The 54,990-nt window shown below is 68.5% G+C and carries 56 protein-coding genes and 1 tRNA gene (2 of these 57 only partly in view); 27 read left to right on the top strand and 30 right to left on the bottom strand.

From position 1 onward, the window contains the following. The 4 genes from JOD60_RS08470 to JOD60_RS08455 all read right to left on the bottom strand — a co-directional run. Nucleotides 1-186, bottom strand: partial view of an ABC transporter permease gene (locus JOD60_RS08470; RefSeq protein ID WP_198159147.1) — the 5' portion only. Its footprint begins 705 nt before the window's first position; the window shows 186 of its 891 coding nt (coding positions 1-186); its start codon is at nucleotides 184-186; the stop codon falls past the left edge of the window. A gap of 340 nt (nucleotides 187-526) precedes the next feature. Then, the gene (locus JOD60_RS08465; RefSeq protein ID WP_076690226.1) at nucleotides 527-1,315 is read right to left on the bottom strand and encodes an SDR family NAD(P)-dependent oxidoreductase; all 789 of its coding nucleotides are present in this window, start codon (nucleotides 1,313-1,315) and stop codon (nucleotides 527-529) included. Nucleotides 1,316-1,341: 26 nt separating this feature from the next. Then, complete coding sequence (locus tag JOD60_RS08460) at nucleotides 1,342-2,112, bottom strand: SDR family NAD(P)-dependent oxidoreductase (protein WP_076690225.1); 771 nt, start codon at nucleotides 2,110-2,112, stop codon at nucleotides 1,342-1,344. Then, nucleotides 2,102-3,595, bottom strand: coding sequence for an aldehyde dehydrogenase family protein (locus JOD60_RS08455; RefSeq protein ID WP_076690224.1), 1,494 nt, complete (start codon nucleotides 3,593-3,595; stop codon nucleotides 2,102-2,104). The genes JOD60_RS08460 and JOD60_RS08455 overlap by 11 nt, the downstream gene beginning before the upstream one ends. 143 nt (nucleotides 3,596-3,738) lie before the next feature. On the opposite strand from JOD60_RS08455, the gene JOD60_RS08450 reads away from it, so the two are divergent. Then, entirely contained in the window at nucleotides 3,739-4,539 is an 801-nt protein-coding gene (locus JOD60_RS08450) for an IclR family transcriptional regulator (protein ID WP_076690223.1), read from the top strand. 136 nt (nucleotides 4,540-4,675) lie between these two features. Beyond that, nucleotides 4,676-5,317: an NUDIX hydrolase N-terminal domain-containing protein gene (locus JOD60_RS08445; protein ID WP_076690222.1), complete on the top strand. Its 642-nt coding sequence runs from the start codon at nucleotides 4,676-4,678 to the stop codon at nucleotides 5,315-5,317. A gap of 117 nt (nucleotides 5,318-5,434) precedes the next feature. Here the strand turns inward: JOD60_RS08445 and JOD60_RS08440 are convergent, their stop codons facing one another. Continuing rightward, nucleotides 5,435-7,135, bottom strand: a complete 1,701-nt coding sequence (locus tag JOD60_RS08440) for an FAD-dependent oxidoreductase (protein ID WP_076690221.1) — start codon at nucleotides 7,133-7,135, stop codon at nucleotides 5,435-5,437. Then, nucleotides 7,132-8,016, bottom strand: coding sequence for a sugar phosphate isomerase/epimerase family protein (locus JOD60_RS08435; protein WP_076690220.1), 885 nt, complete (start codon nucleotides 8,014-8,016; stop codon nucleotides 7,132-7,134). The genes JOD60_RS08440 and JOD60_RS08435 overlap by 4 nt, the downstream gene beginning before the upstream one ends. Nucleotides 8,017-8,111: 95 nt before the next feature. On the opposite strand from JOD60_RS08435, the gene JOD60_RS08430 reads away from it, so the two are divergent. Next, nucleotides 8,112-9,155 (top strand): Gfo/Idh/MocA family protein, encoded by a 1,044-nt coding sequence (locus JOD60_RS08430; RefSeq protein WP_076690219.1) that lies wholly within the window; start codon nucleotides 8,112-8,114, stop codon nucleotides 9,153-9,155. Between the two features lie 48 nt (nucleotides 9,156-9,203). On the opposite strand, the gene JOD60_RS08425 is transcribed toward JOD60_RS08430, so the two are convergent. After that, a complete protein-coding gene (locus JOD60_RS08425; protein ID WP_076690218.1) occupies nucleotides 9,204-9,968 on the bottom strand; it encodes an enoyl-CoA hydratase/isomerase family protein in 765 nt (254 codons plus the stop codon). Beyond that, complete coding sequence (locus JOD60_RS08420; protein WP_076690217.1) at nucleotides 9,965-11,545, bottom strand: acyl CoA:acetate/3-ketoacid CoA transferase; 1,581 nt, start codon at nucleotides 11,543-11,545, stop codon at nucleotides 9,965-9,967. The genes JOD60_RS08425 and JOD60_RS08420 overlap by 4 nt, the downstream gene beginning before the upstream one ends. A 109-nt stretch (nucleotides 11,546-11,654) precedes the next feature. Here JOD60_RS08420 and JOD60_RS08415 point away from each other — a divergent pair, with 109 nt between their 5' ends. The 6 genes from JOD60_RS08415 to JOD60_RS08390 are packed head-to-tail and all read left to right on the top strand — an operon-like array spanning nucleotide 11,655 to nucleotide 17,228. Next, nucleotides 11,655-12,440 carry a sugar phosphate isomerase/epimerase family protein gene (locus JOD60_RS08415; RefSeq protein ID WP_076690216.1) on the top strand — a complete coding sequence of 262 codons (786 nt, stop codon included), beginning with the start codon at nucleotides 11,655-11,657 and terminating at the stop codon, nucleotides 12,438-12,440. Beyond that, complete coding sequence (locus JOD60_RS08410) at nucleotides 12,437-13,081, top strand: HAD-IA family hydrolase (protein WP_076690215.1); 645 nt, start codon at nucleotides 12,437-12,439, stop codon at nucleotides 13,079-13,081. The genes JOD60_RS08415 and JOD60_RS08410 overlap by 4 nt, the downstream gene beginning before the upstream one ends. After that, the gene (locus JOD60_RS08405; protein WP_076690214.1) at nucleotides 13,072-13,830 is read left to right on the top strand and encodes an SDR family NAD(P)-dependent oxidoreductase; all 759 of its coding nucleotides are present in this window, start codon (nucleotides 13,072-13,074) and stop codon (nucleotides 13,828-13,830) included. The genes JOD60_RS08410 and JOD60_RS08405 overlap by 10 nt, the downstream gene beginning before the upstream one ends. Continuing rightward, on the top strand, nucleotides 13,794-14,678 hold the full coding sequence (locus JOD60_RS08400) for a shikimate dehydrogenase (protein ID WP_076690213.1): 885 nt from the start codon (nucleotides 13,794-13,796) through the stop codon (nucleotides 14,676-14,678). Before JOD60_RS08405 ends, JOD60_RS08400 begins: the two co-directional genes overlap by 37 nt. Further along, a complete protein-coding gene (locus JOD60_RS08395; RefSeq protein ID WP_076690212.1) occupies nucleotides 14,675-16,447 on the top strand; it encodes a sugar phosphate isomerase/epimerase and 4-hydroxyphenylpyruvate domain-containing protein in 1,773 nt (590 codons plus the stop codon). Before JOD60_RS08400 ends, JOD60_RS08395 begins: the two co-directional genes overlap by 4 nt. Nucleotide 16,448: 1 nt before the next feature. Next, nucleotides 16,449-17,228, top strand: coding sequence for an enoyl-CoA hydratase/isomerase family protein (locus tag JOD60_RS08390; protein WP_076690211.1), 780 nt, complete (start codon nucleotides 16,449-16,451; stop codon nucleotides 17,226-17,228). A gap of 19 nt (nucleotides 17,229-17,247) precedes the next feature. Here JOD60_RS08390 and JOD60_RS08385 read toward each other — a convergent pair whose 3' ends face one another. Continuing rightward, the gene (locus JOD60_RS08385) at nucleotides 17,248-17,805 is read right to left on the bottom strand and encodes a hypothetical protein (RefSeq protein ID WP_157127906.1); all 558 of its coding nucleotides are present in this window, start codon (nucleotides 17,803-17,805) and stop codon (nucleotides 17,248-17,250) included. Nucleotides 17,806-17,894: 89 nt separating this feature from the next. Between JOD60_RS08385 and JOD60_RS08380 the strand changes: the two genes are divergently transcribed. Next, complete coding sequence (locus JOD60_RS08380) at nucleotides 17,895-18,341, top strand: hypothetical protein (protein ID WP_076690209.1); 447 nt, start codon at nucleotides 17,895-17,897, stop codon at nucleotides 18,339-18,341. A gap of 720 nt (nucleotides 18,342-19,061) precedes the next feature. On the opposite strand, the gene JOD60_RS08375 is transcribed toward JOD60_RS08380, so the two are convergent. From JOD60_RS08375 to nrdH, 5 genes are all read right to left on the bottom strand, one after another. Beyond that, complete coding sequence (locus JOD60_RS08375) at nucleotides 19,062-19,988, bottom strand: hypothetical protein (RefSeq protein WP_076690208.1); 927 nt, start codon at nucleotides 19,986-19,988, stop codon at nucleotides 19,062-19,064. A 513-nt stretch (nucleotides 19,989-20,501) separates the two neighbouring features. Continuing rightward, nucleotides 20,502-21,482: a class 1b ribonucleoside-diphosphate reductase subunit beta gene (nrdF, locus tag JOD60_RS08370; protein ID WP_076690206.1), complete on the bottom strand. Its 981-nt coding sequence runs from the start codon at nucleotides 21,480-21,482 to the stop codon at nucleotides 20,502-20,504. A 36-nt stretch (nucleotides 21,483-21,518) separates the two neighbouring features. After that, the gene (nrdE, locus tag JOD60_RS08365) at nucleotides 21,519-23,675 is read right to left on the bottom strand and encodes a class 1b ribonucleoside-diphosphate reductase subunit alpha (RefSeq protein ID WP_076690205.1); all 2,157 of its coding nucleotides are present in this window, start codon (nucleotides 23,673-23,675) and stop codon (nucleotides 21,519-21,521) included. Further along, complete coding sequence (nrdI, locus tag JOD60_RS08360; protein ID WP_076690204.1) at nucleotides 23,657-24,088, bottom strand: class Ib ribonucleoside-diphosphate reductase assembly flavoprotein NrdI; 432 nt, start codon at nucleotides 24,086-24,088, stop codon at nucleotides 23,657-23,659. The genes nrdE and nrdI overlap by 19 nt, the downstream gene beginning before the upstream one ends. A gap of 60 nt (nucleotides 24,089-24,148) precedes the next feature. Then, nucleotides 24,149-24,382, bottom strand: coding sequence for a glutaredoxin-like protein NrdH (gene nrdH / locus JOD60_RS08355; protein ID WP_076690203.1), 234 nt, complete (start codon nucleotides 24,380-24,382; stop codon nucleotides 24,149-24,151). 405 nt (nucleotides 24,383-24,787) lie between these two features. On the opposite strand from nrdH, the gene JOD60_RS08350 reads away from it, so the two are divergent. Together JOD60_RS08350 and JOD60_RS08345 are read left to right on the top strand one after the other, a co-directional pair. Then, on the top strand, nucleotides 24,788-26,014 hold the full coding sequence (locus JOD60_RS08350; protein ID WP_076690202.1) for an MFS transporter: 1,227 nt from the start codon (nucleotides 24,788-24,790) through the stop codon (nucleotides 26,012-26,014). A gap of 35 nt (nucleotides 26,015-26,049) precedes the next feature. After that, on the top strand, nucleotides 26,050-26,805 hold the full coding sequence (locus JOD60_RS08345) for an alpha/beta fold hydrolase (protein ID WP_076690201.1): 756 nt from the start codon (nucleotides 26,050-26,052) through the stop codon (nucleotides 26,803-26,805). A gap of 49 nt (nucleotides 26,806-26,854) precedes the next feature. Here JOD60_RS08345 and JOD60_RS08340 read toward each other — a convergent pair whose 3' ends face one another. Next, nucleotides 26,855-27,259, bottom strand: a complete 405-nt coding sequence (locus JOD60_RS08340) for a pilus assembly protein CpaE (protein WP_076690200.1) — start codon at nucleotides 27,257-27,259, stop codon at nucleotides 26,855-26,857. 47 nt (nucleotides 27,260-27,306) lie between these two features. On the opposite strand from JOD60_RS08340, the gene JOD60_RS08335 reads away from it, so the two are divergent. Next, the gene (locus JOD60_RS08335; RefSeq protein WP_076690199.1) at nucleotides 27,307-28,467 is read left to right on the top strand and encodes an acyl-CoA dehydrogenase family protein; all 1,161 of its coding nucleotides are present in this window, start codon (nucleotides 27,307-27,309) and stop codon (nucleotides 28,465-28,467) included. Between the two features lie 13 nt (nucleotides 28,468-28,480). Here JOD60_RS08335 and JOD60_RS08330 read toward each other — a convergent pair whose 3' ends face one another. Further along, nucleotides 28,481-28,753, bottom strand: a complete 273-nt coding sequence (locus JOD60_RS08330; RefSeq protein WP_076690198.1) for a metal-sensitive transcriptional regulator — start codon at nucleotides 28,751-28,753, stop codon at nucleotides 28,481-28,483. Nucleotides 28,754-28,787: 34 nt separating this feature from the next. On the opposite strand from JOD60_RS08330, the gene JOD60_RS08325 reads away from it, so the two are divergent. The 5 genes from JOD60_RS08325 to JOD60_RS08305 are packed head-to-tail and all read left to right on the top strand — an operon-like array spanning nucleotide 28,788 to nucleotide 32,058. Next, nucleotides 28,788-30,059 carry a DUF445 domain-containing protein gene (locus JOD60_RS08325; protein ID WP_076690197.1) on the top strand — a complete coding sequence of 424 codons (1,272 nt, stop codon included), beginning with the start codon at nucleotides 28,788-28,790 and terminating at the stop codon, nucleotides 30,057-30,059. A 52-nt stretch (nucleotides 30,060-30,111) separates the two neighbouring features. Beyond that, on the top strand, nucleotides 30,112-30,459 hold the full coding sequence (locus JOD60_RS08320; RefSeq protein ID WP_076690196.1) for a gamma-glutamylcyclotransferase family protein: 348 nt from the start codon (nucleotides 30,112-30,114) through the stop codon (nucleotides 30,457-30,459). After that, nucleotides 30,459-31,409, top strand: coding sequence for an arginase family protein (locus JOD60_RS08315; RefSeq protein ID WP_076690195.1), 951 nt, complete (start codon nucleotides 30,459-30,461; stop codon nucleotides 31,407-31,409). The genes JOD60_RS08320 and JOD60_RS08315 overlap by 1 nt, the downstream gene beginning before the upstream one ends. Then, nucleotides 31,406-31,894 (top strand): SixA phosphatase family protein, encoded by a 489-nt coding sequence (locus JOD60_RS08310; RefSeq protein WP_076690194.1) that lies wholly within the window; start codon nucleotides 31,406-31,408, stop codon nucleotides 31,892-31,894. The genes JOD60_RS08315 and JOD60_RS08310 overlap by 4 nt, the downstream gene beginning before the upstream one ends. Beyond that, the gene (locus tag JOD60_RS08305) at nucleotides 31,891-32,058 is read left to right on the top strand and encodes an LPXTG cell wall anchor domain-containing protein (protein WP_157127905.1); all 168 of its coding nucleotides are present in this window, start codon (nucleotides 31,891-31,893) and stop codon (nucleotides 32,056-32,058) included. Before JOD60_RS08310 ends, JOD60_RS08305 begins: the two co-directional genes overlap by 4 nt. A gap of 17 nt (nucleotides 32,059-32,075) precedes the next feature. On the opposite strand, the gene hutI is transcribed toward JOD60_RS08305, so the two are convergent. From hutI to hutH, 3 genes are read right to left on the bottom strand one after another with little or no spacing between them, the layout of a single operon-like run. Continuing rightward, entirely contained in the window at nucleotides 32,076-33,398 is a 1,323-nt protein-coding gene (gene hutI / locus JOD60_RS08300; protein ID WP_076690193.1) for an imidazolonepropionase, read from the bottom strand. After that, complete coding sequence (gene hutU / locus JOD60_RS08295; RefSeq protein ID WP_232321728.1) at nucleotides 33,395-35,128, bottom strand: urocanate hydratase; 1,734 nt, start codon at nucleotides 35,126-35,128, stop codon at nucleotides 33,395-33,397. Before hutU ends, hutI begins: the two co-directional genes overlap by 4 nt. Before the next feature lie 16 nt (nucleotides 35,129-35,144). Then, nucleotides 35,145-36,758, bottom strand: a complete 1,614-nt coding sequence (gene hutH, locus JOD60_RS08290) for a histidine ammonia-lyase (protein WP_076690192.1) — start codon at nucleotides 36,756-36,758, stop codon at nucleotides 35,145-35,147. Between the two features lie 88 nt (nucleotides 36,759-36,846). Between hutH and JOD60_RS08285 the strand changes: the two genes are divergently transcribed. After that, complete coding sequence (locus JOD60_RS08285; protein WP_232321766.1) at nucleotides 36,847-37,734, top strand: IclR family transcriptional regulator; 888 nt, start codon at nucleotides 36,847-36,849, stop codon at nucleotides 37,732-37,734. A 5-nt stretch (nucleotides 37,735-37,739) separates the two neighbouring features. Next, nucleotides 37,740-38,150, top strand: coding sequence for a hypothetical protein (locus JOD60_RS17330; RefSeq protein ID WP_198159211.1), 411 nt, complete (start codon nucleotides 37,740-37,742; stop codon nucleotides 38,148-38,150). A gap of 10 nt (nucleotides 38,151-38,160) precedes the next feature. Here the strand turns inward: JOD60_RS17330 and JOD60_RS08275 are convergent, their stop codons facing one another. Further along, nucleotides 38,161-38,637, bottom strand: coding sequence for a YbaK/EbsC family protein (locus JOD60_RS08275; protein WP_076690189.1), 477 nt, complete (start codon nucleotides 38,635-38,637; stop codon nucleotides 38,161-38,163). Nucleotides 38,638-38,974: 337 nt separating this feature from the next. Here JOD60_RS08275 and JOD60_RS08270 point away from each other — a divergent pair, with 337 nt between their 5' ends. Further along, nucleotides 38,975-40,048, top strand: a complete 1,074-nt coding sequence (locus JOD60_RS08270) for a Glu/Leu/Phe/Val dehydrogenase family protein (protein WP_076690188.1) — start codon at nucleotides 38,975-38,977, stop codon at nucleotides 40,046-40,048. A 134-nt stretch (nucleotides 40,049-40,182) separates the two neighbouring features. Further along, nucleotides 40,183-41,787: an AMP-binding protein gene (locus JOD60_RS08265; RefSeq protein ID WP_076690187.1), complete on the top strand. Its 1,605-nt coding sequence runs from the start codon at nucleotides 40,183-40,185 to the stop codon at nucleotides 41,785-41,787. A gap of 77 nt (nucleotides 41,788-41,864) precedes the next feature. Here JOD60_RS08265 and JOD60_RS08260 read toward each other — a convergent pair. From JOD60_RS08260 to galU, 5 genes are all read right to left on the bottom strand, one after another. Continuing rightward, nucleotides 41,865-41,937: transfer RNA gene (locus JOD60_RS08260), tRNA-Ala, on the bottom strand. An 11-nt stretch (nucleotides 41,938-41,948) separates the two neighbouring features. After that, nucleotides 41,949-42,440, bottom strand: coding sequence for a hypothetical protein (locus JOD60_RS08255; protein ID WP_157127904.1), 492 nt, complete (start codon nucleotides 42,438-42,440; stop codon nucleotides 41,949-41,951). A gap of 96 nt (nucleotides 42,441-42,536) precedes the next feature. After that, nucleotides 42,537-43,460, bottom strand: a complete 924-nt coding sequence (locus JOD60_RS08250) for a large exoprotein (RefSeq protein WP_076690186.1) — start codon at nucleotides 43,458-43,460, stop codon at nucleotides 42,537-42,539. Between the two features lie 114 nt (nucleotides 43,461-43,574). After that, the gene (locus JOD60_RS08245) at nucleotides 43,575-44,201 is read right to left on the bottom strand and encodes a GNAT family N-acetyltransferase (protein WP_084202141.1); all 627 of its coding nucleotides are present in this window, start codon (nucleotides 44,199-44,201) and stop codon (nucleotides 43,575-43,577) included. Between the two features lie 40 nt (nucleotides 44,202-44,241). Next, the gene (gene galU / locus JOD60_RS08240; RefSeq protein ID WP_076690184.1) at nucleotides 44,242-45,120 is read right to left on the bottom strand and encodes a UTP--glucose-1-phosphate uridylyltransferase GalU; all 879 of its coding nucleotides are present in this window, start codon (nucleotides 45,118-45,120) and stop codon (nucleotides 44,242-44,244) included. Nucleotides 45,121-45,198: 78 nt separating this feature from the next. Here galU and JOD60_RS08235 point away from each other — a divergent pair, with 78 nt between their 5' ends. Genes JOD60_RS08235 through mscL form a run of 3 tightly spaced genes read left to right on the top strand, consistent with a single transcriptional unit; the run spans nucleotide 45,199 to nucleotide 46,552 of the window. After that, nucleotides 45,199-45,795, top strand: a complete 597-nt coding sequence (locus tag JOD60_RS08235) for a 5-formyltetrahydrofolate cyclo-ligase (protein WP_076690183.1) — start codon at nucleotides 45,199-45,201, stop codon at nucleotides 45,793-45,795. Nucleotides 45,796-45,816: 21 nt separating this feature from the next. Then, nucleotides 45,817-46,098, top strand: a complete 282-nt coding sequence (locus JOD60_RS08230; RefSeq protein ID WP_076690182.1) for an FmdB family zinc ribbon protein — start codon at nucleotides 45,817-45,819, stop codon at nucleotides 46,096-46,098. A gap of 31 nt (nucleotides 46,099-46,129) precedes the next feature. Continuing rightward, nucleotides 46,130-46,552 carry a large conductance mechanosensitive channel protein MscL gene (gene mscL / locus JOD60_RS08225; protein ID WP_076690181.1) on the top strand — a complete coding sequence of 141 codons (423 nt, stop codon included), beginning with the start codon at nucleotides 46,130-46,132 and terminating at the stop codon, nucleotides 46,550-46,552. 106 nt (nucleotides 46,553-46,658) lie between these two features. Here mscL and JOD60_RS08220 read toward each other — a convergent pair whose 3' ends face one another. Both JOD60_RS08220 and JOD60_RS08215 read right to left on the bottom strand, forming a co-directional pair. Further along, on the bottom strand, nucleotides 46,659-46,874 hold the full coding sequence (locus JOD60_RS08220) for a hypothetical protein (protein WP_076690180.1): 216 nt from the start codon (nucleotides 46,872-46,874) through the stop codon (nucleotides 46,659-46,661). Beyond that, entirely contained in the window at nucleotides 46,861-50,556 is a 3,696-nt protein-coding gene (locus tag JOD60_RS08215; protein WP_076690179.1) for an ATP-binding protein, read from the bottom strand. The genes JOD60_RS08220 and JOD60_RS08215 overlap by 14 nt, the downstream gene beginning before the upstream one ends. A 215-nt stretch (nucleotides 50,557-50,771) precedes the next feature. Here JOD60_RS08215 and JOD60_RS08210 point away from each other — a divergent pair, with 215 nt between their 5' ends. After that, complete coding sequence (locus JOD60_RS08210) at nucleotides 50,772-51,326, top strand: methylated-DNA--[protein]-cysteine S-methyltransferase (protein ID WP_076690178.1); 555 nt, start codon at nucleotides 50,772-50,774, stop codon at nucleotides 51,324-51,326. A gap of 188 nt (nucleotides 51,327-51,514) precedes the next feature. On the opposite strand, the gene JOD60_RS08205 is transcribed toward JOD60_RS08210, so the two are convergent. Genes JOD60_RS08205 through JOD60_RS08195 form a run of 3 tightly spaced genes read right to left on the bottom strand, consistent with a single transcriptional unit; the run spans nucleotide 51,515 to nucleotide 54,761 of the window. Beyond that, nucleotides 51,515-52,762, bottom strand: a complete 1,248-nt coding sequence (locus tag JOD60_RS08205) for an IS701 family transposase (protein WP_157127903.1) — start codon at nucleotides 52,760-52,762, stop codon at nucleotides 51,515-51,517. Nucleotides 52,763-52,815: 53 nt separating this feature from the next. Next, nucleotides 52,816-54,450: a monocarboxylic acid transporter gene (locus JOD60_RS08200; protein WP_076690177.1), complete on the bottom strand. Its 1,635-nt coding sequence runs from the start codon at nucleotides 54,448-54,450 to the stop codon at nucleotides 52,816-52,818. Then, a complete protein-coding gene (locus JOD60_RS08195) occupies nucleotides 54,447-54,761 on the bottom strand; it encodes a DUF485 domain-containing protein (RefSeq protein WP_076690176.1) in 315 nt (104 codons plus the stop codon). Before JOD60_RS08195 ends, JOD60_RS08200 begins: the two co-directional genes overlap by 4 nt. Before the next feature lie 59 nt (nucleotides 54,762-54,820). On the opposite strand from JOD60_RS08195, the gene JOD60_RS08190 reads away from it, so the two are divergent. Beyond that, nucleotides 54,821-54,990, top strand: partial view of a helix-turn-helix transcriptional regulator gene (locus tag JOD60_RS08190; RefSeq protein WP_076690175.1) — the 5' end (the start) only. It continues 685 nt past the right edge of the window; 170 of the gene's 855 nt are visible here — the first part of the coding sequence; the start codon lies at nucleotides 54,821-54,823; its stop codon lies beyond the right edge, outside the window.

The following is a 54,990-nucleotide window of genomic DNA, read 5'->3' as shown; positions in this document are numbered from 1 at the left end:
GATGGCAGCGCCCGCCATCGTCGATGCCGCGCCAATAGCGCCGACTGAGAGGTCGAATCCACCCGCGATGATCATGACGGCCATACCGCACGCGACGATCCCGATGATGGAGCTCTGCTGCAGGATGTTCAGCAAGTTGTTCGGTTGCCGGAAGCTCTCGTTGGTCACGAGGAAGATGATGAGCATGACCACGAATGCTGTGAGCATGCCGTAGCGCAGTCCGAAGTTCTTGAGGCTGCCTGCGGTGGGGCGGCCTGCCGGCGCCTGTCGCGCCGCGTAGTTTGCGGTGGCGACGGTCTCGGTCTTCGTCGCCTGAGCGGGTGATCTCATGGGGATCCTTTTTCCTTCGCCGGTGGGCGGCGTCCGGGCTTCGGAAGGCGTCCCGCTCCGCGGGCAACTTCCTCGTTGCTGGAATGGTGTTCTGATTTCGAACTAGGTTCAGGCTAACTTGGAATGACATTCCAGTCAAGAATTAGTCCGCAAAAGGGGTGCTGCAGGCCTCCGCCCGCAGCACCCCTTCGGGGCGTCAGGTCATCCAGCGGCCGCCGGTGACGTTGAGAGACTGCCCGGTGAGGAATGAGGCGTCGTCGGAGCACAGGAAGCTCACGACATTCGCGATGTCCGTCGGCTCGGTAGCGCGGCCCATGGGTACGACGTCGGGGAGGTGGCTGAACGTGTCGCTGACATCAGCACCGTCCAGCGCGGCGCCTTCCTTCGCGATCTGCTTCATCATGTCCGTGTTCATGATGGCCGGGCAGATGGCGTTGACCGTGACGCCCGTGCGGGCGAGCTCAACGCCCGTCGCCTGGGTCAGTCCCACGACGCCGAACTTGGACGCGCAGTAGTGCGCGATGTTGGCTTCACCACGCTTGCCCACATCCGACGCGATGTTCACGATGCGCCCCCATCCCGAGGATGTGAGGTGCGGCAGCGCGGCGCGAGTGAGCAGGTACGGGCCCTTGAGGTTGATGTCGAGAACGCGGTCCCATTCGGCTTCGTCGATCTGCTCAAGCGGGAGGATGGAGATGACACCCGCGTTGTTGATGAGAACGTCGATGGTTCCGAACCGTTCGACGACGCTGTCGACGAACTCCGCAACGGATGCTGCCGAGGCAACATCGACGGAGAAACCTGCCGCCCGCACTCCGGTCGACGCCGCGATCTCCTGCGCGGCCTGGTCCGCGGACTCGGTGCGGACGTCACCAATCACGACATCGAACCCGTCCTCGGCCAGCCGCTGTGCGATGGCCCGCCCCGCGCCCCGGCCCCCGCCGGTGATGACGGCGACGCGTCCTTCTGCATGTGTCTTGCTCATGTACTTCTTCCTCTCTTCAGTGAGATTTATCGCGCGAGTACGCCCGCGTCGATGGGCCAATTGCATCCGGTCACGGTTCGGGCCGCGGACGATGCGAGAAACACGGCAGCTGCCGCGACGTCTTCAGGCTCGTTGATGCGTTGCAGCGTCCCTTTGGACAGAAGCTCGGCACGCGTTTGCGGGTCTTCGAGCGCGGGACGGGCAAGCTCTGTGTTCGTCACGGCCGGGGACAGCATCACGACCCGCACCCCGTGCGTCCCGAGCTCGATGGCTGCGGTCCGAGTCAGCTGCAGCACCGCGCCCTTGCTCGCTGCGTACGCGGCATAGTCTGCGCGTCCACGCACAGCGAGGTCCGAGCCGATGTTGATGATGACGCCGTAGCGCTGATCCACCATCCGCCGCCCGGCAGCACGGATCATGAGGAAGACGCCGCGAACGTTCGCGTTCATGACTCGGTCGAAACTGGCGATGTCGGTGTCCAGGATCGGGGAGGTTTCCAGAAGGGCCGCGTTGTTGACGAGCACATCCACGGTGCCGAAGTGCGCTGCGGTCTGTTCGACCATTCGCTCGGCGTCTTCTTCATCAGCAACGTCGCCGGCGACCGAGAACGCTTCGCCGCCGTTCGCTTCGATCCGTGCGCGGGTCTCCACCGGCTCGTGTCGAGCGGCGATTGCAACCCTGGCCCCAGCGTCGGCTGCGGCCAGAGCAATAGCAGCTCCGATGCCTCTCCCCCCGCCGGTGACCAGAACGACGCGATCCTGCAGAGGACGAACGTCCGTCACCGTCTCAGCTCTCATTCGTGTAGAACGGCGTGCGCGGACCGACGTGAACATGGAAGGTCTTCGACACGAGGTACTCCTCGAGTCCACGCCTTCCCTTCTCGCGAGCGTTGCCCGACTCCTTGTAGCCGCCGAACGGCAACTGTGGGGAACCATCGTTGGCCGTGTTGATCCACACGGTTCCGCTGCGCAGGGCGCGGCCCATCTGGATGGCACGGTCGATGTTCTTCGTCCAGACCCCGTTGGCGAGGCCGTACACGGAGTTGTTGGCCAACTCGATGGCCTCGGCGTCCGTTGAGAAGCGCGCAGTCACGAGAACCGGACCGAAGATCTCCTCCTGGAAGACCTTCAGGTCGGGGCCGACGTGGTCGAGGATCGTCGGCGCAACGAACAGGCCGTCCTCTGCGCTCTCCACCACGACACGCTCACCCCCGGTAACGAGCGTCGCGCCGCTCTCGGTCCCCGATGCGATGTACGACAGCACGGTTTCCATGTGGGACTCGCTGATCATCGCGCCGATGTCGGTTCGCTCGTCGAAGATGTCCCCGACACGGAGGCTCTCTGCGCGGCGGGCGAGGCGCTCAACAAACTCATCCGCGATGGTGTCCTGCACCAGCAACCGGGTGCCTGCAATGCAGGTCTCTCCCTGGTTGTAGTAGACGCCGAACAGTACCCCGTCTACGGCGTCGTCGAGGTTCGCATCGTCGAAAACGATGGTCGCGCCCTTTCCTCCCAGCTCGAACGACAGGTGCTTGTGGGTCTTGCTCGCCGTGGCAGCAATCTGGTGCGAGACCTCTGTTGACCCTGTGAAGGAGAGAAAGTCGATGTCCTTGTGCGCGGCAAGGTACTGGCCGATGACCGACCCTTTGCCCGTGATCACATTCACCACGTTTGCCGGCACCCCGGCTTCGAGTGCCAGTGCGGACATCTCCAGCGCTGTTCCAGAGGTGAGCTCGGCCGGCTTGACGACGACGGTGCAGCCAGCAGCGAGGGCGAAGGGGACCTTCTGCGAGTAGATGATGGCCGGGAAGTTCCACGGCACGATGGCGGCAACCACGCCAACCGGCTCTTGAAGGACAACGCCGAGGTCCACGCCGTGCACCCGGTCGTATGCCTCGCCCCGGATCTCGAACGCCAACGTCCCGGCGTACTCGGTGAGGTCGATGGCGCCCTGAATGTCACCGCGGGCGATGCGAATCGGCTTTCCGACCTCAGCTGCTTCGATCTGCGCGAGCCGTTCCTTGTTGGCGCGAATCAGTTCCGCCCAGCGCAGGAGGATGCGGCCCCGCTCAATGGGAGCCATGTTCGACCACCGTCCGTCATCGAACGCTTCCCGCGCTCCGGCTACTGCAGCTTCCGCGTCGTCGATGGTCGCGGAAGCGTAGCGGCCCGCAAGTTTACCATTGGCGGGATTGTGCCGTTCCGTGAAGTCACCGGCGTCAGGCGTCCAACGCCCGTCGATGAGATGCGTGTAACTGCGAACCTCTGATGTTGTGCTCACGGCGGTCCTCTCCCTCATTGGCTGGTCCTCACTCCTCGTGACCTCGGTCAACATAGCACTTCTGGAACGGTATTCCAATCTTGTTCGGTGTTATCGTTACGGCAGATTCTCTCGCCGTCGAGGCGAGAAGAGGGAGGTTGAGTGTGGCCAGTGCATTCGAACGCGGGCTTTCCATCGTGGAGTTGCTCGCTGGCAAAGAGGCCGGGCTCCCTCTGCATCAGATTGCCGACACGCTCGTAATACCCCGCAGCGCGGCTCATCGCCTCCTGGCCGAACTCATCGACGCGGGGTTCGTCCATCAGAAGGGCGAGATGGGGAACTACGCCCTCGGGCTCAAGATCGCCGCACTGGGTCTGCGCCACCTGGCCGCGAACGACCTGGTGAGTGTGTCGAAGCCGATCCTCGATTCCTTGGCCGAGCGCTCGCAAGAGCTGGTAAGACTCGCCATGGTGGACACCGACAACAACACAATGGTATGGGCGGTGAAGGCCCAGGGCATGCGCTCCGGACTTCGCTACGACCCCGAGTCTGGCGTCGCGGTGACCTTGAGCTGCTCGGCCACAGGTTTGGGCTGGATGAGCTTCATTCCTGAGCAGGAGGCACTGACCCGCATCCTGCAGCAGGGCATCGGTTCGCGAGAAGACTTCGCTCCGAACGCTCCCCAGACGATTGACGAGCTCCGCGAAATCATGGAGACCACTCGCAAACAGGGGTATGCCATCGCGATAGACATGTATACCCGCGGGATCGGGTCCGTGGCGGCGCCAGTGTTCGATGGCGACTCGGTCGCCGGAGTGTTGAGTGTCGCGGGGCCGACGGCTCGGCTCGACGAAGCTCGCCTTCGTGAACTGAGCGTGCCTCTGCGAGAGGCTGCACAAGAGCTCACGACGCTCCTGGAACAGACCGCTGGCGCGCTCGACGGCCGCGTCATGGACGGCGCCTGAGTGGGGCTCACCGGGTCCTGAGATTCCGGCGAATGTGGGCGGCGTGGTGACGCCGACGCATTCGAGATTCGACTTCGGGGACCGCTGCCCACGCAGTCGCGGATGAGACGCCCCCCGAGGGGAGAGGCCGCATCAAATGGACGAGAACCCCGGCGACGCGTTGCGACGCATCGCAATCAAACTTGCCGCAATCGCGGAGACCGGCCTAGGGTTCGCCGACGATCCATTCGACCGTGGTCGCTATGTCGATGTCGGCAAGCTTGCGCACGAGCTCATGGCAGCGGTCTGCTCTAGGCCCCTGCCGGCATTTGACTACGAGATTGCTTTGGCAGCCGGTTACGCGACGCCGAAGGTCGATGTGCGCGCGGGCATCTTCGACGAGGAAGGCAACGTCCTCCTCGTACGCGAATCCGCGGACCACGGGCTCTGGACGCTGCCAGGCGGGTGGGCTGATGTTTTGGAGACACCGAGGGAGGCTATCGAGCGAGAGGTGCTGGAAGAGGCGGGCGCCCACGTACGGGCAGTGCATCTGGCAGCTGTAGTGGACCGCGAACGCTGGCCGCACACTCCCGCCTACGACCGGCACATTTACAAGCTGCTGTTCGTCTGCGAACTCCTGCAACCCGTCTCTGCGGATTTCGAGAGCAACGAGACAAGCGGGATTGGATGGTTCTCGCTGGACGACCTTCCGCCCCTCTCGACCGCTCGGGTCCTGCCCGAGCAGATCGCACTTCTTCATCGGCACTGGTCACAGCCGGCACCCGCGTTCCTCGACTAGTTTGAGCACCCCCGTGGCGCTCTTCGTGACGACCTCGGCCCCACCTTCACGACTCCACGTCGACACCGGCCCGAGATGGGCGCGACATCCCGACCCGCTACGGGGCCGGACTCGAAACTACTTGCGCGTGGCGTGTTGGGCAGCCAAGAAGCCGAACGTCAGCCCGGCGCCGACCTGGCATCCTGCACCCGGATATTCGGCTGCCATCACCGAGTCTGCATCGTTGCCGCACGCGTAGAGACCAGGAATCGGCTGTCCGGTGGCATCGACGACCCGCGCGTCCTTATCCGTTTTCAGCCCGGCGGCGGTACTCAACGGGGTTGGGACCACAGCGAGCGCATAGTACGGGGGACGAGATATCGGGCCCAGGTTGGGGCTTGGACGATGCTGAGGGTCGCCGTACTGTAGCCCGAACGAGCTCGAGCCTTTTCCGAAGTCTTTGTCGAGGCCGTCGGCCGCCGCCACATTGCTCTCGCGGACCGTGGCTTCAAGTCCTGCAGGATCCACCCCGATGCGTTCGGCGAGCTCCGCAATGCTCGACGCCTCGATGATGTATCCCTGCCGTACATAGCGACGTCGCACCGCGGCGGGAACCATGGGGCGGATAAGACCCAGCCCGTACCGGCGCAGCGTCTGCTGGTCGAGGACCAGCCACGCGGGAACCGCTTCGTCGCCGGCGCGCTGCGCGTCATACATCGCCCGGGTGAAGCGGTGGTACGACACGGACTCATCGACGAAGCGGCGCCCCGACTTGGCCACCGCGATAATGCCTGGTTTCGCCCTGTCCCAGATGTGGGGAAAGACCGCCAGCGATCCGTCGCGACGAGTCCCGACTGACGACGGGAACCAGAAGGCGTTGTCGCCGTGGTCGCCAATCACCCCGCCCGCCTCCACGCCGAGAGCGAGCGTTTCGCCCGACGCCCCGACTGCCGCACGCGTGTACTGGGGGGTGGGTTTCGGCAGCAGCCGTTCCCGCCACTGCCTTCCAGCAGCGAATCCCCCACCTGCGAGCACTACGCCGCGCGTGACATTGATGGTCTGTTCCCGTCCGTCGGATTCAACAACCGCACCGCTCACTCGGCCGTCTTCTATGAGGAGTCGCTTGACGTTTGCGTTCAGTCGCACCTCACCACCACGTTTGAGGAGCTGGTAGTAGAGAGTGCCGACCAGAGCATTCCCCATCGTCAGCCGAGTCCCGCGGGGGTACCTCAGGATGTCGAATAACCATCGCCAGCCCAGGCGAAGGGCGAGCAGCACCGCCTTTGGCGAGGCGTGGAAAATGCCCATGAGATCGTTGACCTCGGCTCGGCGCACCATCAGGCTGCCGCCGAAGAGCGCGAATTCTGGAACTGGCGGACGGATGTGGCTGAACCGGTCCCGCCCCAGAGTGCGCCCATCGAACGGTTCGGGCTCGAGTGCTCTCCCCACGCCCGCGCCGGGCAGTTCCGGGTGGTAGTCCACAACAGTGCGGGAGTGCCGGAACGTTACCCCCAGACGGGAAAGACGTTCCAGCATCGTCGGACCGACGGCCAGGTACTGCTGACGAAGTTCCTTGGGCGCCTTGTCACCGACGAGTGCGTCGAGGTACTTCTCGCCCGCCCCACGATCCCCGTCCGCGTCATCCCCAAACAGCGAATGGCCCGGCATCCAGCACGTCCCCGCACTGTACGCAGTTGTCCCGCCCAGATACTCCGTCTTCTCCAACACCACGGCTCGAAGGCCGTTGTCTGCGGCCACCAGGGCGGACGCGAGGCCGGCTGCCCCAGCACCGATGACGAGGAAGTCAACGGACTCCGGGAAATCAAAGTTGCCGGTCATGATTGCTCGCCTGTCGCCGACGCGAGCGTGGCAAGCAGATCGCGGGCAGCGCGCAGATTCACCGCAACGAAGTCCACGTCCGACATCCGCTCGCGGAGCGCGGTGTTGGGCACCTCCACGCTCACCGGGATGCTTGGCGGCGCGAACCGTACGAACTTCGCGAGCGGCAGTTCGCCGGCTCCGACGGGCAAGCGGTTCGAGCGCGACTCCGTGGAGAGCGCAAGGATGCCCCCGTCCCCCGGAGCGTCGGCCGGGGCGTCGCAGAGTTGCAGGACGGGGAACAGGTCCGCCTCGACGTCGGCGACGGTGTCGAACGGCGTGTGGGCGCGCGTGAGATGAAGGGGATCGACGAGAACAGCCGAACCTGTCGCGCGTGCCGCGGAAAGCGCCTCCGACAAAGTGCTGAGGCGCTGGTAGCTGATTGGCTCGAGCGCAGGCCGGATGCCATGTGCGGCGGCATCGGCTGTGAGAGCAGCGAGATTGTCGAGAGCGCGGCTGCGATCTGAGTCCGATATGGCGACCGACAGCAGGGACGCTCCGAGAAAGGCGCCCGACTCCAGCGCGGGCAGCCAGTCGTCTCGTCGGATTGTCTCATCAAGGAGGACGAACTCTATGTCGAGGACGTGCAGGCCAGTGTCACCGAGTCGGGTTGCCGTTTCGCGGAGAGTTCGCGAGCGCGGTTCCATGTCGAGGCTCGGATCGTTCGCGTTGAAGGGCTTCACGCGCACGCCGAGGAAGTCAGCGCCGGCCTCCGATGCGACGGTGACCGCTTCCGGTGCGGGTAGTGGGGCGAGCGTGAGATATGCGATGCCCATCTCACGGTTCGAGCCCGTAGTGCCGGACGGCGACTGTGGGCGCGCGTCGTGCTCGTTCACGTTCATGTTCGCTCGCTCTCCTCGAAACCTGCGGCAGCGAAGGTTCGTCAGCTTAGTCAGATCTTTGGTACGTCGATCACAACTGGAATACTATTCCAATCATGACACATTCTTTGCTTCGCGTCGGTATCGTTGGGGGCGGCTTCATGGGCCGTCGCCACGCTGAGACGCTTTCGCGTTCGACTGACTTCGCTCTTGTCGGAGTCGCTGATCCCTACTCGCGTGAGCTGGCCGACGCGGTGGGAGTGCCAGCTTTTAAGACCCATGAGGCGATGATGGACGCGGGGCTGGATGCCGTGATTATCGCGAATCCAAACGATGCCCATGTGCGGACGACCATCGATGCACACGAGCGCGGAATCGCCGCCCTGGTGGAAAAACCACTCTCGACCTCGTCGCCGGCGATGGCGCCGCTCCTCGCGATTGAGAATGTGGGTGCTCCGGTCTTGGTCGGGCACCACCGTCGTCATCATCCATCTGTGGCGGTTGCGAAGAAGCTCCTGACCGACGGTGCCATCGGAGACGTGCTGACCATCAATGGAATGTGGACGGCTCGAAAGGCCGACTCCTACTTCGCCCCTGACTGGCGACGCGCGCCGGGCTCAGGCGTGGTCCTCATCAATGCAGTGCATGATCTCGATCTGTTCCGCACACTCTTCGGCGAGTTCCGCTCGGTCAGCGCGCAGTATTCGTCGCGGACTCGCGGTCTGGCGGTTCCCGATACCGCGACTGTGACCTTCGAGACAGAGTCCGGCGCGCTGGGTACCTACATCTGCTCGGATGCCGCGGTGTCTCCCTGGACATGGGATCAGGCAACCGAGGATGAAGACGCCTTCCCCTTCAGACCTGGTGCCGCGTGCTACTTCGCTGCGGGGACGCATGGGTCGCTGACATTCCCGACTCTGGAAGTGCACCGCCATCCTGGAGTCGAAGACTGGAACCATTCGTTGTCGGCCGAGTATGTCGCCGTGTCTCGCGGCGACTCCTATACGCGGCAGCTTGCCCACTTCGCACAGGTCGCGCGCGGTGAGGTTCCGCCCGCTGTGCTCATCTCCGATGTCGCCCGGACAATGCGGCTCATGGACGCCGTTCAGGAGTCGGCAGCAACCGGACTCACGGTCCAGGTCGCTGCCACACCCGCCTAGACGAACATCGGCCCTCCCCGCCGTGGCGGGGAGGGCCGATGTGTTGTTTCAGGCGAACTGCGGCCGTCGCTTCTCAATGAACGACGTGATGCCCTCCCGACCCTCGGGCTCGAAGAGGGTGTGGTCGATGAGGGATGTCAGCGCGTCGCGCACGACGGGAATGCACTCGTTGATGAGGGTGCGATTGGCGAACGCCTTGCTCGCTGCCACCGCCTCCGGTGCGTTGCCTGCGATGGATGTCGCAACCTCGAGCGCCCTCTCGAGCAGCTGGTCGTCCGGGACCACTGTCGTTACGAGTCCGGCCTCGTGAGCAGTGCGCGCGTCGATGGGCTCGGAGGTCAGCGTGAGGTACTGGGACATCCGGCGTCCACCGCCGTGGCTTGCGGAGCCGAGGTAGACGGTGGCCCACAGTCCGATCTTGGTCTCCGGCAGCTGGAACCGGCAGGACTCCCCCGCGATGACAACGTCACAGAACTGCAGAAGCTCCAGCCCCGCGCCGAGCGCCATCCCGTGGGCCGCCGCCACAATGGGCAGGCGGCTGGAAGCGAGCGCGGCCAGCGCTGGGACCATCAGATCGAGGAAGTACGCGCGCGCGTCCCCCTTCCCCGCGAAGCGGCTGGTCTCCTTGATGTCGTTGCCCGCGCAGAAGGCTCGACCTTCCGCGGAGAGCAAGATGGCTCGGACACCGGGGTCATCTTCCGCCACGCGCAGTTCGGTGAGCAGCGCCGTCCACTGTGCGGTGTTCAACGCATTGAGGCTGTCGGGGCGGTCGAGGATGAAGTGCCGGACAGGTCCGCGGGTTTCGATTTTCATTTGTCATCGCTTTCGAAGTAGGTGGCTGGCATGAGGCGAGTGTCATGGGCGGTCACGGGGAAGCCACAGTGCGCGGCAACATCTCGCTCGAAGTCGACTCCGGGCGCAAGCTCCACGAGTTCGAGACCGTTGTCTCCGAGAGCGAAGACAGCCCTCTCCGTCACGATGTGAACTTCCTGTCCGCGCGCTCTGGCCTGAGTGCCTGAGAAGGTGATCTGCTCGACATGGTCGACAAACTTCGCGGTGCGGCCCTCCTGGTCGATGGAGATCTGGCCGTCGGTGAATGAAGGCCGAAGCCCACCCGCTGTGAACGAGCCACAGAAGACGACACGACGAGCGTTCTGAGTGATGTCGATGAACCCACCAGCACCCATGATCTCGCCGTTGTAGAGGGAGACGTTGACGTTGCCCTCTTGGTCCGCCTGCGCGAACCCGAGGAAGGCGATGTCGAGCAGCCCACCCTGATAGAGGTCGATGATGTTGGGCATCGTGAGCAACGAGTCGAAGTTCATCGAGGCGCCGAACGTCATGCCAAGCGAGGTCACTCCACCAACGACGCCGTGTTCATTGGTCATTGTGATCTGGTCGAGCATCTTCCGCTCCTGCAGGACCGACGCAACCCCGTCGGGGACACCGACTCCGAGGTTGACGACGTCACCTGGGCGCACCTCAGCGGCTGCCCGTCGCGCAATCACCTTCCGCCAGGAGAAAGGCATGGGTGCGAACGCTTCCTCTGGCAGACGCTCGTTGCCGGCGAGCACATCGTTCTGCTCGGAGACATACGTTTGCCATTGCTCCGGGTACTCCACGAGTGCGTCAACGAGCATGGCCGGAATGCGTGCCCTACGCGGGTGAAAGCGCTCGTCCAGGATCGATTTGACCTGCAGGTACGCGCGCCCCGTGCCCTCGCCTCGACCGCGGCGCACCGCCATGCACGTCTCCAACGTGTCCAGGTAGGACGGCTCGTTGTCGTAGGCGATGTTGCCCGCCTCGTCCGCGTAGCTGCCTCGGACGAATGCGAAGTCCAGCGGAATCGACCGATAGAAGAGATACTCCTCCCCGTCGATCTCCGTCACCTCGACGAGCTCCGCCGTGGAGATTTCGTTCAGCCCGGGTCCACCCAGGCGGGGATCGACGAAAGTGCCGAGGCCGGTCTTGGTGAGGAGTCCCGGCCGGCCGGCAGCCGTGTCGCGGAACAACTGGCTGAGAACGCCGAGAGGGACGTTGTACGCCTCCAGTTGGTTCTCGCGGATCATCTCGCCGATGTGGGTGCTGTTTCCCATGTGGCCGCCGATGATGCGCTTGATGAGACCGGGCTGCGCCAGGTAGCTCATACCGCGGGAAATCTTGTCACCCAGGCCCATGCTGTGAACGATGGTGAGATCGCGCGGATGGCCCTCGGCTCGATATCGCTCGCCGAGCGCCATGATGAGCGCGTCAGGCTCGAGCACGCCCCCACCGGACCCTGCGATGGCGACCGTCGCACCGTCTGTTATCTCCGCGACGGCCTCTTGCGGAGTCAGACGGCGAGGGCCGACGCCCACGGATCCGGACGGTGTCGGTTGAACGAGAGTCATTGCATCTCCCTTGAATGCTGGACAGGCGTCGACCACACTAGCATTATTGGAACTGCATTCCGGACTAGAAAGAAGTTTGTTTTTGGAGAATCGTTTGGCTCCTAGAGCGATGGGAATCGAGTACCTCACGTTCGTCGGCATGCCGCCTGAGGAGTTCATCTTGCTGGCGGCGGAGGCCGGATACGGCGCGCTCGGCCTCCGGCTGCATGGGGCAGATCCTGACGAGACCGTCCCCGACCTCAGGGTGGGACGTCCGCGTCATCGGGAGGTGGCCTCCCGGTTGGAGGACACCGGACTTGCGGTCCTCGACATCGAAGTGTTCGCGGTAAAGGCGGCCACGGATGTGACGAAGTGGGAGCCCCTCCTCGAGTCGGGGGCAGCACTCGGGGCGCAGTTCGTCAACGTTGTTGCGGACGATCCAGATCTGGCCCGATTGACCGCCTCACTTCACACTCTTGCGGACATCTGTCGGCCGCTCGGGCTGACCCCCGCGCTTGAGCCGATGGCCTGGAAGACTGTGAGCAGGCTGTCCGTTGCGAGCAAGATCGCGGGAGAAGCGGGAATACGCGTCCAGCTGGACACCCTTCACCTCCACCGTGCCGGCGACACGGTCGACGACGTCCGCGCCCTCGACCCATCCATCTGGTCATACGTGCAGTGGAGCGATGCCCCAGCTATCGCCCCGAGCGACATTCCGCTGGAGTTGCGCTCGGAGGGCCGTTCAGCTCGGCTTGCGCCCGGCATGGGGGGCTTGCCGTTGCAAGAGCTCAGGAACGCGCTTCCCGCCCATCTACTGTGGGCGACAGAAGTCCCGTCGGCATCCAATCGCGCGCGGGTTGGCGATCTGCAGCATGCGCGGGATGTTCGTGAGGCAACCGAGGCGCTGTTCCGATGACGTCGATCCACGCGGACGCTCTGCTCTTCGACATGGATGGCACTCTCGTCGACTCCACGGAGCTAGTCGAGTCGATCTGGCGAGCCTTCGCCAGCCGGAACGGTCTGGATTTCGCGGAGGTAATCGAGTTCGCCCATGGGCGACCGACATCAGCGACCGTCCGTCGGTTCTCAGACGATGATGCGCACTTCGCTATCGAGATGACCCGCATCACGGACGAAGAGATCGCCGGGTCCGACGCCGTCCGAGAGGTTCCGGGTGCAGCGGACTTCATCGGCAGCATTGGGCGCGACCGGCTCGCGGTCGTCACGTCCGCCAGTCGACAGATCGCCGTCCAGCGTCTGGTTGCGACCGGCATCGCCGTACCCGACGTCCTCATCACCGCTGACGACGTAGCTCAAGGCAAGCCTTCACCGGAGGGCTATCGGGCGGCTCTTCGTCAGCTGAGCGCGGCCGCGTCAGAGTCGGTTGTGTTCGAGGACGCTGAAGCGGGACTGCTCGCAGGTATAGCCAGCGGGGCGCGCACGGTGGTCGTCGGGGACTACGCCAGCGACTCGACTGCAGGCCTTCTCCGGATACCGGACTTTCTCAATCTCGAAGCGCAGATGCTCCGACGAAAGGTGGTCATCACATGGCTGTGAACAAGACCGGCGGAAGCTCCGCCCCCGTGGCGGTGGTGACCGGGGGAACTCGTGGCATTGGGTTGGCCATTGCCGAAGCACTCGTCGCGGAGGGCATGCAAGTGGTCACCGTCGGGACCAGCGAACCCACGACTCGTCCCGCGAACATGACGTTCCATCGGTGCGACATCAGTGCTGAGGACGAGGTGACCGCGCTGGCGGCAGCTGTCGAGCACCAGTACGGCAGCGTGGATGTTCTGGTCAACAACGCGTCCGTGTCGGCTCGTGCCGCGCTCGCTGAGACGACGCTCGAAGACTGGACGCGTGTGCTCAGCGTCAACCTCACGGGGACCTTCCTCATGTGCCGAGCATTCGCCGGCCTGCTCAATGAGGGAGGTTCGATTGTGAACGTCGCCAGCCAGGCCGGGAAGCGTGGGGAGTCGCACATCCTCGCCTACGCGACATCGAAGGCGGGCCAGCTCGGGTTGACGAAGAGTCTTGCCCGTGAACTCGCTCCGCGCATCCGGGTGAACGCGGTGTGCCCGGCCGTTGTCGAAACTGACTTGATGTTGCAGCACTATGCGGCGTTGGCCGACCTGCGGCGGGTCGATGAGGAGGCTATCCGGGCTGAATACCTCGCCCCAATCCCGCTCGCGCGCCCGCAGTCCGCCGAGGCCATCGCGCAGGCGGTGGTGTTTCTATCGAGCGACCGCGCGTCTGAAATCACGGGCCAATGTTTGAGCGTCGACGGCGGGTTGGTGATGGAGTGAGTGTGCGACGGACAGCGCTTCTGGGCGGCGGAATCAGCTATTCGTTGAGCCCGGCGCTGCACGAACGGGCCGCGAAGCGGGCGAACATCGATGTGTCATACGTGCTGCTCGACGCGGAGGTGGAGAACCTGACCGGCGTCGACATGCTCCAGTACGCTGCCGACATGCGCCTGGTCGGGGCGAACGTCACCCAGCCGTTCAAAGAAGTCGCCTTCCACTCGGTTGACGACCTCGACCCCGTGGCAGAGGCCGTTGGAGCCGTCAACACCATCGTGTACGGCCCGAACGGGACGCAGGGGTTCAACACCGACGTCGACGGCTTCGGCGCGGAGCTTGACGACGGCATCGGCGATATCGCGGGCGGACGAGTAGTTCAGTTCGGGGCGGGCGGCGCGGGTGCCGCGGCCGCGTTCGCCACCCTCGAACGCGACGTCGAGCAACTGTGGATCATCGATCTCGACCTCTCCAAAGCGGCCCGCTTGGCCGAGCGTATGTCCCGGGCTTTTCCCGCTATGCAGATTCGCTCCGGAGACCGTGACCAGGTCGCCGAGGCGATGAAAGCCGCAACGGGTGTCATCAACGCGAGCACCATGGGTGCTGCCGCTCACCCGGGCACGCCCCTCCCCCCTGAGCACCTCCGAGAGGGGATGTGGGTGGCCGACGTCCTGTACGCGCCGGCTGAGACCGCTCTGCTCCGGGACGCGCGTGTTCGCGGCGCAACCACCGTAAACGGCGGTCGCATGCTGGTACACCAGGCCGCGTGTTCGTTCCAACTCTTCCACCACGTCCAGCCCGACATTAGTGCCATGTGGGCTGACTTCCAGAGCCTGATTGCAGAACGACGATGAGATCCTCAATCGCCACCGTCTGCCTTGCCGGCACGCTCGAGGAGAAGATCGAGGCCTGCGCGCACGCGGGGTTCGACGGTATCGAGATCATGGACATGGATGTGATCTCGAGCCGACTCTCACCTCGCGCCATCGGCGAGCTTGTTCGCTCGTTCGGTCTCACGGTCGAGCTGTTCCAGCCCATCCGTGACGTCGAAGGGGTCCAGCCATCCGCGTTCGCCGCGAACGCCCGCAGATTTGCCCGCAAGGTGGATCTGGCCGCCGAACTCGGTGCGCCCGGAGTACTGCTGTGCTCCAACGTGGGGACAGCAACGGAGCAGGATGACGCGCTCATCGCCGACCAACTCCACCAGCTTGGTGGCATCGCTGCCGCGTCGGGGCTCTGGGTTGCCTACGAGGCATTGGCGTGGGGCAAGTACGTCGCGACGTACGACCACGCGTGGCGCTTGGCGGCAGCAGCTGACCACTCAGCGGTCGGCACCTGCCTCGATAGCTTCCACATCCTGTCCATCGGCGACGACCTGTCTGAAATCGACACCCTCCCCGCCGACAGACTCTTCTTCTGCCAGATCGCAGACGCTCGAGGACTGTCTCTGGACCCTCTCACGCGCAGTCGACACCATCGACTTTTCCCAGGCCAAGGGGTGTTCGACTTGGCAGGTTTCGTACGGGCCGTGCAGACGGTCGGATACAGTGGCCCGCTATCGCTCGAAGTGTTCAACGACGTCTTCCGGCAGTCGGATACACGAACGACCGCGGTAGACGGCCTCCGCTCGCTCCGCTATCTCGAACGACTGACAAGCAGCACACAGCACCAAGCCACCGCAGCGAAATCGGTGGACGCCGTCTCGCTTACCTCAGCGCACCCGGCCATGGTGGAATCGCTGCTCGCGCTGACAGGGTTCACACGCTCCGCGCTCTCCCACGAGCACGAAAGCGTGTGGTTGCAAGCGGACGCGCAAGTAGTGGTGACTGAGGCGAGCGCAGACCGAGAACTGCCCATGGTAGGGGGCATGGCACTACGCGTCCCCGACGTCGCGGCCGCCATCGCGTCCGCTGAGGATCAACTTGGCCCCACGCGAACAGACGGTCCTGTGACCGAAGTCATAGCCCCGGATCGCACACGAATTCGATTCGTTTCATCGTCGACGGCCGGCGGTCAACCGAAAACGCCGGGCACTCTTGCGCCTATCGGCGTGGTGGCAATCGACCACATCTCGCTAGCTCAACCGTGGGACCGATTCGATGAAGGAGTGCTGTTCTACCGTGCCGTTGCCGGGCTCCGACCGCTCGTACCGGTGGACATCGCAGACCCCCGAGGTCTCATTCTGAGCCAGGCCCTAGAGAACGACGATGGGTCTGTGCGGCTCGTCCTGACGGTGGATCCGTCCGGCCTTCGACCCGAGAACAACCATGTCCCGCCCACGCATCTGGGGCTCCGTGTGACAGACATCTTTCACGCTGCGGAGGCGATGGCGGAGCGCGGTGTCGGAATGCTCCGGATTCCTGACAACTACTATGACGACCTTGCCGCTCGGTTCGAGTTGACCGATGTAGAACTCGAGCGACTCCGACGATCCAACGTCCTCTACGACGAAGACTCCTCGGGCGGCCGGTATTGGCAGTTGTACACACGCGCGTACGGGGACCTGTTCCTCGAACTTCTGCAAAGGGATGGCGGATACAGCGGCTACGGCGCGAGCAACGCCCCGGTTCGCCGGGCCGCCCAGCAGTCAACTTGGACGAGTGCTGACACAAGGAGAAGATGAGATGACAGATAAAGCGGTCGTAGTCACCCGCGATGGTGGTCGAGTGACGTTGGGCCTCAACCGGCCGTCAAGACGCAATGCCCTCAATGCGGAGTCGTGGTCGAGCATCTTGGACGAACTCCGCAGGGCGGAGGCGGACACGAACTCGCGCGTCGTGGTTATCCGTTCTGATGGTCCAGTGTTCTGTGCGGGGAACGACATCAAGGAGGCAGAAGTGTTCCCTACGCCCTCCGACGCGAAACGATACTTCCAGGACACCACGGTGCCCACTTTGGAAGCAATGGCGCGCAGCCCCTTGCCGATCATCGCAGAGGTCCACGGCGCGGCCCTCGGAAGTGGTGTCGAACTCCTTCAGTTCTGCGACATCGTCATCGCCGTCGACTCTGCGACCTTTCAACTCCCAGAAGCCCGACTCGGGCTGTGGGCGACGGTATTCGTCGGGTCGACGCAAAGTCTGGGCGTCCGGCGAGCCGCGCTAGAGCTGTCCCTCACCACCGAGCCTTACACCGCCCAGAGAGCCTTCCAATCTGGACTAAATACGCGCGTCGTTCCCGACCACGGCCTGCGGCAAGAGGTCGGCCTAGTGGTAGCCGGGCTGATGACGAAGGGCCGGGACGCGGTCGCCAAGAGCAAGCGCTACGCCAACCGTTCACTGATACGTGAAGGACTCGTCGCGGTGCGCGATGCGCTTGAGGAACACTGCGAAGTATCGATCTTCAGCGCTGACGGAATCGAAGGGGTCAGCGCGTTCATTGAGAAGAGGGCGCCAGTCTTCTCCTAGAGCTTCGACCGCCCTCATGTCATGGCGCGGGAGGTTTCTTCGACTCCGTGCTGCGGTACTTCAAGTGGGCACCGCCGTTCAACCCGAGACGAGTCCGCGCCTCCACTTCGCCAGCGATGAACGCCCTGCCGAAGTGGTAGATCTCGACGTAGAGGCCGAACATCAAAGCAAAGAGCGCCATCAAAGGAGCAAGCAGCCCGATGAAGAGCAGTGTCGGCCGCCACCATGTCAGATCACTCCACGCGAGTACCTCTTCGCCCTCCGGCGACGTGATGTACTGACCGGCCAGCAGGATGCTGAGCGGCCCTACCACCACGATGGTGATGGCCCAAAACACCTCTTGAGCTATCGCGGGCATCCTCTCCCTCGTCGCCACCAGAGAGATTAGGGCCTTCTCCTCCTCGTCGCGTGCGACGGTGTACGCCGTCGAGTTCTTCGCTAGGGACTCACGGATATTCCGCCACCGGTCGTACCTGCTCCCCGCGTTTGAGCGCTGGTAGATCTGGAACACGCTCCACGCGGCGGCACACAGGGCGCCGATGGCGACAAGAATCGACGCGGCCGCTGCGAAGTCCATGGCCTGACAGTAGGGGTCAGCGCCCCCGGCGTACAGAGGTGGGGGGCCGGACGCCGGCGACCGGGCCATCCACCACGCATAGTGGAATCATGACTTCGCCGGATGCCCCGAACGAGCTCGCTGCGTTCCTGGACGCTGTCGGCCAGACGATGTACTCGCCCGAGCACCTGACCGTGATGGCCCTCGCCGGCCCGCCGTCGGAGTCCTTCGAGGAAGAACGCGACGGTGCCGCCTGGCAGTACCAGGTGTCTGAACGCTCAGGCGTCACGCTGCAGTTCCGCGAGCAGGTGCTCGTCGCGGCCCTCATCCGCCTGGTCGCCGACGACGAGGATGCCGCCTATCCCGCGCTGGGCGCGCTGGTGCCAGGGCTCACCCTCCCCGCGAGCCGAGCCGACATCCGCGCGCACTACGGCGCCACACGCCACGAGGACCCCGACATGGACCTCTACCTCGTCGGCGACCACTATCTCCGCTTCGACTTCGTCGACGGCCAGAGCGTCGCGCTCACCGTCATCCTGCTCGGCGCCACCGCGTAGACACGGCCGTCACGCATAGACGATGCGTGACCACGACTTTCGACATCTCCTACGAATCCATAACCTATGCGCGCCCCTAGATCACGTTGCACGGCTACAGGTACTCGCCGACGGCGGAGTACCCGTTGACAAGCCACCGCGCCGGACGCCGTTCCCGGTCCTGTTGCATCCGCCAACTGAGGAACTGACCGTCTCGATAACTCGCGTCCACTGCTGTGTCGCGAAAACGACCGTTAGCGGGACAACCGCGGCGCGACGCGGATAGGTTTTCATGTCCGCTAGCCGCGTGTGTCAATACTCAGTCCCACAATCAACGTCCCGACAGGTGACAGGTGCGACGACTATCGGTACAGTCCCCCGTCGGGCGAGGTAATCGGCTACGCGCAGGCTTCGGCCAGCTACCGAAACACGCAACTGCAGCTCGATGCGATGCGTGATGCAGGTTGCTCCTGAATCTTCGTGGAGACCGTCTCGGCTACCTCCGACCGCCAGGAGAACGCCCACATGCTCGACCTCCTGCCGCTGGTGACACCGTCGTCGTGTGGCGTCAGGACCGCGTGGGAAGATCCCTCCGCGACCTGCTCGGCAGGACAGGGCGTGGTTCCGCGGCCATAGTCACCGGCTGTCGCCACGCTTGGTCTCAACATCGCGGTCGATTTCTCAGCTAGCCGAACGCATCTCAGCTTAGTGAGCAGATAGCAGGCGCTTCGAGTCCCGACACTAGCGCGCCAGCCCGCGTACCCGGTCCTCATAGCGCTTCCGCCGCTTCGCACGCACCTTTGCGAGGCCGGATCGTAGGGCAGACGTGCGTGCATTCTCAGAGACGGCCGTGGCGTCGTGTCTCGTAGTCTTACCCGCGAGAACTGCATCACAGAACTCGTCACCGCAGTAGGAGCACCAGACGCTTCGTAGAACTCGACCCTCCTGCGCGTCATCGGGCACATGCTCGATGGTCACGTTCTCCCAGAGTTCGGCGACTTCGCCGACGTCATCACCGGCGTGACCGCACGACGCAACGAAGTAGTCGTTGTTCTCGATCTCCACCCACACATCGCCTGTGACGATGAGCTCGCCGGCTTCGGCAGCCTGTGCGGCCTTCACCGCATAGTTGACGGGCTTGCCCGACCAGATCGGCTCTTGCTCGGCCGGGTTCCGAGGGGTACCGATGCGCTTGGCGAGTACACGCCCGCTGGCTACGCCAACCTTGTACCCGGTGGCCGGCGCATAGGGCCATTTCGCCTCGATCTTTGCGGTCAGGTGCTCGCTGAATGTCTTGACCGTGATGGCCGCACACATGGCGCGCTCGTATCGCCGCTCGCCCCAGAACAGGCCGAACGCTCCATCGCCTTGAATCTGAATGAAGTCCGCGCCGAAGTGATGAAGGACGCGCACGGCGTTGTCCGTCGAGGCCTCGTAGATGCTTGCGGTCGAAGCTGCGTGCTTGCCGGTACTCATCTTCGATGAGCCCTTGAGATCCACTGCCACCGCAACGACGTCGTCGAGCTTGTGCCATTCCCTTTTGTTTATCGGGAGTTTGTCGACATCGAATGTGTCAGCCGACTTCTCGACCACGTCGGGCGTCGACTTCAGTTCCTCGTCGATGTCATCACGGATCTCTTCGAGCAACTCGCTCAGACTCTTTGCCATGGTTCCTCCCCAGGAAACTCGTTCGGTGCCTGTACACATCGTGCCCGCGGCCTCGGACATCTCCCGCGCTAGGCATCCCCCCAACGCGGGTACAGCGGACGTAACAACGCGTCCTCAAGCCGTGCGACCGTCCGCAGGTCCGGCCAAGCGTCGCCGGTCAGCACTCGACGCACGGTGGCCTCATCGAGTCCCGCCGACGATGCGACGGAGCGCACGCTTCGGTTTCCTATCGCGTCCCGCAGCGCGTTCGCGAACACACGGGCGGTCTCTGCTGCCGAATCGGGAGAACTCGCTTCGGGCCACCCCGGAGTCAGCGACGCGGGTGTCTCACGATGTTGGTTGCCCATCGCGCCACCTCCGTCCTCTTAGCCCCCGACCGAGCGTTCTGAGAGGTCGGATTTCCGACTCCCCAGTGTTTTCATGCGCCAACTACCGAATCTGCGCCGAGTCCTGTGAGTAGCGCCAACATCAGTGGACGCAAATGCCACCTTCTATGACGCCGCACACGGGAGGTCAGAAGTCCCAGTCGTCGTCCTCGGTGGCAACCGCCTTGCCGATGACGTACGAGCTGCCCGACCCGCTGAAGAAGTCGTGATTCTCGTCGGCGTTCGGCGAGAGCGCCGACAGGATCGCCGGGTTCACGTTGGTCACCTGCGCGGGGAACATCGGCTCGTAGCCGAGGTTCATCAGCGCCTTGTTCGCGTTGTAGTGCAGGAACTTCTTGACGTCCTCGGTCAGGCCGATGCCGTCGTAGAGGTCCTGCGTGTACTGCACCTCGTTGTCGTAGAGCTCATACAGCAGCGAGAACGTGTAGTCCTTCAGCTCGTCGCGCTCGGCCTGGCTGAGCTTCTCGAGCCCCTTCTGGAACTTGTAACCGATGTAGTACCCGTGCACGGCCTCGTCGCGGATGATGAGGCGGATGATGTCGGCCGTGTTCGTCAGCTTGGCCTTGCTCGACCAGTACAGCGGCAGGTAGAAGCCCGAGTAGAACAGGAACGACTCCAGCAGCGTCGAGGCCACCTTGCGCTTGAGGGGCTCGTCACCGCGGTAGTAGTCCATGACGATGCGCGCCTTCTTCTGAAGGTTCTCGTTCTCCACCGACCAGCGGAACGCGTCGTCGATCTCGGGCGTCGAGCACAGCGTCGAGAAGATCGACGAGTAGCTCTTCGCGTGCACCGACTCCATGAACGCGATGTTCGTGTAGACGGCCTCCTCGTGAGGAGTGATCGCGTCGGGGATGAGCGAGACGGCGCCGACTGTCCCCTGGATCGTGTCCAGGAGCGTCAGCCCGGTGAACACCCGCATCGTGGTGGTCTGCTCCTCAGGAGTGAGCGTCGCCCACGACTGGATGTCGTTGGACAGCGGCACCTTCTCGGGCAGCCAGAAGTTGTTCACGAGGCGGTTCCACACCTCGAGGTCCTTGTCGTCCTGGATGCGGTTCCAGTTGATCGCCTGGACGTGGTCGATGAGCTTGAGCGGCTCGGGAGGGGTCATCGTGTATTCCTTCTCAAAAAAGACCAGGTCGGAGCATCACAGCATGCACGAAACGCACTCGGTCATGTCGGTGCCCTCGAGCGCCATCTGCCGCAGGCGGATGTAGTAGATCGTCTTGATGCCCTTGCGCCACGCGTAGATCTGCGCCTTGTTGATGTCGCGGGTGGTGGCGGTGTCCTTGAAGAACAGCGTCAGCGACAGGCCCTGGTCGACGTGCTGGGTGGCGGCGGCATACGTGTCGATGACCTTCTCGTAGCCGATCTCGTACGCGTCCTGGTAGTACTCCAGGTTCTCGTTCGTCATGAACGGCGCCGGGTAGTAGACGCGACCGATCTTGCCTTCCTTGCGGATCTCGATCTTCGACGCGATCGGGTGGATCGAGCTCGTCGAGTTGTTGATGTACGAGATCGACCCGGTCGGCGGCACGGCCTGCAGGTTCTGGTTGTAGATGCCGTGCTCCTGGATCGAGGCCTTCAGCTCGCGCCAGTCGTCCTGCGTCGGGATGTGGATGCCGGCGAACAGCTCCTTGACCTTGTCGGTCTGCGGCTCCCACGCGGCATCCGTGTACTTGTCGAAGAACTCCCCCGACGCGTACGTCGAGTCGGCGAACCCGTCGAAAGCGGTGCCGCGCTCGATCGCGATCTTGTTGGAGGCGCGCAGCGCGTGGAAGAGCACCGTGTAGAAGTAGATGTTCGTGAAGTCCACGCCCTCTTCCGAGCCGTAGTACACGTGCTCGCGGGCGAGGTAGCCGTGCAGGTTCATCTGCCCGAGTCCAATCGCGTGCGAGCGGTCGTTGCCGTCCTCGATGGAGCGCACCGAGCGGATGTGACTCTGGTCGCTGACCGCCGTCAGCGCCCGGATGCTGGTCTCCACCGTGCCGGCGAGGTCGCGGCCGTCCATGGCCAGGGCGATGTTCATCGAGCCCAGGTTGCAGGAGATGTCCTTGCCGATCTGGTCGTACGAGAGGTCCTCGTTGAACGTCGTCGGGGTGTTCACCTGCAGGATCTCACTGCACAGGTTCGACATGTTGATCCGGCCCTTGATCGGGTTGGCCTTGTTCACCGTGTCCTCGAACATGATGTACGGGTAGCCCGACTCGAACTGGATCTCGGCGAGGGTCTGGAAGAACTCGCGCGCGTTGATCTTCGTCTTCTTGATGCGCGCGTCGTCGACCATCTCGCGGTACTTCTCGGTCACCGAGATGTCGCCGAACGGCACCCCGTAGACCTTCTCGACGTCGTACGGCGAGAACAGGTACATGTCCTCGTCGTTGCGCGCCAGCTCGAAGGTGATGTCGGGGATGACGACACCGAGCGACAGCGTCTTGATGCGGATCTTCTCGTCGGCGTTCTCGCGCTTGGTGTCGAGGAACCGCAGGATGTCGGGGTGGTGCGCCGACAGGTACACCGCGCCGGCACCCTGCCGGGCGCCCAGCTGGTTGGCGTAGCTGAAGCTGTCTTCGAGCAGCTTCATGACGGGGATGATGCCGCTGGACTGGTTCTCGATCTGCTTGATCGGCGCGCCCGCCTCGCGGATGTTCGACAGCAGCAGCGCGACACCGCCGCCGCGCTTGGACAGCTGCAGCGCGGAGTTGATGCCGCGGGCAATCGACTCCATGTTGTCCTCGATGCGCAGCAGGAAGCAGCTGACGAGCTCGCCGCGCTGCGCCTTGCCGGCGTTGAGGAACGTCGGGGTCGCGGGCTGGAAGCGCCCGGAGATGATCTCGTCGACCAGCTGCGTGGCCAGTCGCTGATCGCCGTCGGCGAGGGCGAGGGCCGTCATCACGACGCGGTCCTCGAAGCGCTCGAGGTAGCGCTTGCCGTCGAAGGTCTTCAGCGTGTAGCTGGTGTAGTACTTGAACGCCCCGAGGAACGTCTCGAAGCGGAACTTCGCCGCGTACGCCCGGTCGTTGAGGCGCTGGATGAACTCGAACGGGTACTTCTCCAGCACCGCGCCCTCGTAGTACTCCTTCTCGACGAGGTAGTCCAGGCGCTCCTTGAGCGAGTGGAAGAACACGGTGTTCTGGTTCACGTGCTGCAGGAAGTACTCCCGCGCGGCGCGCTTGTCGGCGTCGAACTGGATCTTCCCGTCCGCGCCGTACAGGTTCAGCATGGCGTTCAGGGCGTGGTAGTCCAGACCCTCGAATCGCGCGTCGGTCTTGAATTCCGCCTGGGTCACTGCAGTTTCCACCATCGTTCCAATCCGTCGCTCACGCGGGCGACGTCTTCTGGCGTGCCGAACAGTTCGAGCCGGTACAAGTGCGGCACGGTGCACTTGCGGCTGATGATGTCGCCGGCGAGACAGTAGTGCTCGCCGAAGTTGGTGTTGCCCGCGGAGATGACTCCGCGGATCAGGTGACGGTGCTTCTCATCGTTGAGGAAGCGGATCACCTGTTTGGGGACAGCGCCCTTCTCCGTGCCGCGCCCCTGGCCGCCCCCGTAGGTCGGGGTGACGAGCACGAACGGCTCGTCCACCTCGATCCCGGGGTCGGTGGGCAGCAACGGGATGCGCTTGGCCGGCATCCCCAGCTTCTCGATGAATCGTGCGGTGTTGCCCGACACGCTCGAGAAGTAGACGAGCAGCGGGGCCTGCGTCGCCGTGATCATCCTGTCTCCGATCGCTTGCGGCGTTTCGTCTCGCGGCGCTCGCAGGGCGACCGGAAGCGGTCACGCCAGACGCGAGGCGAGCTCGTCGATCTTGTCGGGACGGAAGCCCGACCAGTGGTCTTCGTCGGTGACGACGACCGGCGCCTGCAAGTAGCCCAGCGACTTCACGCGCTCGAGCGCTGCCGGGTCTTCGGACAGGTCGAGGACCTCGTATTCGATGCCCTTCGAGTCCAGTGCCCGGTACGTCGCGTTGCACTGCACGCACGACGGCTTCGTGTAAACCGTGATCGCCATGTCGATCCTTGTCTCCCCTCGGTCCTGCCCAGTTCTCCGGCAGTGCCCCGCCGGGAGTCCAATACTACATATGGGTACGGACAATGGGGGGCACCACAAGGGCTAGTAGTTACATCCGTGTAGTTTTGCACCGCTCTCCCCATGTACAACACAGCTTGTCCACCGTTTCATCCACAGATCGCGGCGATCCTGCGAACCTGAAAAATGCCTGAATCGCGGGCATTTCACCGGGCCGGTCGTGATCCATCCACAGCCTCGGACGATACGCCGGGCCTCCGACACGGATTCGGGTGTGGAAACTCCCCTTCGGCGTGTCGTCGGCGTGTCGCGCAGCACGCGCGACAGCCTCCCCTGCGTCGGAGTCCGCGTGACCGGATGCCGGGAGCCGAGCGGTACCGTGGAGGGGTGGCGGGATACCGGGAATTGCTGCGCGCGCCGGGCGTGGCGCGCATCATCGCGGCGCAGCTGACGGCGCGCTTCCCGAACGGCATGACGAGCCTCGCGATCCTGCTGCACGTCGAGCAGATGACGGGCTCCTACGGCGCCGCGGGACTCGTGCTGGCCGCGGCATCCGTCGGTCAGGCGACCTCGGGGCCGGTGACGAGCCGGTGGATGGGCATCTGGGGAATGCGCCGCGTGCTGACGCTGACGACGGCGGTCTGCGCCGTCGCGCTGCTGGCGCTCGCGCTCATTCCGATGGGGATCGCCGGGTACATGGCCTTCGGTCTCGTGGCGGGCCTGTCGACGCCGCCCGTGCAGTCGGCGGTCCGCACGATCTACCCCAAGCTCGTCAACGCCCGCCAGCTCACGCCGCTGTTCTCCCTCGACGCGAGCCTGCAGGAGATCATCTGGATCCTCGCGCCCGTCGTCATCACGCTCGTGGCCACGCAGGCCGGAACGGTGCCCGGCCTGCTGCTCATCGTCGTGTTCCTCGTTGCCGGCGGCGCGTGGTTCATTCTCTCGCCGGAGGTGGGCCGCGTCCGCATCCCGCGCAGCCGTCGCGCGTTCGGCAAGGTGCTCGGCAAGCCCGTCGTTCTGCTCGCGACCGTCATCGGCTTCCTGCTCATCGGCGCGTGCGCGGCCGTCGAGGCCGCCGTCGTCGCCACGTTCGGGCACGGCGGACTCGAGGCGGGCCTCGTGCTGGCCGTGTTCTCGGTCGGCAGCCTCGCGGGCGGCCTCGCGTTCGGCCATATCCCGATCGGCCCGTGGGCGATGGCGCGCCGCATGGCGATCGTCGCGGTCGGCCTCGTCGCCGCGATCTTCGTCGTCGGCGACGTCACCTCCGCCGCGACGCCGTGGTGGGTCAGCGCGTGCCTCGTCGTGGCCGGCGTGGGCATCGCACCGGCGCTCGCCGTGATGTTCGCGATGACCTCGGCATCCGTCAAGTTCAGCGAAACGGCCGAGGCATACGGCTGGATCGGCACCGGCCAGCTCATCGGCGCGGCGCTCGGCTCGGCGATCGCCGGATTCCTCATCGACGGCGTCGGTCACGCCGGCGCCTACGCGGCGGCGGCCGGCTTCGCGATCGTCGGCGCCCTCGTCGCCGTCGTGTTCGTCCGCGGCTTCCCCGACCTGCGCGGCCGCGATGCCAGCCCCATCCCCGACACCGAACCGGTGCCCGTCATCACCTGAGACGCCCACCTCAGCGGCGCGTCTAGGCTGAATCCATGCCGACGCCCGTGACCCTTCCCACCCTCGCGTGGGGCGCGCCGCACGCCGCGAAGCACGCCCTCCTGATCCACGGGCTCGGCTCCAACGGCGCCCTCATGTGGCGGTACGGCGTGACGCTGGCGGATGCCGGGTGGCACGCGACCGCGGTCGACCTGCGCGGCCACGGCGTAGCGCCCCGCGCCCTGGACTACTCCATCGCCGCGTACGCCGCCGACGTCGTCCACACCGGGGCTACCGACGGCGAACCGTGGGACCTCGTGATCGGGCATTCGCTGGGCGGCGCCGCGGCGACGGTCGCGAGCGCGAACGCCCCGGCGTGGACGCGCCGCCTCGTGCTCATCGACCCCGGCATCCATCTCGCCGACCACGACCGGCAGGTCGTGCGAAACAGCCAGGAGCGCGCCTTCGCCGACACATCGGTCGACGCCGTGCGCGCCGAGCACCCGCACTGGCACCCGCACGACATCGAGTTGAAGGCGCTGTCGGCGCAGCAGGCCAGCCGGTGGGCGGTCGAGCAGACCAGCGCGCAGAACACCCCGTGGGACGTGCGTGAGGCCGCCGCGCGGCTCACCGTGCCCACCCATGTCATCGCGAGCGACCCGAAGGTGTACTCCATCTTCAAGGGATCCCTGGCCCAGGAGGTGCTCGCGAACCCCGTCGTGACGATGTCGGTGGTCGCCGGCGCGGGCCACTCGCCGCATCGCGACAAGCCCGAGGAGACCATGCGTCAGCTGCTCGACGCGCTGACGTGAGCCTCGCCGTGCGCTGCGACGCGTCGCGCCGTCGCGGCCGCCCGCCGGGTCAGGCGATGCGCCGCAGCACCGCGAGCAGCGCGAGTCCGTAGGCGTCCTCGGGCTGCGGATGCTCGAAACTCTGCCGCTCCCCCGCGAACTCGATGTCGACGCGGTGCGTGTCCGCCAGCCGCTCCAGCCTGCGGAACGCGCCGCGAAGGAGCTCGCGCAGCTGGTCCTCGCGCGGCAGCCACAGCGCGTCCTCGAGGGCGACCGAATCCAGCGCCCACTCCGTCGTGCCGTTGAAGGCGAGGATCGTCCCCGTCGGATAGGTGCGCGGCTCGATGGTCATCTCGCTGACAGTGAAGACGTCGGCCTCGAACTCCGGCTCGTCGAGTTGGAAACGGTCGCCGGATGCCGGGTGCCAGACGAGCCCGGCATGGCGCAGCGACAGGGCCAGATCGGTGGAGATCATCTCCTCATCCTGCCCCGCCCGCACCGCCCCGGGGGCAGGATGGAGGAGTGACCGCCTTCGATCCCGCCGCCATCCTCCCCGACGAGCTGCTGGAGCGGTTCCGCTCCCGTGCCGCCCAGGTCGACCGTGACAACGTCTTCCCCGAGGACGATCTCGCCGACCTGACGGATGCCGGATACCTCGGCATCCTGGTTCCGACCTCGCTCGGCGGCGCGGGATGGGGCCTCGCCGAGGCGTCGCTGCTGCAGCAGCGCCTGGCCGCGGCGGCGCCCGCGACCGCCCTCGCGGTCAACATGCACCTGGTGTGGACGGGTGTGGCGAAGGTGCTCGCCGACCGCGGCATCGACACGCTGCGGTTCGTGCAGGAGGGCGCCGTGGCGGGAGAGGTCTACGCGTTCGGGATCAGCGAGGCCGGCAACGACCTCGTCCTGTTCGGCAGCGACACCGCCGCCGTGCCCACCGGCGACGGCGGTTATGCGTTCACCGGGACGAAGATCTTCACCTCGCTCGGCCCGGTGTGGACCCGGTTGGGGCTGCACGGGCTCGACACGACAGATCCCGACCATCCGAAGCTGGTGTACGCGTTCGTCGACCGCGACGACGCCGTCGTCACCCGCGACGATTGGGACACCCTCGGCATGCGCGGTACGCAGTCGCGGACCACGGAACTGCACGGCGCCGTCGCCCCCGCGGATCGGGTCGTGCGGATCGTCGACCCCGGCCCGAACCCCGACCCCATCGTGTTCGGGATCTTCAGCGTGTTCGAGGTGCTCCTGGCATCCGTCTACACCGGCGTCGCCCGCCGCGCGCTCGATCTCGCCGTCGACACCGCGAAGAGCCGCAGGTCGAAGAAGACCGGACTCGCGTACAGCGACGATCCCGACATCCGCTGGCGCATCGCGGAGATGGCGCTGGCCTACGACGGGATGCTGCCGCAGCTCGCCGCGCTCAGCGCCGACGTCGACGCGCAGGCCGATCACGGCGCGCTGTGGTTCGCCAAGCTCAGCGGACTGAAACATCGCGCCGTCGTCGTGGCGAAGCAGATCGTCGACGAGGCCATGCTCGTCGCCGGTGGATCGTCGTATTTCACCCGCAGCGAGCTCAGCCGCCTGTACCGCGACGTGCTCGCCGGTATGTTCCACCCTTCCGACCCGGAGTCGGCCCATTCGACGGTCGCCGCCGCGTGGCTCGGGCCGGTGGCCACCTGAACGGATGCCGCGGTCAGCGAGTCTCGAGGTCGTAGGCCTTGAGGAGTTCGGCGACGGCCTGCTCCCGGTGCTCCCCGCCTTCGGCGAACATGTGGGCCACATGGGTGCGCAGGTGGTTCTCGATGAGCAGCTTGTCCAGTGACGCGAGCGCCTTCTGGATCGCCCGGGATTGGGCGATGATGTCCATGCAGTAGTCCTCGTTCTCGATCATCCGTGCGAGCCCCCGAACCTGGCCCTCGAGAATGCTGGTGCGGTGCAGCGCGCGCTTGCGGATGTCTTCGATCACGCCGTCAGGATACGCCGCGTGCGAGACTACCCAGATGGCGCGCACCCCGACCGAACTGCTGAGCCCCGCCGATCGGGAGCGCCGACGGTCGCTGCAGGTCATGAAGGGCGTCGCGCTCGGCGCCCTCGTCGTCATGGCGATCGTGTTCGTCATCGCATTCGTCCTGCAGGAGCAGCATCCGTGGCTCGCCTACGTCCGGGCCGCCGCCGAGGGCGGCATGGTGGGCGCCCTCGCCGACTGGTTCGCGGTGACCGCCCTGTTCCGTCACCCGCTCGGCATCCCGATCCCACACACCGCGATCATTCCGCGCCGCAAGGACGAGATCGGCCGGAGCCTCGGAGAGTTCGTCGAGACCAACTTCCTCGAGGGCCGCGTCGTGCGCGCCAAGCTGGAATCGACTCCCATCGCCGCGACGGCCGGCGCGTGGCTGCGCGACCCGGCGCACGCCGAGACGGTCGGCGCCGAGGCGTCGACGGTCGCCGCCGGCATCCTGCGCGCCCTCAGCGACGACGAGGTGCAGGACCTCATCAGCGACCTCGCCCGCGAGCACCTGCTCGACCCGGAGTGGGCCCCGACGCTCGGCGCGTGGCTGTCGCGGGTGGTCGCCGCCGACGCGCACCGCGGCGCGGTCGATCTCGGCGTCGACAGCATCGTCACGTGGCTGAACGCCAACCGCGATTCCTTCAGCGGCCTCGTCTCGCGGCGCCTCCCCTCGTGGGTGCCGTCGGTCGCGATGCGCCTGGTCGACGACACCGTCTACCACGAGGCCGTCAAGTTCGCCGCGGCCGTCCAGGCCGACCCCGACCACCCCGCGCGCCGCGCCATCGACCGCTACCTGGAGCGCCTCGCCGACAACCTCCAGCACGACCCCACGACCATCGGGCGTCTGGAGGACGCGAAGAGCTCGGTGTTCGACAGCGCGCGCGTGCGCGAGCTCGCCGCCGAGGCGTGGAACACCGCGAAGGCGGGCCTGCTCACCGCGCTCGGCGACCCGGCGAGCGGACTACGGCGGCGCATCGTCGCCGCGCTCGGCGAGATCGGCGAGCGCCTCGCGACGGATGCCGCGTTGCAGCAGCGCGTCGACACGCGCGTGGCGGATGCCGCGGTCTTCCTCGTCGACCGGTACCGGCACGACATCGCCTCGATCATCACCGATACCGTCGAGAAGTGGGACCCGGCCGAGACGACCGAGAAGATCGAGCTCATGGTCGGCCGCGACCTGCAGTACATCCGCCTCAACGGCACGATCGTCGGCGCCCTGGCCGGCCTTGCGATCTTCGCGATCGCCCACGCCGTGCTGGGGTAGCCGCCGCCCCGATCTCCTGGTCGCGGGATGCCGCCGGCGGTAGCCTGGCGAGGTGACCGATCTCCCTCGCGATCAGCTCCTGTTCACCTACGGCACGCTGCAGGATGCCGAGGTGCAGCTCGACACGTTCGGGCGGCTGGTCGCGGGCGAACCCGACGCCCTCCCCGGGTACACGATCGACTACGTCGAGATCGATGACACCCGTGTCGTCGATCTCTCCGGTCTGTCGGTGCATCCGGTGCTGCGGGCGACCGGCAGCGCCGTCGACAAGGTCGTCGGCAGGGTGCTGCTCCTCACCGCCGACGAACTCGACGCCGCGGACGAGTACGAGGTCGCCCTGTACCGGCGGGTCCCGGTGCGGCTCGCGAGCGGCCGCGACGCCTGGGTGTACGTCGGCTGATGGCGCTCTCGCACGACGACCTGTGGCCCCGCGCCGGCGGCTGGCCCGACGCGGATTCGGCGCCCGCGTGGGACGCGGTGATCCTCGGCATCCCCGCCTTCCGCACGTCGCTGTCCCCGACGGGCGCCCACGCCACGCCGGCCGCGATCCGCGAGGCCCTGACGCGCTACAGCCCGACCGTCATCGGGCCCGGTGAGCCCCATGACCTTAACGAGGTGCTGCGCATCGCGGATGCCGGCGACGTCGCCGACCCCGACGGTCCCGCCGGCGAGGCGGCGGTACGCGCGCGGGTCGCGGATCTCACCGGGCGCAGCGACCTCGTCATCGCCCTGGGCGGCGACAACTCCGTCACCTGCGCCGTGGCCCAGGGGGCGGATGCCGTGGGCCTCATCACCCTGGACGCCCACTTCGATCTGCGCGAAGGGGTCTCCAACGGCTCGCCGGTGCGGCGCCTCATCGCGGGCGGACTCGACCCGCATCGCGTCGTGCAGATCGGGATCGCGGACTTCGCGAACTCCGCCGCGTACGCGCGCCGCGCCGCCGACCTCGGCATCCGCGTCATCACGCTCGACGAGCTGCGCCGTCGCGGTGCCGCTGACGTCGTCGCGGAGGCACTCGAGGTCGCGGGTGCGGGCGGCGGCTCGGGCGGGTCGGGAGCGACCGCTGGCCACGCCGGCGGCGCGGGCCGCGGCATCCACCTGGACGTCGACGTCGACGTCTGCGATCGTTCGGTCGCCCCGGCCTGCCCCGCCTCGGTTCCCGGGGGCCTGCAGGCGAGCGAACTGCGCACGCTGGTGCGGGCGCTGTCGAGCGACGCGCGGGTGCGCAGCGCCGACATCGTCGAGGTCGACGCGACCGCCGACACCCCCGATCAGCGCACCGTGCGCCTCGCGGCGCTGTGCGTGCTGGAGCTGCTGGCGGGACTGGCCGCCCGAAGGGATCCGTCATGACCACGCTCGTCCTCGTCCGTCACGCCAAGAGCGACTGGGGAGACCCCGGGCTCGACGACCACGACCGGCCGCTGAACAGTCGCGGCCTGCGCGATGCTCCCGCCGCGGCGCGGCGTCTGGCGGCGACCGGACTGCGCCTGGATGCGCTGCTGTCGTCCACCGCGCTGCGCGCCCGCACCACCGCCGGATTCTTCGGCGCCACACTGGGCCTCGAGCCCGAACTCGACCCGGACCTGTACGGCGCCCCGGCGGCGAAGCTCCTCTCCGCGGCGGGCGCGCGCGGTCGGGCCGGGGCGGACGGCGTCGTCATCGTGGCGCACGATCCCGGCATGACGGTGCTCGCCGAGCACCTGTCGGGCGGCGCGATCGGGCACATGCCGACCTGCGCCGTCGCGACCTTCCAGTGGGAGACTCCCGACTGGGATGTCGCGACGGCGACCGATCCCGACAGCTGGAGCTTCGACGCCCCGGGGCACGCGCGATGACCGCCGCGACCCTCGTCTGGGCGTCGTGCGTCGTCGCGCAGGATCCCTGCAACGACACCGGCTCGATCGACCTCACGGTTCCGGTCGGTGTCGGGCTCGCCGTCCTCGCGGTCGTCGCCCTCGCGGTCGTGCTCGTGCTGCGCCGTCGCCGCCCGCATCGCTGACGCGGCCGGCGACGATCTCACCCGAGCGGGGCTCCGTCGCGGTAGACCGCTCTGACGAGCGGCACGCCGGGCCGGTAGGCGAGGTGCGTGCGCGTCGGCGCATCGAGGAGCACGACATGCGCGCGCGCCCCGACGCCGAGGTGCCCGACGTCGGCCCTCCGCAGCGCCCGGGCACCCCCGGCCGTCGCGGACCACACCGCCTCCGCGACCGTCATCCTCATCTCCCGCACGGCGAGCGCGATCATGAGCGGCATCGATGTCGTGAAGCTCGTGCCCGGATTGGCGTCGCTCGCGATCGCGACCGTGACCCCGGCGTCGATGAGGCGCCGCGCGTCGGGGTACGGATGCCGCGTGGAGAACTCGACCCCCGGCAGCAGCGTCGCGACGGTGTCGGACGCCGCGAGCGCCGCGACGTCATCGTCGGTCGGGTACGTGCAGTGGTCAACGGATGCCGCCCCGCGCTCGACCGCGATCCGTACCCCCTCGCCCGCCCCCAGCTGGTTGCCGTGGACGCGGACGCCGAGCCCGGCGGCCAGACCCGCCCGCAGGACCCGCTCGGACTCCTCCGCGGTGAACGCGCCCGTCTCGCAGAAGACATCGATCCACCGGGCGTGTGGCCGGACCGCCTCGAGCATGGGGCCGCACACCAGGTCGATGTAAGCGGCGCGGTCGTCGGCGAACTCGGCGGGAACGACGTGGGCCCCGAGGAAGGTGACCTCGTCGGTGACCTCCCGCGCGAGACGCGCCAGCCGGGCCTCACCGGCCACCGTGAGGTCATAGCCGGTCTTGACCTCGAACGTGGTCGTGCCCTGAGCGTGCAGCTCGGCGACGAACCGCGCCAGACGAGCGCGCAACTCGGCATCCGTCGCCGCGCGCGTCGCCGCCACCGTGCGACGAATGCCTCCTGCGGCATACGCCTCACCGCGCATGCGCGCCTCGAACTCGTCGGCGCGGTCGCCGGCGAACACCAGGTGCGTGTGACTGTCGACGAACCCCGGGATGACCGCTCGCCCACCGGCATCCACCACCGCGGCATCCGCCCCCTCACCGTCGCGGTCGCCGGCATCCGCCACCCCGCGGCTCCGCGAGAGAACATCTGCACGCCGAGAGCGTGGGGCATACCCGTTTTCTCGGCGCTTCGTTGTTCTCTCGCGGTTCGGGGCCTGAGCCGCCGCCGGGGCGGGCGCGTCGGCGGCGGGGCCGACCCAGGCGACGCGGCCGTCGACGACGAGGAGCGCGGCGTCGCGCATCAGACCGGTCCGGTCGTCGGGGTCATCGCCCAGTCCCGGGGCGTTGGTGGTGAGCTCGCCGATATTCGTGAACAGGATGTCGGCGCTCATGCGCCGGCATCCATCATCGGAACGGTCAGCCCGCGCTCGCGCGCGACCTCGCGCGCCCGCTCGTAGCCGGCGTCGACGTGCCGCATGACGCCGGTCCCGGGGTCGTTCGTCAGGACCCGTTCGAGCTTCTCCGCGGCGAGCGCCGTGCCGTCGGCGACCGTGACCTGGCCGGCGTGGATCGAGCGCCCGATGCCGACGCCGCCGCCGTGGTGGATCGACACCCACGTCGCACCCGATGCCGTGTTCAGCAGCGCGTTCAACAGCGGCCAGTCGGCGATGGCGTCCGAGCCGTCGGCCATCGCCTCCGTCTCCCGGTAGGGGCTCGCGACCGAGCCGGCGTCGAGGTGATCGCGGCCGATCACGATGGGCCCGGCGAGCTCGCCAGACGCCACCATCTCGTTGAAACGCAGCCCCGCGAGGTGGCGCTCTTGGTAGCCCAACCAGCAGATGCGCGCGGGGAGGCCCTCGAAGTGCACCTTCTCGCCCGCCTTGTCGAGCCAGCGGCGGAGCGCGGCATCCTCGGGGAACAGCTCCGCGACGGCGCGGTCGGTCTTGGCGATGTCCTCCGGATCGCCCGACAGCGCGACCCAGCGGAACGGGCCGCGGCCCTCGGCGAACAGCGGGCGGATGTACGCCGGGACGAACCCCGGGAACGCGAACGCCCGCGCGCACCCGCCGAGCTCGGCCTCGCGCCGGATCGAGTTGCCGTAGTCGAAGACGGCGGCCCCGGCATCCTGGAACCCGACCATCGCCGCCACGTGCGCCGCCATCGACGCGCGCGCCCGCGCGGTGAACGCCTCGGGGTCGGATGCCGCGGCATCCTTCCACTCGTTCACGCTGACGCCGATCGGCAGGTAGGCGAGCGGGTCGTGGGCGCTCGTCTGGTCGGTCACGATGTCGATGTGCACCGCGCCCGCGGTGTGGCGGCGCAGGAGCTCGGGGAAGACCTGGGCCGCGTTGCCCACGACGCCGACCGACATCGCCTCGCCGGCCTCGCGCGCGGCCGACGCGCGAGCGACGGCGGCATCGAGATCGGGGGCGACCTCATCGAGGTAGCCGTGCTCGACCCGGCGGCGCAGCCGCGACGCGTCGACGTCGACGAGGAGCACCGCTCCCCCGTTCATCGTGACCGCGAGCGGCTGCGCGCCACCCATGCCGCCGGCCCCGGCGGTGAGGGTGAGAGTGCCGGCGAGGTCGTCGCGGCCGCCGCGACGCTCGCGCAGCGACCGGGCGACCGCGGCGAACGTCTCGTACGTCCCCTGCAGAATGCCCTGCGTGCCGATGTAGATCCACGAGCCGGCCGTCATCTGGCCGTACATCGTGAGCCCGAGGTGCTCGAGCCGCCGGAACTCCGGCCAGGTCGCCCAGTCGCCGACGAGGTTCGAGTTCGCGATCAGCACCCGCGGCGCCCACTCGTGGGTGCGGAACACCCCGACGGGTTTGCCGGACTGCACGAGCAGCGTCTCGTCGGGCTCGAGCTCGTCGAGGGTGCGGACGATTGCGTCGTACGCCTCCCACGAACGCGCCGCACGGCCCGTGCCGCCGTAGACGACGAGATCCTCGGGGTGCTCGGCAACCTCGGGGTCGAGGTTGTTCATGAGCATCCGCTTCGCGGCCTCCGCACCCCAGCTCTTCGCGGTGCGCGCGGCGCCGCGCGGCGCGCGGACGGCGGGGCGCGGGGTGGCGTCCTCAGAAACTCCACGGATCTGAGTGGGATCTGGCGCGTTCATGGGCTTGTCCTCGGGTTCAGGCGGATTCTTGTGGAGTTTCTGCGGGTCTGTCCGCGCGAGCGGGCGAGGTGGCCGCCGCTGCGGACGCCGCGGCAGCCACGGCACCGGACAGCACCAGTTCGGTCGCCAGCTCCAGATCGGGCGAGACGTGCCGGTCGGGACCCGGGCCGGCAACGCCCGCAGCGCGGACGAGGTCGCGCACCGCCGCCGTGACGGGCCCGGGCTGCAGGGGCGCGCGCAGGTCGAGGGCGCGGCAGCCGGTCACGAGCTCGATCGCGAGCACGCGCGCGAGCCCGTCGATGCCGCGCCGCAGCTTGCGCGCGGCGGCCCAGCCCATCGAGACGTGGTCCTCCTGCATCGCCGACGACGGGATCGAATCGACCGACGCCGGCACCGCGAGCCGCTTCAGCTCCGAGACGATGCCCGCCGCGGCATACTGCGCGATCATGAGGCCCGAGTCGACCCCGACCTCGTCGGCCAGGAACGGCGGCAGGCCGTTGCTGCGCGTGCGATCCAGCGCCCGGTCGGTGCGGCGCTCGGCGATCGAGGCGACGTCGGCGACGGCGATCGCGAGGAAGTCCAGGACGTACCCGACCGGCGCGCCGTGGAAGTTGCCGTTCGACTCGACGCGGCCGTCGAGCGTCACGACCGGGTTGTCGACGGATGCCGCGAGTTCCCGCTCCGCGATCGTGCGCGCGTGCGCGAGCGTGTCGCGGGCGGCACCGTGCACCTGCGGCGAGCACCGCAGGGAATAGGCATCCTGCACCCGCGTGCACACGGCGGGATCGCGGTGGCTCGCGACGATCGGCGACCCGGCGAGGAAGGCGCGGAGGTTCGCCGCCGAGGCGGCCTGCCCCGACTGCGGCCGCAGCGCCATGAGGTCGGCGGCGAAGACGGCGTCGGTGCCGAGCTGACTCTCGATCGAGATCGCCGCGGTGACGTCGGCGACGGTGAGCAACTCTTCGAGGTCGGCGAGCGCGAGGGCGAGCATGCCCAGCATGCCGTCGGTGCCGTTGATGAGGGCGAGCCCCTCCTTCTCCTCCAGCACGAGGGGCCGGATGCCGGCGGCGGCCAGCGCGTCCGCGGCCGCCACCGTCTCGCCCGTCGCCGTGCGCACCTCGCCCTCGCCCATCGCAGCAAGTGCGACGTGCGAGAGCGGCGCGAGGTCGCCCGAGCACCCCAGCGACCCGTACTCGCGGACGATCGGCGTGATGCCCGCGTTCAGCATCGCGGCGTAGGTCTCCACGACGACCGGCCGGACCCCGGTGCGCCCCGATGCGAGCGTCTGCAGCCGCAGCAGCATGAGCGCCCGGACGACCTCGCGCTCGACCTCGGCGCCCGTGCCGGCGGCGTGCGACCGGATGAGCGAGACCTGCAGCTGCCGCCGGCGCTCCGGCGCGATGAACGTCGTCGCGAGCGCCCCGAAGCCCGTCGAGATGCCGTAGTGCGGCTCCGGGTCGTCGGCGAGGCGCTCGATGAGGGCGCGGGATGCCGCGACGCGCTCCCGCGCGGCGGGTGCGACCTGCACGGGCGCGCCGTGACGGGCGACGCCCACGACGGCGGCGACCGTCAACGGCTCCGCGCCGATGACGACAGGGGCGGAGACCTCGGAGGCGGCAGTGCGGCGCATGCTGCGATTCCACTCCGCCGCCGGCCGCGTCGCCAGCGGGGTGTGCCATTCTGTGTCTGTGATCCCAGATACCCCCGCCGGGCCGCAGGTGCCCGCCGCCGACCAGACGCTGCGGATCCTGTCGTTCCTCGCCCGCCAGCGCGGGCCGGTCGCCGCCCGGACGATCGCCGACACCCTCGGCATCCCGCGGTCGAGCGTCTACCACCTGCTGCGGACGCTGGCCGAGCACGGCTTCGTTGTGCATCTGGGCCCGGAGCACCGGTGGGGACTCGGCACGGCCGCGTTCGAGCTCGCCGGGGGTTTCGCCCGGCAGCAGCCACTCGCCCGCCTCGGCCGCCCGCTCGTCGCCGCTCTCGCCGACCGCACCGGCGAGAGCGCGCACCTGGCCGTCATGACCGGGCGTGATGTGCTGTATCTCGTCGAGGAGCGCGCGCCGCGCCGTCCCGCGCTCGTGACCGACGTCGGCGTGCGCCTGCCCGCCCACCTCACCGCGACCGGGCGTGCGATGCTGGCGCAGCTCCCCCGTGAGCAGGTGCGGGCGCTGTACCCGGATGCCGGGGTCTTCGCCGACCGCACGGGTCGCGGTCCGCGGACTCCCCACGAACTGCGTGAGCTGCTGCGGACGGTGCGCCAGACCGGGATCGCGACGGAGGACGGCGAGGTGACGCTCGGCTTCCGCTCCGTCGCGGCCGCCGTGCACGACCACGCGGGTTGGCCGGTCGCGGCCATCGCCGTCACCTGGCCGGTCGGCACCGGGACCGACGCGCCGGCCGCCGCTGCGCCACCCGGCCCCGTCGACGCGCCACCCGGGTCCGACGCCGCACCACCCACCCCCGACGCCGCACCCCCGGCATCCGTCGTCGCGCAGGTGACTGCTGCCGCAGCGGACCTGCAGCAGCGGCTCTACGGCTCCGGTCCCGCCTCGCGCTCCCGCCCCTCGCGCCCGGCCCTCTCCAACGGCCTCACGCGCCCGTGACGCCCGTGACGCGGGGCCGCGGCATCCGTCGGCAGCGTCTCGCGCCACCCGCGCTCGCGGTCATCTCCCGTCGCCGATCCCGCCGGCCAGCCGAGGAAGGCGACGCGCGCGCCGGCGGTGCGCAACGCGTGGGCGGTCGCCTGCGCCGTCCCCGACGCGCCGTCGACGCCGACCCAGTGGTGCGCGGGGGCGCCGAGGTCGTCCGCGCCCCAGGGGCGGCCGAACGACACGAACGGCACTCCGCGGTCGCCGGCATGCTCGCCGCAGCGGAGGCGTTCGACTACCGCGTGCCCGAGCTGCACGCCGGCGACGCGGCGACCGATCTGCCGCGTCCCGCGCCCTACCCGGCGGCGTGCCGCCCGCAGGCGTGGTCGGCCGCAGCCGCCGTGACGGCGTGGGACATCCTGAGGGCGTGATCGAGACCGGTCAGTCGACCTTCAGCACCGTGCCGCCGGTGAGGCGCACGAGGTCGTCGAAGGTCAGCGGGAAGACCGTGTGGGGCGTGCCGCCGGCCGCCCAGATCTCCGGGTAGGCCGCCAGCGCCTCGTCGACGACGGTGGTGAGGGGCGCGGGGTGGCCGGTCGGCGCGACGCCGCCGATCGCCTGCCCCGTCGCCTCGCGCACCTGTTCGGGCGTCGCGCGCTGGATCTTCCCGCGGCCGAGGCGCTCGGCGAGCGCTGCCGTGTCGACGCGGTGCGCGCCGCTGGTCATGACGAGCAGCGGCGCGCCGTCGGAGAAGAACACGAGGCTGTTGGCGATCGCCCCCACCTCCACCCCCAGGGCGGCCGCGGCCAGCGGCGCGGTGGACGCGGCATCCGGCAGCACGACGATCTCGCCGCCGATGCCCGCCGCGCGCACCGCGTCGTGGACCAGGCGGCTGCGGGGCGGCAGATTCTCGGTCATGGTGCCACCGTATCGCCCGAACCGCGTCTCAAAAGCAGGCTGGATCGTCCTTCCGGGGCCCGGGCGGCGGCCTGCGGGTCGATCCAGCCTGCTTTTCGCACACCGCGGCCGCCCGCCCGACCCACGCGCGGCCGCCCGCCCGACCCACGCGCGGCCGCCCGCCCGACCCCGCCGCCGCCTCACCGCGCCCGCCCGGCCCGGCCCCGCCACCGCCTCACCGCGCCCGCCCGGCCCGGCCCCGCCGCCGCGGCCGTCGAGTGGCACAATGGGAGACGGATGCCGCAACGCCGCGGCACCCGCAGAGCACAGCCCACAAGGCCAGCCGAAAGAGGATGCGATGACGCACACCCTGCCCCTGCCCGATTTCACCCACGAGCGCGTGGAGGTGACCACGGGCCCGCGCAGCGGCCTCGTCATCACCGTCGCCCTCCACTCCTCGGTGCTCGGCTCCGCCCTGGGCGGCGCCCGCATGTGGACGTATCCGCACTGGAGCGACGCCGTCGGCGACGCCCTGCGCCTGTCCGCCGCGATGACCCTGAAGAACGCCGCCGCGGGCCTCGATGCCGGCGGCGGAAAGTCGGTCATCTGTCTGCCGCCGGGCACGACGCTCGACCCGGAGCGCCGCCGCGCCGCGTACCTCGACCTCGGCGACGCCGTCGAGCGGTTCGAGGGCCGGTATCGCACCGCCGAGGACGTCGGGTCGACGACGGACGACATGCTCGTCGTCAGCGAGCGCACCGCGCACGTCGTGGGTCTGCCCGACGCTGTCGGCGGGTCCGGTGAACCGGCCGGTCCGACCAGTCTCGGCGTGTACGAGTCGCTGCGCGCGACCCTCGCCGAGTCCACCGGCTCGCCGGAGGTCGCCGGCCGGCGCATCACCGTGTCCGGGCTCGGTCAGGTCGGCAGCCGTCTCGCCGTGCGCCTGTCGGCGGAGGGCGCCGTGCTCACCGTCACCGACGTCAACCCGGCCAAGCGCGATCTCGCCGCCGAACTCGGCGCCCGCTGGGTCGAGCCAGGCACCGAGCACCTCGTCGAGGCGGACGTGTTCGTGCCGGCCGGCATCGGCGGCGTCCTGGACGACGACGTCATCGACGCACTGGCGGCCCGCGCGGTCTGCGGCCCGGCGAACAACCCGCTGGCGGAGCGGTCCGGCGCCGATCGGCTCGCGGCCCGCGGCATCCTGTACGCGCCCGACTTCGTGGTGAACGCCGGCGGCGTCGTCTACCTCGACCTGGAGGCCAAGCATCTCGGCACGCGCGCCGAGATCATGGACCGTGTCGCCGGCATCGGCGACACCCTGCGGGACATCTTCGCGGCCGCCGCCGCGCGCGGCATCACCCCGCTCGCCGCCGCCGAGGAGCGCGCGGCCGAGCGTCTCAGCGCCGGGCAGCTGGCGGGCGCGTCGGCCTGAGACCCGGGGCGAGCCCGACACCCGGCGCGGCACGCGGTTCCGCGATGTGTGGAACCGCGTCCGCGCCGGATGGCATGATGTAGCCACCCGGCAGCGTCGCCAGGTCCGCGCACCGCCGTCGAAGGAGACCGCCCGTGTTCACCAGCCCCTTCCCCGATGTCGAGATCCCCGAGCTCAGCATCTACGACGATCTGTTCGGCGATCTCAGTGCCGAGGACAGCGCCCGCGTCGCGCTGATCGATCCGGCGACGGGCGCCGAGACGACGTACGGCGCTCTCAAGGCGCAGATCGGCGCGTTCGCCGGGGCGCTGGCGGCCCGGGGCGTGACCACCGACACGGTGCTGGGGGTGCTGTGCCCGAACGTCCCCGCCTTCGCGACGGTGTTCCACGGCATCCTCCGCGCCGGCGCGACGGTCACGACGATCAACTCGCTGTACACGCCGGGCGAGATCCAGAAGCAGCTGACGGATGCCGGGGCCACCTGGCTCGTCACGGTGAGTCCCCTGCTGCCGCAGGCGGAGGCCGCGGCGGATGCCGTCGGCATCCCCGCCGAACGACTCATCGTGCTGGACGGCGCCCCCTCTTCAGAAACGGGCGGCCACCCGAACCTGCGCGAGCTGCTGACCGAGGGGCGGACCGCCCCCGAGGCGAGCTTCGACCCCGCAACCCACGTCGCGGTGCTCCCCTATTCGTCCGGCACCACCGGCATCCCGAAGGGGGTCATGCTGAGCCACCGCAATCTGGTCGCGAACGTGGCGCAGTGCCGCGTCGGCATCGATCTCCGCCCGACCGACCGCGTGCTCGCGGTGCTGCCGTTCTTCCACATCTACGGCATGACGGTGCTGCTGAACCTGGCGCTGAAGCAGCGCGCGACGCTCGTCACCGTGCCCCGGTTCGACCTGGTGGAGTTCCTCACGATCATCCAGAAGTTCGGGTGCACGTACCTGTACATCGCGCCGCCGATCGCCGTCGCCCTGGCCAAGCACCCCATCGTCGACCAGTTCGACATCTCGACGGTGCACGCCGTCTTCTCCGGCGCGGCGCCGCTCGACGGAGAGACCGCCGAGCTCGCCGGGCGTCGCATCGGCGCGCGCATGATGCAGGGCTACGGCATGAGCGAGCTCAGCCCAGTCTCACACGCCATGCCGTACCAGCGCGACGACATCCCGGTCAGCTCCGTCGGGGTGACACTCCCCAACATCGTCTGCAAGCTCGTCGACACCGAGACGGGCGAGGAGATCACCGAGTTCGGCGAGGACGGCCAGACCCGCCCGGGTGAGCTGTGGGTGAAGGGGCCGAACGTCATGCTCGGATACCTGAACAAGCCGGAGGCGACGGCCGAGACGCTCGATGCCGACGGGTTCCTCCACACCGGCGACGTCGCCGTCGCCCACGAGGGCGGCTACTTCTCGATGGTCGACCGCGTCAAGGAGCTCATCAAGTACCACGGCTACCAGATCGCCCCCGCCGAGCTCGAGGCGCTGCTGCTGGGGCACCCGAAGGTGATGGATGCCGCGGTCATCGGCGTCCTCGACGACGACAAGCAGGAGATCCCGAAGGCGTTCATCGTGCCGGCGCCGGACTCCGGGCTCACCGAGGAGGAGGTCATGGCGTTCGTCGCCGAGAACGTCGCCCCGCACAAGAAGGTGCGCCGGGTGGAGTTCATCGACGCGATCCCGAAGTCCTCCGCGGGCAAGATCCTGCGGAAGGACCTCCGCGCCCGCGAGAGCGCCGCCTGAGGCTCAAGTCAAGGAAAGCGGTGTGACGTCCGCCCCCCAAACATGAAACCCCCCGCGCGAGCGGGGGGTTTCTTCGGTGGACCTGAGGGGATTCGAACCCCTGACCTCCTCGATGCGAACGAGGCGCGCTACCAACTGCGCCACAGGCCCGTGAACCTCAGTTAGGTTATCACGCGCGGTGCGGTGCTCTGGACGGCCGGCAGTGCCGCAGGGCGCGAGACGAGGGTGATGACCTTTGCGACCCCTCCCCTGCTCCGCAACGTCCGCCCTGGGGCGACACCCCCGTCGACCTGACACTTGAGGACGGCCGCATCACCGGCATCCGTCCCGCGGATGCCGGCGTGGACGCGGGCGTGGACGGGCGCGGCCTGCTGGCACTGCCGGGCTTCGTGAACGCCCACGCGCACATCGACAAGTCGTGGTGGGGGCTGCCGTGGCAGTCCTACGGCGGCGAGGGCGGCACCGAGGGGCGCATCCGGCACGAGCGTGCCGGGCGCGACGAGATCGGGATGCCGTCGGCGCAGATCACCCGCAACGTGCTCGAGCAGTTCGTTGCGCACGGCACGACCGCGGTGCGCACGCACGTCGACGTCGACCTCGGACGACCCCGCCGAACGGGGCGCATTCCAGATCGAGCTGATCCTCGAGCGCACCGAGCGACTCGGCCTGCAGCGCCGTTCGCGGGTCTGCCGGAGAACCGACTGCGGGTCGGCGATCGCAGGCCGAGCTCCCCGCGTGTCAGGCGGGTGTCACTGTCCGCTCGCGCGCCGCTCCAGCAGACGCCGCACGTGCTCCTCGATCGCCTCGTCGCCCGCGCCGGGGCCGCCGGCGAACTCGACATCGCGGCGCGCGGCGCGCGCGGCGACGATCGACGGCGGACGCTGCGCCTCGGCGCGCGCGCGCATGGCTTCTTCGAAAGCGGCGCGGCGCAGCGCCTCCCGCGCGTCCGCCTCGTCGAGCACGCTCGCGGCGCGCGATCCCGCCGACGCGGTGAGCGGGCGGGGAAGCTCGCGGGGCGTCCACGCGACGCGATCGGAGGCGAGGGAGACATCCTGCAGGTCGGCCGCGACGCGGACGGTCGCGGGCGCCGCGACGCGTACCTCGCTGTGGCGACGCACGACCGACATCCGCTGCAGCAGCACGATGCAGGTGGCAAGCGCAGCCAGCGCCGTCCACAGCAGCACCGAGGAGCCGCTGGTGGCCACCTCGACACCGCCCCAGCCGGCGAGCACGAGGGCCGCGACGGCGACGATCGTGGTGACCAGCCGGGCGCGGCGTCGCGCCCCGGCGCGGCGGAGGGCAGGGCTGGCCTTCGCGGCGCGGGCCTCGGCCGCCGCGCGCTCACGGGCGGCGGCCGCTTCGGCCTTCGCCTGCAGCTTCGTCACCGCCAGCTCGGCGCGGGCGCGTTCGAGTTCGGCCTGTTCCCGCTCGGACTGCGCCTGACGGGCCAGCCGCTGCTGGGCGAGGGCGGTGCGGGCGTTGAGCTCGAGTCGCACCTCCTGCGGCGTCTCGCTCGTCTCGGCGAGCACGCGCAGGGCCTGGTTCAGCCGCACGGCGTTGCGCTCGGCGGCGTAGTACTGATGGCGCCCGTGCCACGACGGCAGCAGATAGACCAGCCAGAGCACGACGGCGACGAGGACGACCACGCCGCCGCCGAGAACCTGTCCACCCATGGGCTCCACGGTAGGGCCGCCGCCCGCCTCAGCCCGGCATGCGCCCCGCGTGTCTGAGGTTCATGTTCACCTTGAAGGTTCTGACGGCGCCATGCCGTAGACCGGATGCCGGTGTCAGCCGATCCGGTCGGACTGCGGGATGTCCGCGGCCTGCGCCGGCGCGCGGCCCGACACCCATCGTTGCAGCACGCCCTCGGGGACCTCTTCACGCACGAGCGCGAAGGCATAGTGGTCGCGCCAGTCCCCCGCGATGTGGATGAACCGCCGCCGCAGCCCCTCGTAGCGGAACCCGAGCTTCGCGACGACGCGCAGGCTGGCGCTGTTCTCCGGCCGGATGCAGATCTCCATGCGGTGCAGCCCCATCTCGCGGAAGCACACGTCGGTCGCCAGCGCCACCGACGTCGGGGTGATGCCGCGCCCGGCGAAGCGCTCGCTGACCCAGTATCCGATCGTCGCCGACGACAGCGACCCACGGGCGATGCCCCACACGTTCAGCTGACCGGCGATCTCGCCGTCGTACTCCATGACGAACGGCACCCCGCCCCCGTCGCGGTACTGCTGCAGCAGCCGCCGGACGCCGACGCGCATGTCGAACGACACCGGCCCGTCGGGGCTCGTCGCCTCCCACGGGCGGAGCCATCCGCGGTTGCTCAGCAGTTCGGACTGCAGGATGCGCGCGTCGCGCTGCTTCACGAGCCGGATCGCGACGGGCCCGTGCTGGCGCGGCGCGGTCAGGTCCACCGGCATCCCTTCCTACGGTGAATGTCCGCGCCGTGCGACGTCACAGTTGCGCCGCGAAGTCCTTCAGCCACGGCCGCAGCGCGGGGCCGAGGTCGTCGCGGTCGCTCGCCAGCTGGACGATGGCCTTGATGTAGTCGACCTTGTCACCGGTGTCGTAGCGGCGGCCGCGGAACACGACGCCGAGCACCCCGTCGGTGACGGCGAGCTCCTGCAGCGCGTCGGTGAGCTGGATCTCGCCGCCCTTGCCGGGCGCCGTGCGCTCGAGGATGTCGAACACCTGCGGCGTCAGCACGTAGCGGCCGATGACGGCGTAGTTCGAGGGCGCGTCCTCACGCTTGGGCTTCTCGACGAGGCCCGTGACCCGCACCACGTCGGGGTCGTCGGTCGGCTCGACCGACGCGACACCGTACAGGTGCACGTGCTCGGGATCGACCTCCATGAGGGCGATGACGGTGAGTCCCGTGCGCTCGTTCTCGGCGAGCATCTTCGGCAGCAGCGGGTCGCGCTCGTCGATCAGGTCGTCGCCCAGCATGACGGCAAACGTCGAGTCGCCGATGTGGTTGCGCGCGCGGTACACGGCGTGGCCAAGGCCGCGCGGCTCGCCCTGACGCACGAAGTGGATGTCGGCGAGCTCACTCGAGGCCTGCACGTGACGCAGCTTCTCGTGGTCGCCCTTGTCACTCAGCTTCTGCTCGAGCTCGGGCACCGAGTCGAAGTGATTGGAGATGTTGTTCTTGTTGCGCCCCAGGATGATCAGGATGTCGTCGACCCCCGCCGCGACCGCCTCTTCCACCACGTACTGGATGGCGGGCTTGTCGACGACCGGGAGCATCTCCTTCGGCATCGCCTTCGTCGCGGGCAGGAAGCGCGTGCCGAGACCGGCGGCCGGAATGACGGCCTTGATGGGGGTGGAAGCCATGTCGCCACACTACCGGCCGGGTCACCCGCTCGCCTACCGCCGCGACGCGGGCCGCGACGCGCCGCCTACAATCGGACCATGACCGACGGGATCGCCGACGCCAAGCGCGCGCTGCGCGCGGAGCTTCGCGAACGCCGCCAGCAACGCTCCGACGCGGCGCGCACCGCCGCCGCCGAGGGTGTCAAAGCCCAGCTCGACGCGCTCGTCGCGAGTGTCGGCGCCCGGTCGATCTCGTGCTTCCTGTCGGCTCCGACCGAGCCCGGGACGCACGAGTTCGTCGCCGACGCGGTGCGCCGCGGCATCCGCGTCCTGCTTCCGGTGACCCGGGCCGACGGTCTTCTCGACTGGGTCGTCGCCGACCCGGACGGCGACATCACCGAGGGGCTGTTCGGCATGCCGGAGCCGGTCGGCGAGGTGCTGAGCCCACTGGCGGTCAACGACGTCGACCTGCTGATCGTCCCCGCCGCCGCGGTGGACGGCACCGGCATGCGACTCGGGTGGGGACGGGGCTACTTCGACAAGACCCTCGGCTCCATGGAGCACTGCCCGCCGGTGTACGCCGTCGTCTTCGACTCGGAGCTCGTCGACGAAGTGCCCCGCGATCTCCACGACCAGCCGGTGACCGGCGTCGTGACACCCACCCGAACCGTCGTGCTCGCCCCGCATCGACGCTGACCCGCAAGATACCGAGGACACATGCCCACCTACGCCTATGCCTGCACGCAGTGCGGCCACCGCTTCGACGCCGTCCAGTCCTTCTCCGACGCCGCCCTGACCGAATGCCCCGAGTGCGGCGGACCCGTCCGCAAGCAGTACGGATCGGTGGGCGTGACCTTCAACGGCTCCGGCTTCTACCGCACCGACTCGCGTGCCGGTGGGACGGTTGGCAAGAAGGATGCCGCGGGTGGCGCGTCGGCGCCGAGTCCGACATCATCGAAGCCCGAGGCGAAGTCCTCACCCGCACCGTCGGGTTCGTAGGCCGGCCGCAGCCGGAGACAGGAGACGCATCGTGATCAAGGGCTTCAAAGACTTCATCATGCGCGGCAACGTCATCGATCTCGCCGTCGCCGTCGTCATCGGCGCCGCCTTCACCGCTGTGGTCAACGCGATCGTGTCGTCCATCATCACCCCGCTCATCGAGGTGTTCTGGAAGCCGGACGACAACGGCGTTCCGGGCATCCCGGTTCCCGCGGTCTGGGGCGGGACGGTCACCTTCCCGATCGGCGACCTGATCAGCGCGCTCATCAGCTTCCTCGCTGTGGCGATCGTGGTGTATTTCGTGTTCGTCTATCCGATGAACCTGTGGAAGGAGCGCCAGGCCGCCAAGGCCGGTGTCTCCGAGGATGCCGAGGAGAAGCTCCCCACAGAGCAGGAACTGCTCATCCAGATCCGCGACCTCCTCGAGCGCAACGCCTCCCCCACCGGTCGCTGAGCGCCCCGCCCACCGGTCGTTGAGCGCCCCGCCCACCGGTCGTTGAGCGAGCGAGGAACGAGCGAGACGAAACGCCCCACGCCGTTCCAGAACAAGGACGCCCGCGTCAGTAGTGCGGCGGCACGTCCCGCCGCAGCTGCTCGTCGTTGGGGCCTGATGCCCCCGCCCTCGGGGTGGGGGCATCGTCGCGTCGCGCCGGCAGCTCCGGGTCCGGGTCGCTCCCCGGCGCGGGCGTTAGCTGCGCGCGGCGCGCGCCCCGCACCCGCACGACTCGCTGTCGCCGGTCGGCGGCATCACCGGCATCCGTCTCAGTCGAGGACATCGATCGGCTGGGTCACCGTGTCGGCCGTGGGCGTCTCCGGCGGGGCGCCGAGGATCGCGGCGATCCGCGCGGCGACCCCGGCCGGGTCGCTGTAGAGGTCGAACGCGTGCACGCGGACGTAGTGCCAGCCGAGCCGGCGCAGCACCTGCGGCCGCAGCCGCAGGCTCTCCCGCAGCGTCTCACGCACCGTGTCGGAGTCGCTCTCGACCACGACGGCCTTGCCCTTGTATTGCGCGACCAGCGGCAGCCGGCCACGATAGTCGACGTCGACGGAGATCCCGAGCGCGCGCAGGTGCCCGGCGAGGGTCAGCGTGAGCGGGTCGGCGAGATCCTCCAGCCGCGACTGGCGGGCGCGGGCGGCGATGCCGCCGAGGATCGACATGAGCGTCGCCGCCCCCGACTCCAGCCGTCCCTCGTCGAACGCGGACGGACGGATCGAGGAGACGATGACCATCGAGCGACGCGCGCGGGTCATGCCGACGGTGAGCAGACGCTCGCCGTCTTCGCCCGACAGGTCGCCGAAGTCGCTGAGCACGCGGCCGTGCTTGGTGAGGCCGAACCCGAGGGAGAACACCACTCGGTCGCGGCTCTCGGCGACCGATTCCTCCAGGCCCAGCACGGCGAAGGGCTCGGCCGTGTCGCGGCCGACGAAGTCGGCGACGTCCGAGCGCCCGGCGAAGGCCGCGGCCACCGCCTGGCGCACCCGCTCGGCGTGGCGCACCGACGCGGTGACGACCATGAGCGACTCGGTCGGACGGTTGACGGCGTGCTCGACGACGAGGGTGACGACCCGGGCGACCTCGGCATCGGGGCTCTCCACCGCGCCGGTCACGGGGTCGGGGGTTCCGGTGCCGCCCTCGACGTAGTCGACGCTGAGGCTCCCGCGGCCGAGGTATGACCCCGCCCAGGGGATCGAGACGAGCCGGCCGTCGTAGAACGCGTCGTTGACGAGCTCGGCGAGATCTTCGCCGCCGGCGCGGTAGCTGCGGGTGAGCGTGTCCACGGGGATGAGCTCGGTGAGACGCTCGAAGACGCTGACCTCGTCGAAGTCGCCCTCGGGCTCGTCGTCGGCGGTCGCCGCTCCCGCCCCGACGCGGAAGGGCGTGGGCTTCTGCGTCACCGGGTCGCCGAACGCGACGATCTGGCCGCCGCGCCGCAGCGCGGGTGCGGCTTCGGCGAGGCAGAGCGCCCCGGCATCCGCCACGATGACGACGTCGAACGGGGTGGCATCCGGAATCTGCGGCACCTCATACGGCGAGGCGAGCCACACCGGCGCCAGCGTGCGCACGAGCGTCGGCGCCGCGGCGACGAGTTCGGCGGCGTTCGCCCCGCCCGAGCGCAGCAGGTGCTTGAGCCGCGCGGCCTCATCGGCCTCGTCGACGACGGCGATGCGCCATTTGGTCGCGAGCTCCGCGGCCAGCAGCGGCCCGGCCGACGCAGCGTGCGCCTCGTCGACGAGGCGGTAGTCGCGCTCGAGCCGGTCCACGACCGCCGTGTTCGCGCCGAGCAGCGCCCGGTCGGAGCGCAGCATCGCCTCCAGCGCCGACTGCCACCACGCGAACTCGAACTCGGCGGCGACGTGCGCTTCGGGCACGTGCCGCACCGACAGCTCGGTGAGCAGCTCCTCCAGACCCATCTCGGCGAGCTCGCCCCGGAGGGTCGCCCGCTCGACGAGGTTGTCGAACACGTCGGATTCGGCGGCGAGGCCGGCCAGGGTGCGCAGCAGGTGCGGGATCGGCAGCGACGCGAGCGACTCGGTGCGTCCGAGCACCCGGTCGAGCTGGCCGAGGTCGGCGGCCACCCGCTGCCAGGCGGCGGCGACGTCGTCGAGCCCCAGCGGGATCTCGGGGATGACGCCGGGCTCGACGAGCTGCTGCCACTGCGTCCGCTGCTGCTGCACTCGCACGAGCGACTCATGCATATCGGTGATGTGCATGCCGGGACGCACGTACTCCTTCGACAGCCCCTTCAGCCGCCGGCGCTGAGCGCCCGACAGCGACGGCGCGTCGCGGCGCGGCGCGTGCGCCTGGATGAGCTCGCCGAGGGGACGCTCGAACACCGTCAGGCTGAACCGGTCGAGCGACGCGCGGATGCCCTGCAGCAGCTGCACGTAGGCGCCGAGCTCGGCGACGGTCGAGAACGGACGCATCCGCGTCTGCGCGATGAGCGCGTAGCCGCGTTCGAGGATCGCCGGCACATCGGTGCGGTGCAGGCGCCCCGCGAGGGCGTGCGCGTCGCGCGCCTGCTGGGTGGTCGCGAAGGCCACGCCGTACCACGGCGAGTCGTCGGGCCCGAAGCGGAACTCCCCCAGTCGCGCGGCGGTCGCGAGCGCGTGCGCGGCCTCGGCGCGGCGGGTGCCGAGCGCCTGCAGCGTCGCGATGTCGAACCGCGTGGCGGCCGACGGCTGCGGGGTGCCCGCGGCGATCGTCGTGAGGGTGCGCAGCGCCTCCAGCGGCGAGACCTCGACCCGCGGATGCCGCTGCGTGAGCGCATCGCGATAGTCGCGCAGCACGGTGCGCAGGCGCACCAGGGCGTCGTCGACGTCGGCGACCTTGGGCTGGGTGGCCTTCTCGTTGCGGGCGATCGCGCGGATGAGGTCGCGGTGCAGGTGACGCGGCGACACGGCGAGACCGGGCAGGCCGATGCCGGCGAGGCGATGGCGGACGCCTTCGAGCGTGGAGCGGCGGGCGCTGACGACGAGCACGCGCTTGCCGGCGCGGACGAGTTCGCCGACGGCGTTGATGACGGTCTGGGTGCCACCGGTGCCTGGCAGCGTGTGCACGGCGAGCGACTGCCCCGCCACGATGCGCGCGAGCACGGCCTCCTGCTCCGCGTCGGCGTCCAGCAGCAGCCGGTCCGCGGCCGGCGGGCGCTCATCGGCGTCGACGGCGGGCGGCGGCATCCGCACGATGGAGAGGTCTTCGCGGTCGGCGTCGTGTCCGGCGAGGGCGTTGAGGACGGGGTGGTCGAGGTCGCCGGCGTCGCGGCCCATCGCCGAGGACACGTCCGCGAAGGTCGACACGACCAGGCGCGGCAGCACCGTGAAGGTGTCGACGTGTGCCGTGAGGGCGCGCAGGTGGTCGATGACCGGCTGCGGCTTGAAGACGCCGTCGTCGTAGGCGAGCTCGGCGAGCGCGCGGCCGTCGAGCACGATGCCGAAGTGCGTGCGCGCGGCGGCGACGAGCTCGGGGTTGAGCGTGAACGAGCCGTGCAGCTTGAGGTCGAAGTCGGCGTGATGGCGGCGGATGGCGAGGGGACGCAGCAGAACGGGCGCGGCGTACGAGACGCCGCCGATGCGCCACCCGGCGATCGCGACGGCGAGGTGCACAGCGTCGAGGCCCCGCGTGGTGCGCAGTTCGACGTCCTTTGCGGCGATGCGCTCGGCCGCGAGGCGCGCGGTGCGCAGCGCCACCTCGTCGCGGAACAGGTTCGACAGCAGCGTCGAGCGTCCGGTGATGAACTGGGGCAGGCTCCCGGGGTGGGCCTTCGTGATGTCGATGCCCGCGTCACCGGCGTCGGTGTAGTGCAGCAGCGTCGAGCGGCCGCCCAGCTGCGCTGCCTCCTCGCGCAGGCGCGCCCGCTCGGACTCGGCCACGTGGGTCACCACGACGCCCGGCTCGGACAGGTCGAGGTCGGCCGGGGTCACCGAGTATCCGTGGTCGGCGTCACTCACGCCTCGCACGGCGCCACCGTCTGCTCGCCACACACTCGACACCTTAGGCTCCGCCGCGGGCCGACACCCGCAACGCGGCGGGTTGTCGCGGGATTGGGGCTGATGTGACGCCTGTGGCCTGGTGAGGTGTCATCGCCCTCTCCCCCGCGGGCCTCCGCCTCGGGTTGTCCACAATCGGGGCCGCTCGTGGCGGGCGGATGCCGCGGCGCCGCCATCATGGACGCATGACCCCCTCCGCCGCATACTCGGTGCACCCGACGCCGATCGGCGAGGCTCTCGTCGTCACGACCGACGAGGGCCTCGCCGTCCTCCACCTGCTCGAGATCGCCGTCGGCGCCCGCGAGGCCGCACTCGCCGAGGTCAGCGCGCAACTGCGCGCCGTGCCGGTGCCCGACGAGGCGGCGACCGCCGCGGTCACGACGCAACTGGACGAGTACTTCGCCGGCATCCGTCGGGACTTCGATCTCGCCCTCGATCTGTCCGGCGTCGACGGCTTCGCGCGGCGGGCGCTGGAGGCCATCTGCACGATCCCCTACGGCGAGACGGCATCGTACGGCGAGGTCGCGATCCTGGCGGGTTCCCCCCGCGCACACCGCGCCGCCGGGTCGGCCTGTGCCCGCACACCCATCTCGATCGTCGTGCCCGCACACCGTGTCGTGCGCAGCGACGGGTCGATCGGCGAGTACGGCGGCCACCCCGAGCGCAAGCGCTTCCTGCTCGACCTCGAGGCCGCCGCCGGCGCGGACCGCGCCGGCGGGCCAGACTCCGCGGCCGTGTAGGCCGGTCGCGGACCCACACCGAGACCCCGCGCAGACGCCGAGACCCCGCGTCGCGACGCGGGGTCTCGGTGTGTAGAACAGACCGCTAGTAGTACTTGGTTAGGTTGGTCCGGCTCTTCGGCAGTAGGGGCAACATGACATGAGACGGATGACCGCGGTCTGGAGTTCGCGGAGGGTCTCGTAGAAGGTCAGGCTGCCCCGGCCGCTTTTGGGGCTGTGGTGAGGCGCTGTGTCGTGACGAAGAGGTGCGCCGCGGTCACGAGGGTGACGTGGTGGTGCCAGCCCAGCCAGGTGCGGCCTTCGAAGTGGTCCAGGCCGAGGCCGTGTTTGAGTTCGCGGTAGTCGTGCTCGATGCGCCAGCGGATCTTCCCAAGCCGGACCAGCTCGGCGATCGGCGTGTCCTCGGCGAGAGTGGATAGCCAGTAGTCGGTGGGCTCGGTGGCGTCTTCGGGCCATTCGACGAGGAGCCAGCAGTCGGGCAGCGACCCGTCCGGATTCTTGGGCAGGTTCCGGTTCGCGGGACGCACGCGGGCTGCGGTGAATCGGCTGGTCATGATCCCCTTGGAGCCTTGCCGCCAGGACACCTCCGCGAACGCGCTGGCTGGCAGCGCCTGGGCGTAGGTCTTCGCTTGCACCGGCGTGCCCTGGTAACTCGCCTGCGTGAACGGTCGCCCCGGCTTCCCTGTCGGGGTGGGTATCTCGAACCGGGCCTGGGCGTCGTGCAGGCTGGTGGATGACTTCACCTGCACCACGTAGGGGATCTCTCGCTCGGTCAGGCCGGTGCGGAAGTACCCGATCTCCCCGTAGCCGGCATCACCGACCATCACCGGCGGGACAAGGCCCCAGGCGCGAAGCTCGTCGATCATCTCCAACGCAAGCTCCCACTTCGCGCGGTGCCGGACCGTGTCCGGGATCTGCGCCTTGACCCGTCGGGCAGCGACCAGCTCGGCGTGTTCGTTGCTCTCCGAACAGGTGTCGTCCCACGCCTCGGGGAGGAACAGTCGCCAGTCCAACGGGCACGACGCAGTGTCCGTCACGGCGTGCACGGTGACGCCGATCTGCACGTTCCCGACCTTCCCGAGCGTGCCCGAGTACTGCCTGGCGACCCCCGGGGATGCCGGGCCGTCCTTGACGAACCCGGTGTCATCGACCACCCACGCCTCCGGCCCGATCAGCCCCACCGCCTTCCGCGCGAGCTGCCGGCGCACCGGTTCCACCGGCCACGGCGACGAGGACACGAACTGCTGCAGCTGCTGATAGTCGATCCCGAGCCGATCCCCCATCGGCTGCATCGACTTGCGGCGCCCCTCCAGCATCAGCCCCCGCAGATACCAGCCGCCCTTGGCCCGCTGATCCTTCCGCGCAAGCGACGCGAACACCTCCCCGACGAACCCGTCCAACTCGGCCCGCACCCGCTCGATCTCATCCGCCCGCACGCCGCGAGGTTAACAGTCATCACGACCATTAACAAGAACCTAACCAAGTACTACTAGTGGTCGACCGCCTTCTCGGCGCCGTAGCCGGTGAGCGAGCGCACCTCCATCTCGGCCGCCTTGACGGGGTCTTCCGCGCGCCGCGAGGTCACCGATCCGAGCCAGCCGAGGAAGAACCCGAGCGGGATCGACACGATCCCCGGGTTGTTCAGCGGCCAGATCGCGACGCCGACGTTCTTGAAGACGCTGGTCTCGGTGCCCCAGAACACCGGCGAGAGCACGATGAGGATGATGGCCGCGGCCAGTCCGCCGTACATGCTCCACACCGCGCCGCGGGTGGTGAACTTCCGCCAGTACAGCGAGTACAGGATCGTGGGCAGGTTCGCCGATGCCGCGACGGCGAAGGCGAGCGCCACGAGGAACGCGACGTTCTGTCCCTGCACGCCGATGCCGCCGAGGATCGCGAGGATGCCGATGACGATCACCGTGCGACGCGCGACCTTGACCTCCCCGTCGGGGGCGACCTTGCCCTTCTTCACGACGTTCGCGTAGATGTCGTGGGCGAAGGATGCCGCGGCCGTGATCGTGAGGCCGGCCACGACCGCGAGGATCGTCGCGAACGCGACGGCCGAGATGAAGCCGAGCAGCAGCGGACCGCCGAGCGCCTGCGCGAGCAGCGGGGCCGCGGAGTTCACGCCGCCCGGTGCCGCCTTGATGACCTCCGGGCCGACGAGCGCGCCGGCGCCGTAGCCGAGCACGAGGGTCAGCAGGTAGAAAAGGCCGATCAGCCAGATCGCCCACACCACCGAACGCCGCGCCTCCTTGGCCGTCGGCACCGTGTAGAAGCGCATCAGCACGTGCGGCAGGCCGGCGGTGCCGAGCACGAGCGCGATCGCGAGGGAGATGAAGTCCCACGGGTTCTTGCCGTACTGCAGGCCGGGGCCGAGGATCGCGTCCTTGGGGTCGGTCGTCGAGGCGGCCACGGCCGACTCCAGCAGCGTGTTGAAGTTGAACCCGTTGATGGCGAGCACCCAGATGGTCATGACGATGGCCCCGCCGATGAGCAGGAACGCCTTCACGATCTGCACCCAGGTGGTGCCCTTCATGCCGCCGATCAGCACGTAGACGAACGTGAGCACGCCGACGACGCCGATGACGATCGACTGGCCGATCTGCTCGTGGATGCCGAGCAGCAGCGAGACGAGCCCGCCGGCGCCGGCCATCTGCGCGAGCAGGTAGAAGAAGCACACCGCGAGGGTCGTGATGGCCGCGGCCATCCGCACGGGGCCCTGCTTCAGGCGGAACGAGAGCACGTCCGCCATCGTGAACTTGCCGGTGTTGCGCATGAGCTCGGCGACCAGCAGCAGCGCGACGAGCCACGCCACGAGGAACCCGATGGAGTAGAGGAACCCGTCGTAGCCGTTGATGGCGATGGCACCGCAGATGCCGAGGAAGGATGCCGCGGACAGATAGTCCCCGGCGATCGCGAAGCCGTTCTGCGGCCCGGTGAACGAACGGCCGGCGGCGTAGTAGTCGGCGGCGGTCTTGTTGTTGCGGCTCGCGCGGATGACGATGAAGAGCGTCACCGCGACGAACGCGCCGAAGATCGAGATGTTGAGCACCGGGTTGTTGTCGGCGGTCACGGTGGCCGCGGCGGCCTCCCACGGCCCCTGAAGCTGTCGGAGTCTCATCGGCCGGCCTCCTGCGCCTCGAGGTCGGCGCGGATCTCCGCGGAGACCGGGTCGAGCCGGCGGTTCGCGTACGAGACGTACCACATGGTGATCGCGAACGTCGTGACGAACTGGCCGAGCCCCATCAGCAGGCCGACGTTGACGGCGCCGAACACCGGGGTCGACATGAACTCCGTCGCGAACGACGACAGCAGCACGTAGGCGAAGTACCAGACGAGGAACGCGATCGTCAGCGGCCACACGAATCTGCGATGCCTTTTCTTCAGCTCGACGAATCGAGGCGTCCGGTCGTCCTCGACCGGCCGCGTGATATCGTCGACGCTACGAAAACGAGTGACGCAGCCGTCACCCCCGGAAGTAGGTAGATGCGATGGCAGTCGAAGCCCTCGCCTCAGGTCAGGATCTGCTGACCCACGCTGTCGGCGACCTCGCCGCCCGCACGGGTATGCCCGTGGCCTTCGGTGGCTTCGAGCGCGGCAATTCGGTCGAGGTGACGTCGATCGTCGGCACCCGCACGCCCTCGATCTCGGGACTCGTGGT

Source organism: Microbacterium aurum, assembly GCF_016907815.1.
Taxonomy (GTDB): Bacteria; Actinomycetota; Actinomycetes; order Actinomycetales; family Microbacteriaceae; genus Microbacterium; species Microbacterium aurum.
The sequence above is the reverse complement of the archived record's forward strand: the minus strand, read 5'-3'. Positions and strand labels throughout refer to the sequence as shown.

What these genes read in the sequence shown, in the direction of transcription:
- JOD60_RS08465 (WP_076690226.1), bottom strand. Translation starts at nt 1,315, where the DNA reads ATGAGCAAGACACATGCAGAAGGACGCGTCGCCGTCATCACCGGCGGG.
- JOD60_RS08460 (WP_076690225.1), bottom strand. Translation starts at nt 2,112, where the DNA reads ATGAGAGCTGAGACGGTGACGGACGTTCGTCCTCTGCAGGATCGCGTC.
- JOD60_RS08445 (WP_076690222.1), top strand. Translation starts at nt 4,676, where the DNA reads ATGGACGAGAACCCCGGCGACGCGTTGCGACGCATCGCAATCAAACTT.
- JOD60_RS08440 (WP_076690221.1), bottom strand. Translation starts at nt 7,135, where the DNA reads ATGACCGGCAACTTTGATTTCCCGGAGTCCGTTGACTTCCTCGTCATC.
- JOD60_RS08435 (WP_076690220.1), bottom strand. Translation starts at nt 8,016, where the DNA reads ATGAACGTGAACGAGCACGACGCGCGCCCACAGTCGCCGTCCGGCACT.
- JOD60_RS08430 (WP_076690219.1), top strand. Translation starts at nt 8,112, where the DNA reads ATGACACATTCTTTGCTTCGCGTCGGTATCGTTGGGGGCGGCTTCATG.
- JOD60_RS08425 (WP_076690218.1), bottom strand. Translation starts at nt 9,968, where the DNA reads ATGAAAATCGAAACCCGCGGACCTGTCCGGCACTTCATCCTCGACCGC.
- JOD60_RS08420 (WP_076690217.1), bottom strand. Translation starts at nt 11,545, where the DNA reads ATGACTCTCGTTCAACCGACACCGTCCGGATCCGTGGGCGTCGGCCCT.
- JOD60_RS08415 (WP_076690216.1), top strand. Translation starts at nt 11,655, where the DNA reads ATGGGAATCGAGTACCTCACGTTCGTCGGCATGCCGCCTGAGGAGTTC.
- JOD60_RS08410 (WP_076690215.1), top strand. Translation starts at nt 12,437, where the DNA reads ATGACGTCGATCCACGCGGACGCTCTGCTCTTCGACATGGATGGCACT.
- JOD60_RS08405 (WP_076690214.1), top strand. Translation starts at nt 13,072, where the DNA reads ATGGCTGTGAACAAGACCGGCGGAAGCTCCGCCCCCGTGGCGGTGGTG.
- JOD60_RS08400 (WP_076690213.1), top strand. Translation starts at nt 13,794, where the DNA reads ATGTTTGAGCGTCGACGGCGGGTTGGTGATGGAGTGAGTGTGCGACGG.
- JOD60_RS08395 (WP_076690212.1), top strand. Translation starts at nt 14,675, where the DNA reads ATGAGATCCTCAATCGCCACCGTCTGCCTTGCCGGCACGCTCGAGGAG.
- JOD60_RS08390 (WP_076690211.1), top strand. Translation starts at nt 16,449, where the DNA reads ATGACAGATAAAGCGGTCGTAGTCACCCGCGATGGTGGTCGAGTGACG.
- JOD60_RS08385 (WP_157127906.1), bottom strand. Translation starts at nt 17,805, where the DNA reads ATGGACTTCGCAGCGGCCGCGTCGATTCTTGTCGCCATCGGCGCCCTG.
- JOD60_RS08380 (WP_076690209.1), top strand. Translation starts at nt 17,895, where the DNA reads ATGACTTCGCCGGATGCCCCGAACGAGCTCGCTGCGTTCCTGGACGCT.
- JOD60_RS08375 (WP_076690208.1), bottom strand. Translation starts at nt 19,988, where the DNA reads ATGGCAAAGAGTCTGAGCGAGTTGCTCGAAGAGATCCGTGATGACATC.
- nrdF (WP_076690206.1), bottom strand. Translation starts at nt 21,482, where the DNA reads ATGACCCCTCCCGAGCCGCTCAAGCTCATCGACCACGTCCAGGCGATC.
- nrdE (WP_076690205.1), bottom strand. Translation starts at nt 23,675, where the DNA reads ATGGTGGAAACTGCAGTGACCCAGGCGGAATTCAAGACCGACGCGCGA.
- nrdI (WP_076690204.1), bottom strand. Translation starts at nt 24,088, where the DNA reads ATGATCACGGCGACGCAGGCCCCGCTGCTCGTCTACTTCTCGAGCGTG.
- nrdH (WP_076690203.1), bottom strand. Translation starts at nt 24,382, where the DNA reads ATGGCGATCACGGTTTACACGAAGCCGTCGTGCGTGCAGTGCAACGCG.
- JOD60_RS08345 (WP_076690201.1), top strand. Translation starts at nt 26,050, where the DNA reads ATGCCGACGCCCGTGACCCTTCCCACCCTCGCGTGGGGCGCGCCGCAC.
- JOD60_RS08340 (WP_076690200.1), bottom strand. Translation starts at nt 27,259, where the DNA reads ATGATCTCCACCGATCTGGCCCTGTCGCTGCGCCATGCCGGGCTCGTC.
- JOD60_RS08325 (WP_076690197.1), top strand. Translation starts at nt 28,788, where the DNA reads ATGGCGCGCACCCCGACCGAACTGCTGAGCCCCGCCGATCGGGAGCGC.
- JOD60_RS08315 (WP_076690195.1), top strand. Translation starts at nt 30,459, where the DNA reads ATGGCGCTCTCGCACGACGACCTGTGGCCCCGCGCCGGCGGCTGGCCC.
- JOD60_RS08310 (WP_076690194.1), top strand. Translation starts at nt 31,406, where the DNA reads ATGACCACGCTCGTCCTCGTCCGTCACGCCAAGAGCGACTGGGGAGAC.
- JOD60_RS08305 (WP_157127905.1), top strand. Translation starts at nt 31,891, where the DNA reads ATGACCGCCGCGACCCTCGTCTGGGCGTCGTGCGTCGTCGCGCAGGAT.
- hutI (WP_076690193.1), bottom strand. Translation starts at nt 33,398, where the DNA reads ATGAGCGCCGACATCCTGTTCACGAATATCGGCGAGCTCACCACCAAC.
- hutU (WP_232321728.1), bottom strand. Translation starts at nt 35,128, where the DNA reads ATGAACGCGCCAGATCCCACTCAGATCCGTGGAGTTTCTGAGGACGCC.
- hutH (WP_076690192.1), bottom strand. Translation starts at nt 36,758, where the DNA reads ATGCGCCGCACTGCCGCCTCCGAGGTCTCCGCCCCTGTCGTCATCGGC.
- JOD60_RS08275 (WP_076690189.1), bottom strand. Translation starts at nt 38,637, where the DNA reads ATGACCGAGAATCTGCCGCCCCGCAGCCGCCTGGTCCACGACGCGGTG.
- JOD60_RS08270 (WP_076690188.1), top strand. Translation starts at nt 38,975, where the DNA reads ATGACGCACACCCTGCCCCTGCCCGATTTCACCCACGAGCGCGTGGAG.
- JOD60_RS08250 (WP_076690186.1), bottom strand. Translation starts at nt 43,460, where the DNA reads ATGGGTGGACAGGTTCTCGGCGGCGGCGTGGTCGTCCTCGTCGCCGTC.
- galU (WP_076690184.1), bottom strand. Translation starts at nt 45,120, where the DNA reads ATGGCTTCCACCCCCATCAAGGCCGTCATTCCGGCCGCCGGTCTCGGC.
- JOD60_RS08235 (WP_076690183.1), top strand. Translation starts at nt 45,199, where the DNA reads ATGACCGACGGGATCGCCGACGCCAAGCGCGCGCTGCGCGCGGAGCTT.
- JOD60_RS08230 (WP_076690182.1), top strand. Translation starts at nt 45,817, where the DNA reads ATGCCCACCTACGCCTATGCCTGCACGCAGTGCGGCCACCGCTTCGAC.
- JOD60_RS08220 (WP_076690180.1), bottom strand. Translation starts at nt 46,874, where the DNA reads ATGTCCTCGACTGAGACGGATGCCGGTGATGCCGCCGACCGGCGACAG.
- JOD60_RS08210 (WP_076690178.1), top strand. Translation starts at nt 50,772, where the DNA reads ATGACCCCCTCCGCCGCATACTCGGTGCACCCGACGCCGATCGGCGAG.
- JOD60_RS08200 (WP_076690177.1), bottom strand. Translation starts at nt 54,450, where the DNA reads ATGAGACTCCGACAGCTTCAGGGGCCGTGGGAGGCCGCCGCGGCCACC.